This is a genomic window from Burkholderia sp. lig30 (assembly GCF_000687455.2).
Taxonomy (GTDB): domain Bacteria; phylum Pseudomonadota; class Gammaproteobacteria; order Burkholderiales; family Burkholderiaceae; genus Burkholderia.
This window is the reverse complement of sequence record NZ_JGVW01000118.1, coordinates 1-55002: the sequence shown is the minus strand read 5'-3', so window position 1 is coordinate 55002 and position 55002 is coordinate 1. Positions and strand designations below refer to the sequence as shown.

57 protein-coding genes, 3 pseudogenes and 1 riboswitch (1 of these 61 only partly in view) are annotated in these 55002 nt (G+C 68.5%); of the genes and pseudogenes, 33 read left to right on the top strand and 27 right to left on the bottom strand.

What is annotated here, in order from left to right; all coding sequences use genetic code 11:
• From LIG30_RS22485 to LIG30_RS22480, 3 genes are all read right to left on the bottom strand, one after another.
• Window positions 1-1428, bottom strand: the 5' portion of a protein-coding gene (locus LIG30_RS22485) for a sensor domain-containing protein (RefSeq protein WP_200929724.1). Its footprint begins 1110 nt before the window's first position; only the first 1428 of its 2538 coding nucleotides appear in the window; the start codon lies at window positions 1426-1428; the stop codon falls past the left edge of the window.
• Window positions 1425-1586, bottom strand: coding sequence for a hypothetical protein (locus LIG30_RS26870; protein ID WP_160326721.1), 162 nt, complete (start codon window positions 1584-1586; stop codon window positions 1425-1427). Before LIG30_RS26870 ends, LIG30_RS22485 begins: the two co-directional genes overlap by 4 nt.
• 259 nt (window positions 1587-1845) lie before the next feature.
• Window positions 1846-2481 (bottom strand): LysE family translocator, encoded by a 636-nt coding sequence (locus tag LIG30_RS22480; RefSeq protein WP_038715619.1) that lies wholly within the window; start codon window positions 2479-2481, stop codon window positions 1846-1848.
• A 106-nt stretch (window positions 2482-2587) separates the two neighbouring features.
• Here LIG30_RS22480 and LIG30_RS22475 point away from each other — a divergent pair, with 106 nt between their 5' ends.
• Window positions 2588-3985: an aminotransferase-like domain-containing protein gene (locus LIG30_RS22475; RefSeq protein WP_038715617.1), complete on the top strand. Its 1398-nt coding sequence runs from the start codon at window positions 2588-2590 to the stop codon at window positions 3983-3985.
• Between the two features lie 291 nt (window positions 3986-4276).
• Complete coding sequence (cysK, locus tag LIG30_RS22470; RefSeq protein ID WP_038715616.1) at window positions 4277-5254, top strand: cysteine synthase A; 978 nt, start codon at window positions 4277-4279, stop codon at window positions 5252-5254.
• Between the two features lie 124 nt (window positions 5255-5378).
• Here cysK and LIG30_RS22465 read toward each other — a convergent pair whose 3' ends face one another.
• From LIG30_RS22465 to LIG30_RS22460, 3 genes and pseudogenes are all read right to left on the bottom strand, one after another.
• Window positions 5379-5825: a GNAT family N-acetyltransferase gene (locus tag LIG30_RS22465; protein WP_038715614.1), complete on the bottom strand. Its 447-nt coding sequence runs from the start codon at window positions 5823-5825 to the stop codon at window positions 5379-5381.
• Between the two features lie 140 nt (window positions 5826-5965).
• Window positions 5966-6100, bottom strand: a pseudogene (locus LIG30_RS26865) (TRIC cation channel family protein); the annotation flags it as partial.
• Window positions 6101-7369 carry a M20 family metallopeptidase gene (locus LIG30_RS22460; RefSeq protein ID WP_038715613.1) on the bottom strand — a complete coding sequence of 423 codons (1269 nt, stop codon included), beginning with the start codon at window positions 7367-7369 and terminating at the stop codon, window positions 6101-6103.
• A gap of 462 nt (window positions 7370-7831) precedes the next feature.
• On the opposite strand from LIG30_RS22460, the gene LIG30_RS22455 reads away from it, so the two are divergent.
• The gene (locus LIG30_RS22455; RefSeq protein WP_038715610.1) at window positions 7832-9217 is read left to right on the top strand and encodes an acetate kinase; all 1386 of its coding nucleotides are present in this window, start codon (window positions 7832-7834) and stop codon (window positions 9215-9217) included.
• A 151-nt stretch (window positions 9218-9368) separates the two neighbouring features.
• Here LIG30_RS22455 and LIG30_RS22450 read toward each other — a convergent pair whose 3' ends face one another.
• The 5 genes from LIG30_RS22450 to LIG30_RS26640 form a co-directional block, all read right to left on the bottom strand.
• A complete protein-coding gene (locus LIG30_RS22450) occupies window positions 9369-10082 on the bottom strand; it encodes a hypothetical protein (protein WP_051995139.1) in 714 nt (237 codons plus the stop codon).
• An 8-nt stretch (window positions 10083-10090) separates the two neighbouring features.
• Window positions 10091-10783, bottom strand: coding sequence for a C39 family peptidase (locus LIG30_RS22445; RefSeq protein WP_038715609.1), 693 nt, complete (start codon window positions 10781-10783; stop codon window positions 10091-10093).
• 3 nt (window positions 10784-10786) lie between these two features.
• Entirely contained in the window at window positions 10787-11353 is a 567-nt protein-coding gene (locus LIG30_RS22440) for a hypothetical protein (RefSeq protein ID WP_235510367.1), read from the bottom strand.
• Window positions 11354-11465: 112 nt separating this feature from the next.
• A complete protein-coding gene (locus LIG30_RS26860) occupies window positions 11466-12686 on the bottom strand; it encodes a hypothetical protein (protein ID WP_038715608.1) in 1221 nt (406 codons plus the stop codon).
• 59 nt (window positions 12687-12745) lie between these two features.
• The gene (locus tag LIG30_RS26640) at window positions 12746-12937 is read right to left on the bottom strand and encodes a hypothetical protein (protein WP_152986191.1); all 192 of its coding nucleotides are present in this window, start codon (window positions 12935-12937) and stop codon (window positions 12746-12748) included.
• Between the two features lie 374 nt (window positions 12938-13311).
• Here LIG30_RS26640 and atpD point away from each other — a divergent pair, with 374 nt between their 5' ends.
• Genes atpD through LIG30_RS22390 form a run of 9 tightly spaced genes read left to right on the top strand, consistent with a single transcriptional unit; the run spans window position 13312 to window position 19904 of the window.
• Window positions 13312-14745 (top strand): F0F1 ATP synthase subunit beta, encoded by a 1434-nt coding sequence (atpD, locus tag LIG30_RS22430; RefSeq protein WP_051995141.1) that lies wholly within the window; start codon window positions 13312-13314, stop codon window positions 14743-14745.
• Window positions 14742-15221 (top strand): F0F1 ATP synthase subunit epsilon, encoded by a 480-nt coding sequence (locus LIG30_RS22425; protein ID WP_051995138.1) that lies wholly within the window; start codon window positions 14742-14744, stop codon window positions 15219-15221. Before atpD ends, LIG30_RS22425 begins: the two co-directional genes overlap by 4 nt.
• The gene (locus LIG30_RS22420; protein WP_038715607.1) at window positions 15208-15522 is read left to right on the top strand and encodes an AtpZ/AtpI family protein; all 315 of its coding nucleotides are present in this window, start codon (window positions 15208-15210) and stop codon (window positions 15520-15522) included. The genes LIG30_RS22425 and LIG30_RS22420 overlap by 14 nt, the downstream gene beginning before the upstream one ends.
• A gap of 3 nt (window positions 15523-15525) precedes the next feature.
• Window positions 15526-15810, top strand: a complete 285-nt coding sequence (locus tag LIG30_RS22415) for an N-ATPase subunit AtpR (protein WP_235510366.1) — start codon at window positions 15526-15528, stop codon at window positions 15808-15810.
• Entirely contained in the window at window positions 15807-16505 is a 699-nt protein-coding gene (locus LIG30_RS22410) for a F0F1 ATP synthase subunit A (RefSeq protein ID WP_200929722.1), read from the top strand. Before LIG30_RS22415 ends, LIG30_RS22410 begins: the two co-directional genes overlap by 4 nt.
• A complete protein-coding gene (locus tag LIG30_RS22405) occupies window positions 16502-16750 on the top strand; it encodes a F0F1 ATP synthase subunit C (protein ID WP_038715603.1) in 249 nt (82 codons plus the stop codon). The genes LIG30_RS22410 and LIG30_RS22405 overlap by 4 nt, the downstream gene beginning before the upstream one ends.
• A gap of 10 nt (window positions 16751-16760) precedes the next feature.
• Window positions 16761-17516 carry a F0F1 ATP synthase subunit delta gene (locus tag LIG30_RS22400; RefSeq protein WP_038715600.1) on the top strand — a complete coding sequence of 252 codons (756 nt, stop codon included), beginning with the start codon at window positions 16761-16763 and terminating at the stop codon, window positions 17514-17516.
• Window positions 17491-19041 carry a F0F1 ATP synthase subunit alpha gene (locus LIG30_RS22395; protein ID WP_038715597.1) on the top strand — a complete coding sequence of 517 codons (1551 nt, stop codon included), beginning with the start codon at window positions 17491-17493 and terminating at the stop codon, window positions 19039-19041. Before LIG30_RS22400 ends, LIG30_RS22395 begins: the two co-directional genes overlap by 26 nt.
• Complete coding sequence (locus tag LIG30_RS22390) at window positions 19038-19904, top strand: F0F1 ATP synthase subunit gamma (protein ID WP_038715596.1); 867 nt, start codon at window positions 19038-19040, stop codon at window positions 19902-19904. Before LIG30_RS22395 ends, LIG30_RS22390 begins: the two co-directional genes overlap by 4 nt.
• 34 nt (window positions 19905-19938) lie before the next feature.
• Here the strand turns inward: LIG30_RS22390 and LIG30_RS26855 are convergent, their stop codons facing one another.
• Window positions 19939-20094 (bottom strand): hypothetical protein, encoded by a 156-nt coding sequence (locus LIG30_RS26855; RefSeq protein ID WP_160326720.1) that lies wholly within the window; start codon window positions 20092-20094, stop codon window positions 19939-19941.
• A gap of 247 nt (window positions 20095-20341) precedes the next feature.
• Here LIG30_RS26855 and LIG30_RS22385 point away from each other — a divergent pair, with 247 nt between their 5' ends.
• From LIG30_RS22385 to LIG30_RS22365, 5 genes are all read left to right on the top strand, one after another.
• Window positions 20342-20560 (top strand): hypothetical protein, encoded by a 219-nt coding sequence (locus LIG30_RS22385; protein WP_038715594.1) that lies wholly within the window; start codon window positions 20342-20344, stop codon window positions 20558-20560.
• 2 nt (window positions 20561-20562) lie between these two features.
• Window positions 20563-21450 (top strand): hypothetical protein, encoded by an 888-nt coding sequence (locus LIG30_RS22380; protein ID WP_038715593.1) that lies wholly within the window; start codon window positions 20563-20565, stop codon window positions 21448-21450.
• A 1-nt stretch (window position 21451) separates the two neighbouring features.
• A complete protein-coding gene (locus tag LIG30_RS22375) occupies window positions 21452-22702 on the top strand; it encodes a WD40/YVTN/BNR-like repeat-containing protein (protein ID WP_235510365.1) in 1251 nt (416 codons plus the stop codon).
• 412 nt (window positions 22703-23114) lie between these two features.
• A complete protein-coding gene (locus LIG30_RS22370; RefSeq protein WP_038715592.1) occupies window positions 23115-23624 on the top strand; it encodes a hypothetical protein in 510 nt (169 codons plus the stop codon).
• A gap of 305 nt (window positions 23625-23929) precedes the next feature.
• The gene (locus LIG30_RS22365) at window positions 23930-24232 is read left to right on the top strand and encodes a hypothetical protein (RefSeq protein ID WP_038715590.1); all 303 of its coding nucleotides are present in this window, start codon (window positions 23930-23932) and stop codon (window positions 24230-24232) included.
• A gap of 156 nt (window positions 24233-24388) precedes the next feature.
• Here the strand turns inward: LIG30_RS22365 and LIG30_RS22360 are convergent, their stop codons facing one another.
• Window positions 24389-24844, bottom strand: a complete 456-nt coding sequence (locus tag LIG30_RS22360) for a hypothetical protein (RefSeq protein WP_038715589.1) — start codon at window positions 24842-24844, stop codon at window positions 24389-24391.
• 746 nt (window positions 24845-25590) lie between these two features.
• Between LIG30_RS22360 and LIG30_RS22355 the strand changes: the two genes are divergently transcribed.
• Genes LIG30_RS22355 through LIG30_RS22345 form a run of 3 tightly spaced genes read left to right on the top strand, consistent with a single transcriptional unit; the run spans window position 25591 to window position 27942 of the window.
• Complete coding sequence (locus tag LIG30_RS22355) at window positions 25591-25809, top strand: hypothetical protein (protein ID WP_038715587.1); 219 nt, start codon at window positions 25591-25593, stop codon at window positions 25807-25809.
• A gap of 2 nt (window positions 25810-25811) precedes the next feature.
• Window positions 25812-26699 carry a hypothetical protein gene (locus tag LIG30_RS22350; protein ID WP_038715586.1) on the top strand — a complete coding sequence of 296 codons (888 nt, stop codon included), beginning with the start codon at window positions 25812-25814 and terminating at the stop codon, window positions 26697-26699.
• 1 nt (window position 26700) lies between these two features.
• On the top strand, window positions 26701-27942 hold the full coding sequence (locus LIG30_RS22345) for a WD40/YVTN/BNR-like repeat-containing protein (RefSeq protein WP_235510364.1): 1242 nt from the start codon (window positions 26701-26703) through the stop codon (window positions 27940-27942).
• A 106-nt stretch (window positions 27943-28048) separates the two neighbouring features.
• On the opposite strand, the gene LIG30_RS22340 is transcribed toward LIG30_RS22345, so the two are convergent.
• From LIG30_RS22340 to LIG30_RS22300, 9 genes are all read right to left on the bottom strand, one after another.
• Window positions 28049-28432 carry a copper resistance CopC family protein gene (locus LIG30_RS22340; protein ID WP_038715583.1) on the bottom strand — a complete coding sequence of 128 codons (384 nt, stop codon included), beginning with the start codon at window positions 28430-28432 and terminating at the stop codon, window positions 28049-28051.
• Window positions 28433-28445: 13 nt separating this feature from the next.
• Window positions 28446-29339, bottom strand: a complete 894-nt coding sequence (locus LIG30_RS22335; RefSeq protein WP_038715582.1) for a hypothetical protein — start codon at window positions 29337-29339, stop codon at window positions 28446-28448.
• A 95-nt stretch (window positions 29340-29434) separates the two neighbouring features.
• Window positions 29435-29818, bottom strand: coding sequence for a DUF2946 domain-containing protein (locus tag LIG30_RS22330; protein WP_038715581.1), 384 nt, complete (start codon window positions 29816-29818; stop codon window positions 29435-29437).
• 88 nt (window positions 29819-29906) lie between these two features.
• Entirely contained in the window at window positions 29907-30482 is a 576-nt protein-coding gene (locus LIG30_RS22325; protein WP_038715580.1) for an RBBP9/YdeN family alpha/beta hydrolase, read from the bottom strand.
• A 17-nt stretch (window positions 30483-30499) separates the two neighbouring features.
• Window positions 30500-31819, bottom strand: a complete 1320-nt coding sequence (locus tag LIG30_RS22320) for an MFS transporter (RefSeq protein WP_038715579.1) — start codon at window positions 31817-31819, stop codon at window positions 30500-30502.
• 145 nt (window positions 31820-31964) lie between these two features.
• Window positions 31965-33020 carry a 3-keto-5-aminohexanoate cleavage protein gene (locus tag LIG30_RS22315; protein WP_038715578.1) on the bottom strand — a complete coding sequence of 352 codons (1056 nt, stop codon included), beginning with the start codon at window positions 33018-33020 and terminating at the stop codon, window positions 31965-31967.
• Window positions 33021-33094: 74 nt separating this feature from the next.
• Window positions 33095-33943 carry a TauD/TfdA dioxygenase family protein gene (locus LIG30_RS22310; protein ID WP_038715577.1) on the bottom strand — a complete coding sequence of 283 codons (849 nt, stop codon included), beginning with the start codon at window positions 33941-33943 and terminating at the stop codon, window positions 33095-33097.
• A 10-nt stretch (window positions 33944-33953) separates the two neighbouring features.
• Entirely contained in the window at window positions 33954-34928 is a 975-nt protein-coding gene (locus LIG30_RS22305) for a quinone oxidoreductase family protein (protein ID WP_038715575.1), read from the bottom strand.
• Window positions 34929-34946: 18 nt separating this feature from the next.
• Window positions 34947-35834, bottom strand: a complete 888-nt coding sequence (locus LIG30_RS22300) for a hemerythrin domain-containing protein (RefSeq protein WP_038715630.1) — start codon at window positions 35832-35834, stop codon at window positions 34947-34949.
• Between the two features lie 233 nt (window positions 35835-36067).
• Between LIG30_RS22300 and LIG30_RS22295 the strand changes: the two genes are divergently transcribed.
• The 4 genes and pseudogenes from LIG30_RS22295 (at window position 36068) to LIG30_RS22275 (ending at window position 42700) form a co-directional block, all read left to right on the top strand.
• A complete protein-coding gene (locus LIG30_RS22295) occupies window positions 36068-38770 on the top strand; it encodes a LuxR C-terminal-related transcriptional regulator (RefSeq protein ID WP_038715574.1) in 2703 nt (900 codons plus the stop codon).
• Between the two features lie 125 nt (window positions 38771-38895).
• Window positions 38896-40545, top strand: coding sequence for a fatty acid--CoA ligase (locus LIG30_RS22290; RefSeq protein ID WP_038715572.1), 1650 nt, complete (start codon window positions 38896-38898; stop codon window positions 40543-40545).
• A gap of 69 nt (window positions 40546-40614) precedes the next feature.
• Window positions 40615-41739 carry a porin gene (locus tag LIG30_RS22285; RefSeq protein ID WP_038715569.1) on the top strand — a complete coding sequence of 375 codons (1125 nt, stop codon included), beginning with the start codon at window positions 40615-40617 and terminating at the stop codon, window positions 41737-41739.
• 264 nt (window positions 41740-42003) lie between these two features.
• Window positions 42004-42700 (top strand): annotated as a pseudogene (locus LIG30_RS22275) (glutathione S-transferase N-terminal domain-containing protein).
• 97 nt (window positions 42701-42797) lie between these two features.
• Here the strand turns inward: LIG30_RS22275 and LIG30_RS22270 are convergent.
• Entirely contained in the window at window positions 42798-43286 is a 489-nt protein-coding gene (locus tag LIG30_RS22270; protein ID WP_038715566.1) for a MarR family winged helix-turn-helix transcriptional regulator, read from the bottom strand.
• A 127-nt stretch (window positions 43287-43413) separates the two neighbouring features.
• Here LIG30_RS22270 and LIG30_RS22265 point away from each other — a divergent pair, with 127 nt between their 5' ends.
• The 5 genes from LIG30_RS22265 to LIG30_RS22245 all read left to right on the top strand — a co-directional run bounded on the left by LIG30_RS22265 (window position 43414) and on the right by LIG30_RS22245 (window position 47030).
• Window positions 43414-44604, top strand: coding sequence for an MFS transporter (locus tag LIG30_RS22265; RefSeq protein ID WP_038715564.1), 1191 nt, complete (start codon window positions 43414-43416; stop codon window positions 44602-44604).
• Window positions 44605-45131: 527 nt separating this feature from the next.
• Window positions 45132-45728 carry a PAAR domain-containing protein gene (locus LIG30_RS22260; protein WP_051995137.1) on the top strand — a complete coding sequence of 199 codons (597 nt, stop codon included), beginning with the start codon at window positions 45132-45134 and terminating at the stop codon, window positions 45726-45728.
• A gap of 2 nt (window positions 45729-45730) precedes the next feature.
• Window positions 45731-46573: a hypothetical protein gene (locus LIG30_RS22255; protein ID WP_038715562.1), complete on the top strand. Its 843-nt coding sequence runs from the start codon at window positions 45731-45733 to the stop codon at window positions 46571-46573.
• Window positions 46570-46788, top strand: coding sequence for a hypothetical protein (locus LIG30_RS22250; protein ID WP_038715561.1), 219 nt, complete (start codon window positions 46570-46572; stop codon window positions 46786-46788). The genes LIG30_RS22255 and LIG30_RS22250 overlap by 4 nt, the downstream gene beginning before the upstream one ends.
• A 17-nt stretch (window positions 46789-46805) precedes the next feature.
• A complete protein-coding gene (locus tag LIG30_RS22245; protein WP_152986190.1) occupies window positions 46806-47030 on the top strand; it encodes a hypothetical protein in 225 nt (74 codons plus the stop codon).
• 70 nt (window positions 47031-47100) lie between these two features.
• On the opposite strand, the gene cobM is transcribed toward LIG30_RS22245, so the two are convergent.
• From cobM to LIG30_RS22225, 4 genes are read right to left on the bottom strand one after another with little or no spacing between them, the layout of a single operon-like run.
• Window positions 47101-47829, bottom strand: coding sequence for a precorrin-4 C(11)-methyltransferase (gene cobM, locus LIG30_RS22240; RefSeq protein ID WP_038715557.1), 729 nt, complete (start codon window positions 47827-47829; stop codon window positions 47101-47103).
• 17 nt (window positions 47830-47846) lie between these two features.
• Window positions 47847-48584 (bottom strand): cobalt-precorrin-6A reductase, encoded by a 738-nt coding sequence (locus LIG30_RS22235; RefSeq protein ID WP_038715555.1) that lies wholly within the window; start codon window positions 48582-48584, stop codon window positions 47847-47849.
• The gene (locus tag LIG30_RS22230) at window positions 48581-49672 is read right to left on the bottom strand and encodes a cobalt-precorrin-5B (C(1))-methyltransferase (RefSeq protein WP_038715554.1); all 1092 of its coding nucleotides are present in this window, start codon (window positions 49670-49672) and stop codon (window positions 48581-48583) included. Before LIG30_RS22230 ends, LIG30_RS22235 begins: the two co-directional genes overlap by 4 nt.
• On the bottom strand, window positions 49669-50910 hold the full coding sequence (locus LIG30_RS22225; protein ID WP_038715552.1) for a bifunctional cobalt-precorrin-7 (C(5))-methyltransferase/cobalt-precorrin-6B (C(15))-methyltransferase: 1242 nt from the start codon (window positions 50908-50910) through the stop codon (window positions 49669-49671). The genes LIG30_RS22230 and LIG30_RS22225 overlap by 4 nt, the downstream gene beginning before the upstream one ends.
• A gap of 88 nt (window positions 50911-50998) precedes the next feature.
• Window positions 50999-51189, top strand: a riboswitch (cobalamin riboswitch).
• Between the two features lie 68 nt (window positions 51190-51257).
• Between LIG30_RS22225 and cobG the strand changes: the two genes are divergently transcribed.
• The 4 genes and pseudogenes from cobG to LIG30_RS22205 form a co-directional block, all read left to right on the top strand.
• Complete coding sequence (cobG, locus tag LIG30_RS22220) at window positions 51258-52649, top strand: precorrin-3B synthase (RefSeq protein WP_051995136.1); 1392 nt, start codon at window positions 51258-51260, stop codon at window positions 52647-52649.
• Window positions 52642-53268, top strand: a complete 627-nt coding sequence (locus LIG30_RS22215) for a precorrin-8X methylmutase (protein ID WP_038715548.1) — start codon at window positions 52642-52644, stop codon at window positions 53266-53268. The genes cobG and LIG30_RS22215 overlap by 8 nt, the downstream gene beginning before the upstream one ends.
• Window positions 53265-53999, top strand: coding sequence for a precorrin-2 C(20)-methyltransferase (locus LIG30_RS22210; RefSeq protein WP_038715547.1), 735 nt, complete (start codon window positions 53265-53267; stop codon window positions 53997-53999). The genes LIG30_RS22215 and LIG30_RS22210 overlap by 4 nt, the downstream gene beginning before the upstream one ends.
• Window positions 53996-55002: pseudogene (locus LIG30_RS22205) on the top strand (cobalt-precorrin 5A hydrolase); the annotation flags it as partial. The gene LIG30_RS22210 and the pseudogene LIG30_RS22205, both read left to right, overlap by 4 nt.

The window sequence follows — 55002 nt, the reverse complement described above, 5'->3', positions numbered from 1 at the left end:
GCGCTTCGCCGCCTCGCGCAGCAGTTCGTCGCCCGCCGCATGTCCGAAGGTGTCGTTGACATCCTTGAAGCGATCCATGTCGAGCATTACCACGCCGCTCAACGGGCGCCTGTCGGGCAAGGCATCGGCGACGGTTTGCCGCAGACGCTCGTTGAACAAGGTCCGGTTCGGCAACGACGTGAGCGGGTCGTAATAGGCCATCCGATGAAGCGTATCCTCGAACCGCTTCCGCTCCGTGATGTCGCGCGCGACGCCCAGCACACCTTTCACGCGGCCGTCGGCAGCACGCATCGGCACCTTGCGTGTTTCCAGCAATGCGCGCCGGCCTGTGTCCGGATACGTCACCCACTCCTCGTTGATGCAGATCCGGCCCGCCTCGATGGCCTGCAGGTCTTTCTCCCGGCAAAAGGCGGCCTCCTCCTCACTGTAAAAGTCGCAATCCGATTTCCCGACGATGTCGGCTTCCGGCTTGCCGATCAGCCGCTCGTACGCAGGGTTGCAGAAAAGATAGACGCCTTCCGTATCCTTCAGCCACACAAAGTCGGGGATGGTTTGCAGCACGCCAAGCAGGTGCGAACGCGCGTCCTCCAGCTCCCCCGCTTTTCCCTCGAGACGCTGGTTGAGCTGCAGCATGTGCTCGTACTGAGCCCGCCGCTCCGCCGCGGCTTGCTGTCGCTCGGTGACATCGAGTATCGCGCCGATCAAACCCGCGGGCGTGCCCTCTCTGTCGCGAAACACGGATTTGGTGAACTCGACCTCACGCACATGATCCGACGCGTTTCTCACCCTTGACTCATATCGCTGCACCCCGCCCTCGCGAAAGAGCGCATCGTCATTGGCGTGGTAGGTGCTGGCGAGCTCGTGCTGGTGTGCTTCGAACACGGTCTTGCCGATGAAGTGCGCTTTATCCCGCCCCAGGAATTCTTCGAAAGCCTTGTTCAGATAGAGGTAGCGCCCCTCCCGGTTCTTGGAAAAGACCGGCACGGGGATCATCTCGAGCAACGTTTCAAGAAAGGCTTCGCGCTCCCGAAGTTGCGCTTTGGCCTGTTTGCTGGCTGTGACGTCGAAGCAAACGGCAACGACGTTCACGCCGCCATCCGGAGCGGGCGTAGTCGCGAGCTGAACACGGTAATGCCGGCATTCGGTGACAGGAACAGCATCGAATGCCAGTTCGAGCGTGGTCGGCACACCCGTTGCAGCGACTTCGCCGATGGCACTCAGGTAGCGCCGCAGAGCAGGCCGGGAAAGCAGTTCCGATTCACTGCGCGGACACCCTGAATCGCCCGAGGGATCGCTCATCATCGCGATGGCCGCCGCATTCATGCAAAGCCGCTGGCCAGTCGCGTCATAGCAAATGACAGGTACAGGCAGATCGCCCACCGGAATGCGATAGTCGCATTCACGGCCGTTTGACGACAGGACGTTCATCGTACCCCGGCTATCGTCATTCCAGGCATGGCTGCGCAGCAACGCCCATTGCGATCGCGCACGGGCAGGCCCATGGCCTCCTTGCCCGGCGCGCCAGCAGCTTTCGTCGCCACGCGTTCTTCGATTGTCTGATCGAGCGTCAAATACGTCACGGTCATCTGGGGATTTTCCTTTCTTGATATTGGCCCGCCGGCGCCTAATACAATAAGAGAAATCTAATATCCGCAACGGGGATTTGCGTCAAGACCTGCGAAGTCCTCTTTGCCCATCAGCGCATTGTCGGCACTGCGTCGTGCACTCACCTGGATCGACGCCGGCTATCGCTTCCCGCCTGTCACGTCGGGATGTGTCCAGATATGGCGCGACGTGATCGAGAAGCGAATGGCCCAGGAATATCCGCGTCGATGCGCCAACCCGCTACGCGAGCGAGTGCAGAAACCCCGCCGCGAGCACGCAATAGCACAGCCCGCAAACCAGCCCGAACGGCTTGCGCGTGCGCGCGAAGAACGGCCCCGCGGAGCGCGACGAGAATGCGAGCGCGTACGCCGAGAACACGCCGAGGCCCAGCACCCAGCAGCAGGCGACGAGCACGAAGCCCGTCCACGGCGGCGAGCCGGTGGAAAGCCCGAGCGTCGTGACGGTCAGCCACGAGAGGATCGCCTTCGGGTTGGTCAGGTGGATGCCGAGCCCCTGCAGATAGAACAGCGCGAGGCTGCCGCGGCGCACCTGCGTGCCGGCCGTCAGCGGATCGTGCGACGAGAATGCCGAGCGCGTCACCTTGACCGCCAGCCACATCAGATAGCACGCGCCGAGGATCTTGAGCCACGCGAGCAGCGGCTGGCTCGACAGCATCAGCGCGGACATGCCGGCCGCCGCCGTCACGCCCCAGCAGAGCGAGCCGGAAATCACGCCGGCTGCCATCGCGAGGCCGTGCGCGCGTCCGTGGTTCAGCGACGCGGTTGCGATCGACAGGTTGCCCGGGCCGGGCATCGCCGTGCCGATCAGGTAAGCGGCGAACGCGACGCCGAAATTGGAGAAATAAGTGAGAGTCATCTCACCGATTATTCGTCTAGAATTTCGCCGAAGGAATGAACAGTACCGAACAATCACCGTCAAACTGTTCAGCCATTTCGACCGAACACTTTCAGGGCGGCGTCCGATGAAACTTGCGCTCGACACGACGGTCGGCATTCCGCTGACCGAGCAACTGGCCAGCCAGATCGAACAGATGATCCGTTCGCGGCATTTGCGCAGCGGCGTGAAGCTGCCGTCGATTCGCAAGATGGCGGCCGATCAGCAGATCAGCCGCTTCCCGGTGATCGAGGCATACGACCGGCTCGCCGCGCGTGGCCTGATTCAGCCCCGCCACGGCTCCGGCTTCTACGTGACCGACCGGCTCGACGCCGACGCGCGGCCCGGCGGCGTGGATTCGCGCATCGCCGAGGAGGCGTCGAGCCATATCCTCGAGCAGTTCGCACCGGCCGGCGACCGCGTGAGGCTGTCGAGCGGCTTCGTGCCGGCGGCATGGCGCGACGTCGACGGCATCGCGCAGGCGGTGCGTCACATCGCGCGCAGCGACACGGCGAGCCTCGTCGACTACGCGCATCCGCAGGGCGATCCGCTGCTGCGCCAGCAGCTGTGCCGGCATCTCGCGCCGCTCGGCGTCGACGCGCAGCCACATCAGATCCTCGTCACGCATAGCGCGAGCCAGGCGCTCGATCTCGTCGTGCGGCTGATGCTGAAGCCGGGCGATACCGTGTTCGTCGAAGATCCCGGCTATTTCAACCTGTTCGGACTGCTTAGGCTGCACGGCGTGAAGCTCGTCGGCGTGCCGCGCCGCGCAACGGGGCCGGACGTCGAGGTTGCCGAGGCGCTGCTGCGCGAACACCATCCGAAGCTGTTCTTCGTCAACACCGTATTTCACAACCCGACCGCGACGAACGTCGCGCCGCAGGTCGCGTTCCGATTGCTGCAGCTCGCGCAGCAGCACGGCTTCTCGATCGTCGAGGACGACGTCTATGCGGATTTCGAGGCGACGCCATCGCAACGGCTCGCGACGCTCGACCAGCTCGACCGCGTGATCTATCTCGGCGGATTCTCGAAGACGTTGTCGTCGTCGCTGCGGATCGGCTACCTGGCCGCGCGGCACGACCTGCTCAAGCATCTGGTCGACGTAAAGGCGCTCACCAGCACGGGCGGCACGCGCCTCGCCGAGAGCGTGGTCGCGACCTTGCTCGAGCGCGGCATGCACCGCAAGCATATGGAACGGCTGCGCAGGCGGCTCGCGCAGGCGTCGGCCGACGCGGCCGCACGGCTGCGGCAGTCGGGCTGGGAGGTGTACGAGAAGCCGAGCGGCGGGATGTTCCTGTGGGCGCGCGTGCCGGGCGTCGACGATTCCGTACGGCTCGTCGAGACCGCGCGCATGCACGGGCTCGATCTCGCGCCAGGATGCGACTATCGGCCGAACGGAGAGGCGACGCCGTGGGTACGCGTCAACGTCGCAGCGGTGAGCGATCCGCTGGCGCAGCCGTTCCTCGAGGCGGCCCGGCGGCTCTGACGGCCCGACGGGCGGGGGCTTGCCTGCCTGACTCGCCGTTTGGAAAGAACCGGAAAATGCATGTCACGATCGGTCCTTATAAAAATCGACAATAAGCTTCTCAATAAAAAATCGAAGCACGTGTGCCGCGGCACGGCGCCGCGGACACCCCGCCCGTGGCATGGCGCGCCCGCTGGAGCGGCTCCGTCGCATCCTTGATCGCGCCGGCATTCCGTCGCGGTGCCGGCTTGACTGGCGGAACCACCCCTTTACAATTCGTCCATTAATTCGACGGATGACAAGGGCACCACTATGGCTCGTTGGTTTGAAGATAATTCGCGCTCCATCGGTCACACGCCGCTGGTGCGCCTCAATCACGTCACGGACGGCGCGCCGGCAACCGTGCTGGCGAAAATCGAGGGCCGAAATCCGGCCTACTCGGTGAAGTGCCGAATCGGCGCGTCGATGATCTGGGATGCGGAAAAACGCGGCCTGCTTGGCCCGGGCAAGGAGATCGTCGAACCGACCAGCGGCAACACGGGGATTGCCCTCGCCTATGTCGCGGCGGCGCGCGGTATCGCGCTGACGCTCACGATGCCGGAGACGATGAGTGTCGAAAGGCGCAAGCTGCTGGTCGCCTTCGGCGCGAAGCTGGTGCTGACGGAGGGCGCGCGCGGCATGGCCGGCGCGATCGCGAAGGCCGAGGAAATCGCCGCCGCCAACCCCGAGCGCTACGTGCTGCTTCAGCAATTCCGCAATCCCGCGAACCCTGCCATCCACGAACAGACCACGGGCCCGGAAATCTGGGACGACACCGACGGCGCCGTCGACATCTTCGTGTCGGGCGTGGGCACGGGCGGCACGATCACGGGCGTGTCCCGGTTCATCAAGCGCGTCAAGGGAAAGTCGATTCGGTCCGTCGCGGTCGAGCCCGCCGCGAGCCCGATCCTGACGCAGGTGCGCGCGGGCGAGCCGCTGAAACCGGGTCCGCACAAGATTCAGGGCATCGGCGCCGGGTTCGTTCCGGATGTCCTCGATCTCTCGCTCGTCGACGACATCGAGCAGGTCTCCAACGAGGACGCGATTCTTTATGCGCAACGTCTCGCGAGGGAAGAAGGGATCATCTCGGGCATCTCGTCCGGCGCCGCCGTCGCGGTTGCGGCGCGGCTCGCGCAGCGACCGGAGAACGCGGGCAAGACCATCGTCGTCGTGTTGCCCGACTCCGGCGAGCGATATCTGAGCACGGTCCTGTTCGAAGGACTTTTCGATGCCCAGGGCGTCGCTACCTGATGGCCGGTTCTTGAACGCGCCGCCCATCAGATAGCACGCGCCGAGGCTCTTGAGGCTCTTGAGCCACGTGAGCAGCGGCGTGAAACTGCCGTCGATCCGCAAGATGGCAGGCGATCAGTCTGCCTCACTCCCCGTCAAGCACCTTGACGAAGTGATGGCAGCCGATCCGGTAGTGATGGCGCATGTACAGGCGGTGGGCCGCGGCACGATCGTTGCCGACGCCCGAGTCCAGATGCACCGCCGAGCAACCGAGGCTCGCGGCTTCGGCCTCCACCCATTCCAGCAGCCGGTCGCCGAAGCCGCGGCCGCGCCATTCGGGCAGCGTCGCGATGTCCACGATATAGAGCGACTTGCCCAGCCACAGCGAATGCTGAATGCGGTAGCCGAGCACCGAGGCGGCCATCGGCGAGTCGTCGCCCCATATGCCGGCCAGATGGTATCCGTTCGGCCGCAGTTCCTGATCGATGACGCGGACCATTTCCGCGGGCGCGTAACGTGGCCAGAGCAGGCGCAGGGCGTCCACCGCGCACGCGGTGTTGCCGGCTGTGATGGGAGTGACCTGGATGTTCATCGGATGTCGGGTTCGGGGTTCGCGTTGCTGAGCCGGTCGCCATGATAGCGATTTCGCATTCTTCATGGTTTTACCTGGCGTCGTCCAGCCGCTGCTGAAACACCCGCAATCGCCAACCGAAGCGCAGCGAGCCGAGCCGAGCCGCATGCCACCATGAACGCGACCGACGCGATGCCGAACAGATCGAGCCGCCGCTGCCGCGCGGCCACCGCGCCGCTGACGGCAAGCGCGAACGCGCCGCATCGAATCGGCAACGACATCGGCCGCGCGGGCATTCACGATAACGTGTCTCGCGGGCCGAGCCATTCGCCGGCCGCGCACAGCATCGCTTCGAGGCCGGTGCGCAGCGTCGGGTGGAGCGTCGGCGCGAACTGCGGCGAATGGTTGCTCGGCAGCGTGTTGAGCTTCTTGTCGGCTTTCGCTTTCGCATAGACCTCGGCGTCGGTGCCGCCGACGAACCAGAACGCATACGGCACGTTCCATTCGCGGCCGAACACGCTGAAGTCCTCGCTCGCGGCGGCGGGCTGCGTCTCGTAGGCCCGCTCGCCGAACCACGCGCCAAATGCGTCCCGCAGGCGTTGCGTGGTCGCGTCGTCGTTCACGGTCAGCGGGTAGCTGCTGAGCGTCGTGAACTCCGGCTCGCGCGGCGCATTCGACGCCATGCACTCGGCGCAGCAGATGCGGCGAATCGCGCCGAGCATGTACTCGCGCACGTCCTCGTCGAAGGTGCGCACGTTGAGCTTGAGCGTCGCATCGTCGGGAATGATGTTCTCCTTGGTGCCGGCCTGCAGCGCGCCGACCGTCAGCACCGCGCTGTCCCGCGGCGCGATCTCGCGCGATACGATCGTCTGCAGCCGCAACGTGGTCGACGCGGCCATGATCACGGGATCGATCGACGTCTGCGGCTGCGAGCCGTGCGAGCCGCGCCCGAACAGCCGGATCTTCAGGCTGTCGCCGGCCGACAGGATCGTGCCGGCGCGATAGCCCACCGTGCCGGCCGGCCCGACCATCACGTGCTGCCCCAGAATGACGTCGGGTTTCGGAAAACGGGACATCATGCCGTCGTCGAGCATCGCGCGCGCGCCGCGCCCCACTTCCTCGCCCGGCTGGAACACGGCGAGCAGCGTGCCGCGCCACGCGGCGGGACGCTCGGCCATCAGACGGGCCACGCCCAGCAGCCACGTGACGTGCAGGTCATGCCCGCAGGTGTGCGCGACGCCGACCTCGACACCGTCCTCGTCGGTCATCCTGGCCGTGCTCGCATACGGCAGCCCGGTGGCCTCCTCCATCGGCAGCGCGTCCATGTCGGCGCGCAACATCACCGTGGGGCCGTCGCCGTTGCGCAGCACGGCGACGACGCCCGTGTCGCCGACGTGGCGCGTCACCTCGTAGCCGAGCCTCTCGACGTAGTCCGCCACGATCGACGCGGTGCGGACTTCCTGCATCGACAGCTCCGGATGCCGATGCAGATCCTTGTAGATCGCTTCAAGCTCGGGCACGAGCGCGTCGATGGAAGACGCCATCGTTTCGATCAGTTTCGACATGGAAGACTCCTCCTTTGTATCGTTGCGCCGTGCATGCCGCGAACGGGCCGCACGCCGGCGCCGTCAATCGGCGGCGTATGACTGCAAGTTTCAACTATATGCCGGCCGCGAGCATGCGTGCGGCACGCGGAAGCAACGACCGGCACGAACCAGGGACGGTGGCGTTCCGCAGGCGCGAAACCTGCATTCCGTTTGCGTGGATTTCCCGGTGGAACGGGTTCCGGTCACCCCCCGGTGTGGCGCGCCGAACACAATCGGGGTTTGCCGGGTTGGCTTTCGACGGGTGCTGCACTAGCCTTTTGAAGTCTGTCCCGGCGCTTTCGCGTGTCGGGACATGACACCGTGGTGACGGGTCGACATGACATTCATATAAGCGATCCGAAGCGGCGCGCGACGTGCGTGCCGGCCTGTTGTCGAAGTCGAGCGGGGGTGAATCTGCAAGCCTGATCATGGAGACGTACCGTGAAGCGCATGCCATCTCGTCACATCCGCAGCATCGCCTATGCAGCCCTGTGGCTGTTTCATGCGGAAGTGCAAGCGCAGTCGCTGGAAGCTCAGTCGGCGCAGGAGAACATCTCCGCGCTACGCCAGGAAGTCGATAGTCATCTCAAGGAGTTGCAGGCGCTCAAGCGCAAGCTCGCCGACGAAGAAGCGAATCTCGCGCGCCTGAGTCGCGCGCTGGACGCGGGGGTGCTCGCGAACAAGCGTGGCACCGGGCCCGGCGACGCCAGCGGCGCGACACCGCCGGCCGACACGGCCCCCGCGGGCGCGTCCCCGGCAGGGGCCGCCGCGGCAACGGCAGGCGGCGCCGGCAACGTGCAACCCGCAACTGCAGCCGCGCCATCGCCGCCGCCGGGCCAGCCGGTCGGCCAGGCGCCCGTGCCGGAGACCGCGCCGCCCGCCGTCGCGCCGATCTTCGATCAGCCCGGCGTGCTGACGCCGAAGCACAAGTTCGTCATCGAGCCGTCGTTCCAGTTCGGCTATTCGTCGTCCGACCGTGTCGCACTGGTCGGCTACACGATCATCCCGGCGCTCCTGATCGGCCTGGTCGACGTGCGGGAAGTCAAGACGACGATACTGACGAGCGCGATCGCGGCGCGCTACGGGATCACCAACCGGATGGAACTGGAAGTCCGCGTGCCCTACGTGTACTCGACGAGCGACACGATCAGCCGCGAGATCTTCACCGGCACCGCGCAGGACAACGTGTTCAACAGCCACGGCCATGCGCTCGGCGACGTCGAAATGACGTTGCGCTACCAGTTCAACGACGGCGGGCCGGACAAGTTCTACTACATCGGCTGGCTCCGCTTCAAGACCGCGACCGGCAAGAGCCCGTTCGACGTCGTCACCGACTGCGTGACGCGCTGCATCGGCAACACCACCGGCACCGGCCTGCCGCTCGAGCAGCCGACCGGCTCCGGCTTCTACGCGATCCAGCCGGGCCTCACCTGGCTGTTTCCGAGCGACCCGGTCGTGTTCTTCGGCAACTTCAGCTACCTGCACAGCTTCGGGCGCGACAACCTCAGCCTCACGATCCGCGACGGACAAAAGAGCTTCATCGGCAGCGTGCAGCCCGGCGACATCTGGGGCTTCAACATCGGCATGGGCCTCGCGCTGAACGAGAAGGCGTCGGTGAGCCTCGGCTACGACCAGAGCATCGTGCTGCCCACCACGCAGAACGGCCAGACCGTGCCAACTTCGGTGCGCGTGATCCTCGCCACGCTGCTCGTCGGCTACTCGTACCGGTTGACGCCGAAGACCACGTTGAACCTGTCGATCGGCGCGGGCCTCACGCGCGACACGCCGGACGTGACGTTCACGCTGCGCGTGCCGATTGCGTTCTGACCGCCGCGCGCCGCCGGCGGACTGGCGGACGGCGCGCCGCCTCCCGGCCCGGCAATGGCGCGGCAGCCCACTCGCCCGTTCGTCGGTTCTTCGGTTCTTCGGTTCGCCCACTCGCCCGTTCGCCCGTTCGCCCGTTCGCCCGTCTGTTCGCTCACCTGCCCGGCAATGCGCGCGTGAGCGCCTGGTTGAGCGTCGACATGACGTTCAGCGCCTTGAACATCGACAGCGTGTTGACGGACATGTCGATCGTGGTCACGGCCTGGATGTGCTGATTGTTCAGCGTGTTCTGGATCAACGCGCCCGTCAGCGCCGGCAGCGCGCCGGGCTGCACGGCGTTGCCGGGGCCGTTCTGGATCAGCGCGCCCACGTTCGCGGCCGCGAGCGCCTGGGCCTGTTGCGCGGTGATCCGGCTCACGTCCGGAATGTCGAAGCTGGTCGTCGTGACCAGATGACCGTTCACGAACGCGACACGCGACATGCCGAACGACACCGTCAGGCCGCCCGGCAGATCGAAGCCGCCGCGCATCGCATCCAGGCGTTCGTCGCTGAGCGCGACCGCGCCGCCCGCCGGCCAGCGCCGGTCTTCCGTCGCGTCAGCGGGCTTCGATGCGGCGGGGCCGGCCTGTCGCTCGCGGGTCGCGATCGGCACCGCATACGTGACCGGCTCGGCTTCGACCCGCCGTGTTACGGGTGCGATGTCGGCCTCCGTCGTCACCCCGGATACCGCGAACGCGTCCGCCGCCGACGCGACGCGCCCGTCGGTCGCCGCCGCCGCACCACTCTGCATCGCCACCGCGCCGATCGGCACCATCCCGCCGCAGACAACCGTCGCGATGCCGATGATCTTTCTGGTATCGGATCTCATGTCGGTTCTCAAAAATCGCCCGGGCCGTGCTTGGGCATCGTCACGAAGTACAGGCCGTCCCGACTGATGCCGGTGTCGAGCGGCGCGCTCGGCGCGACGCGCCAGTCGCGCGGATCGTTGAACGCCGCGAGCCCGGGCTTGTTGTGAATCACGAACAGCACGTGGTCCTCCCATTTCTGCTCGAAGCTCGCCTGCGTGACCGGCCGCGTGCCGGTGGCCGGGTCGCCGACGAGCACCCGCCCGTTGCGCATCCCCTTGACGACCACGAAGTGGTGATAGCCGTTCTCGGTGATCAGCACGATGGCCGGCGTATTCGTCTTCGCGAGCGTCTGCAGCGGCAGTTCGTAGCCGTCCGCGACGAACCCGTGCGCCTCGAGGAAGCGCCGGATGTCGAGCAGCGAAAATCCCTGGTGGCGAATCTTTTCCTGGTTGCCGTTCTCCCACATCTGCGCGAACGCAGTCTGCTCGTCCATCGGATAGTTGTACTGATAGGTCAGCAGCGTCGCGACGGCGGCCGACCCGCAGCTGAAGTCGAATTGCTGCCTGACGGTTCGCTTGAAGCGCGCCTCCTTGAGACTCGTCACGTGCATCGCATAGCCGGCGCCCGCCGGATCGACGACCGTGATCTCGTCCGCATGCGCGGCCGGGCCAGACAAGGCACACGCCACCATTGCCACCCACAACGCGGCGGAATGTCTCATCGCTCAGTTCCCGAAGCGCACGTTCAGCACCGTCGCGTTCTGGATCAGCACGTTGGCGCCGGTGTTCTGAATGACCGTCGGCAAGCCGCTCGAATTGGCGAACGAGCCTTCGGTAATCGCATTCGAGCCCGTCGACACCCGGCTCGCGATGTTGTCGGAAACCGTGCCATTCAGATAGTTCTGGCCGATCAGCGCATCGCCGCCGCGATGCGCGTCGAGCTGCTCGGCGGACATCGCGATCCCGAAACCGTCCGCCTGCGCGGGTGCGGCGGCTGCCGCAGACGCCACGGCAACCGCGGCCGGCGCGGGCCGGACGGAACCCGGCGCCGCTTGCACGAGGGCGTCCGCCGCGACGGACGATGATGCGTCAGGCGCTGCCCAAGCCGTCAGGCCCGGCAGCAAAAGCACAGCAGGCAATATCACCAGCGGAAATGCCTTTCGCGCTCGCATGGTTGTCTCCTTGTGCCCGGCGCGGCCCTGCTCGGCCCGCACGCGCGGGAGCGGAAACTGCGTGACCGTCGACCAACGGGAACCAGGACGAAACCCGACGGCGAAGGCGAGGCTGGCCATTCGGCCGCCTCGCCCTGCCGTCCGTCCTGCCCGTCCGGCGATGGAATGAAAGCCATGGCGCGGCCTACGCGCCATGGCATGTTGCACGACATGCCGAAGCCGACCGGCCGTCCTAACGTCCGACGGTCAGGTTCGACTGCACGGTCACTGCCTGTTGCACGAGCGACGCCATCCCGCTGTTCTGGTTGGCAATCATGATGCCCGCAGCGCTTTGACCAACGCTCGCCATTGCGTTGGACATGTTGAACGTCCCCGCGTCGACCGTGTTGGTTCCGCCTGCGCCACCCGCGCCGCCGACCGCACCGTTGCCGGTGCCGCCTGCGCCGGTGCCACCATTGCCGCCTGCCGCGCCGACCGCGCCGAGCGCGCCGTTACCCGCCGTCGCGTTGCCGTTGCTGGCCGACGTCGACGCGCCGCCGTTCGTCGCGCTGCCGCCCGTGCCGACACCACCCGTGCCGCCATTGCCCGAGGTGGCCGTTGCCGTGCCGCCCGCGCCGCCCTGGGATCCGGCCAAGCCTCCCGTCCCCGAGCCTTGGCCGCCCGTCGCCGTCGCCGCGCCCGCCAATGCTCCGCCTCCGGTGCCGGTACCCGTGCCGGTGCCTGTGCTGGAGCCTGCGGTGCTGTTTCCTGTCGCGGAGCCGCTGCCGCTATTCGACACATGGGTATGCCCGCCGCTGCTGCCACCGCCCCAGCCTGCGCCGCCGCCCTTGCCGTCGCCGCCGACCCCGACCGATGCCGCGAGCGCGCCGCCGCCCTTGCCTACGCCCTTGCCGCCCGCGGCAGCGGATAAGCCGCCTTTCCCACCGCTGGCGGTCGCCGTGCCGCCGGCGCCACCGTCTCCGCCATAGCCGTCACCGGCCGTCGCGCTGCCGTTGCTGGCCTTGCCTGCCGTGGCGCTACCGTTGTGCGCGTTGCCGCCACTGCCGCCCGCACCGCCGCTTCCGCCTGCGCCGCCGTTTCCGCCGACGCCGCCCACGCCGAAGCCGGTGCCGCCCTTGCCGCCCCCGCCACCGTTGGCGCTGCCCCAGTTGTTCGCATGATTGCCGATGCCGTACACCTGGACGTTCGTCACCACTCCGTCGAGCTTGCTCAACGCGACGACCTTGGTCTGGTTGTATGCGTCCTGATTGACAGTCGCTCCGGGTGCGATTTCATTCGCATTCGACCCGGTGGTGCTTGTCTGAGACGATGTGACGGAGTTGGAGATTGAGTTCGATCCGCCTCTGGATTTCTGCGTGCACGACGATGTGCCGTCGGCGCAGGGGTTTGCCATCGCGTAGCCGCTGAATCCCAAGGCGAGGACTGCAGCGGACGCCAGTAAGGTTTTGCGCATGTGATGCTCCCGGTAATAATGAGGGCCGGCTTGGCCGACTGCACCAATCCGGCACGCCGTCACGCATTGACGATGCCATCGGTGCAAAGCGCTTGAATACAAAGGCCAATGTCGCCTCTTGAATATCGGGCGCCTGCCATTCGGGTTTTTACGAGCGCTTTTGGTTTCATGTTTGAAACATGTGGCTCGGTAATACCTTCCGAAGGGCTCGGCGAGAAACCAGAAAATCGTTTTAATTCAAAATCTTGCATTGACTTCCAAGTTTCCGCGTCACGCGTTCGAAACGTTTCACTTCTGGCCGGGTCATTCGTCCCGAACTATCTCGTTACGGTAGTCAAACGCTCGTTCGCCGTGGATATTCGGCCTTTTCCCGATGCAAAAGAGCGTCGGCACGCCACCGCGCGGCAATGTAGAAAACGTTTCATCCGCGATCCGGTTGCTGTTTTTCGCCGAATCCCGCCGGCTTGATCGCGATCAAGCGCGCAGCGCCGCCGTCGCGATAAATAGTTCCCTATGGCTTTTGCCCGGCACGAAACGGGCACGACTGGACATTCCCGGCCGGCCGCGCGATCCGATCGGGCGGCCGGCCGCTGACGGGCCGCCTCGACCGGCGGGCTTGCTGCTCATGCATAGTGAATCCGATTCTCGTATCCCGCCCGACGGCCCGCTGGCCGGACGCGTCGTCGCCGTCCGCGGCGCGGTCGTCGACCTGACGTTCCATGCGGGCGAGCTTCCGCCCATCGACACCGCGATCGCCATCGACGCCGACGACGGACGCACGATCGTCGCCGAGGTGCAGGCGCACCTGGATGCGTGCACGGTGCGTGCCCTCGCGCTGCAGTCGACCAACGGCCTGCCGCGCGGCGCGTCCGCGCAGGCGTCGGGCCGGCCGCTCGACGTGCCGGTCGGCGACGCGGTGCTCGGGCGGCTGATCGACGTGATGGGCGCCCCGGGCGACCGCGGCGGGCCGCTCCCGGCCGACGCGCCGCGCCTGCCGATCCACCGCCTCGCGCCGAAATTCGCCGAGCAGGACAGCGCGACCGGCATCTTCTCGACCGGCATCAAGGTCATCGACCTGCTCGCGCCGCTCGCGCGCGGCGGCAAGGCCGCGATGTTCGGCGGCGCCGGCGTCGGCAAGACGGTGCTCGTGATGGAGCTGATCCACGCGATGGTCGAGCGCTACAAGGGGGTGTCGGTGTTCGCCGGGGTCGGCGAGCGCTCGCGCGAAGGGCACGAGATGCTGCAGGACATGCAGCAATCGGGCGTGCTGCCGAGAACCGTGCTCGTGTACGGCCAGATGAACGAGCCGCCCGGCGCGCGCTGGCGCGTGCCGCTGACCGCGTTGACGATCGCGGAGCATTTCCGCGACGCGCATCGCCAGAACGTGCTGCTGCTGATGGACAACGTGTTCCGCTTCGTCCAGGCCGGCGCCGAGGTGTCCGGGCTGCTCGGGCGGCTGCCGTCGCGGGTCGGCTACCAGCCGACGCTGGCCACCGAGGTGGCGGCGCTGCAGGAGCGCATCGTGTCGGTCGGCGGCGTGTCGATCACCGCGATCGAGGCGGTCTACGTGCCGGCGGACGATTTCACCGACCCGGCCGTCACGACGATCGCCGCGCACGTCGACAGCACCGTCGTGCTGTCCCGCGCGATGGCGGCCGAAGGCATGTATCCGGCGATCGACCCGATTGCGTCGTCGTCGATCCTGCTCGATCCGCTCGTCGTCGGCGACGCGCACGTCGCGGTCGCCACCGAGGTCCGCCGCACGATCGAACACTACCGCGAGCTGCAGGACGTGATCTCGCTGCTCGGCGTCGAGGAGCTCGGCACGGACGACCGGCGCATCGTCGGCCGCGCGCGCCGCCTGCAGCGTTTCCTGACCCAGCCGTTCGCGGTCACCGAAGCGTTCACCGGGGTCGCCGGGCGCAGCGTCACGATTGCCGACACGCTGGCCGGCTGCAAGGCGATCCTCGACGGCGAATGCGACGACTGGCACGAAAAGTCGCTGTACATGGTCGGCACGCTCGACGAAGCGCGCGAGCGGGAACGGAGCGCGTCATGAGCGCGGCGTTGCGGCTGACGATCGCGATGCCGGCCGGGCTGCTGGTCGACAGCGACGACGTCGTCGCGTTTCGCGCGGAGGATGCGACCGGCAGCTTCGGCATCCTGCCGGGCCATGCGGATTTCCTGACCGTGCTGGCGCCGTGCGTGCTGCGCTGGCGCACGCGCGGCGGCGAGCAGCGTTTCTGCGCGGTCGGCGGCGGCATGCTGCGCGTCGTGGACGGCGCGCGCATCAGCGTCGCGTGCCGCGACGGCGCGCTCGGCGACGCCCTCGACACGCTCGAGGCGCGGGCGCGCGCGGCGCGCGACGCCCGCCGCGACGCGGTGCGGCGCGCGCGGGTCGAGCAGACGCGCCTGAATGCGCAGGCGATCCGCCAGGTGCTGCGATACCTGCGGCCGGGCGCGGCGGACGCCGACGGCCGCGCGGACGGCGAAGGCGATGCGGACAGTGGAGGGGCCGGCCATGAGCGACGGTGATCGTCAGGCACGTGAACGGGACGACGAGGCGGCGCTCGAGCAGGCCGCACGGCAGGCGGTGCGCCGCGACCGCGACGCGCAAGCGGAACCGGAGCCGTCGCTCGGCGCCCGGCTCGGCCAGATCGGCATTCTGGGCTGGACGATCGTCGTCCCAACCCTGCTCGCGCTGTGGTTCGGCCACTGGCTCGACCGCCGCTTCCGGACCGGTGTGTTCTTCTCCGCGCCGCTGCTGATGATCGGCGCCGCCGCCGGCCTGTGGTGCGCGTGGAAATGGATGCACCGTCAAACCACGAGGAAATGAATGATGACCCTGACGCCCCTGCTCTCTCCCGCGCTGCGGGTCGCCGCCGGGCTTATCGCCGGCGGCGCCGCGGGAGCGGCGTATTTCACCGCGCTGCTCGCGAACACCCGCTGGTACGCGCGCGGCGCGATCGGCGCGGCGCTCGCCGTCCAGCTGCTGCGCTTCGCGCTGCTCGGCGCGGTGCTCTACGGGCTCGCGCGGCTCGGCGCGCCCGCGCTGCTGGGCGGGCTGGCCGGCATCGTGGCCGCGCGCCACGCCGTCGTCCGGACGCAGGGAGCGCCGCGATGATGCACGCGCCGCTCGCGACGGAGCCGCTGTTCCGGATCGGTATCGTGCAGGTTTCCGCGCCCGTCGTCGTGACCTGGGCGCTGATGGCGTGCGTGTGCGTCGCGGTCGTCGCGGTGCGGCAGCGCCTGTCGATCGCGCCGGGCCGGCTGCAGGCCGTGGTGGAGATGATGGTGGCGTCGCTCGACGGCCAGATCCGCGACACGATGCAGGTCGACCCCGCGCCGTACCGCTCGCTGATCGGCACGCTGTTCGTGTTCATCCTGGGCTGCAACTGGTCGAGCATCGTTCCCGGCATCGAGCCGCCCACCGCGCACATCGAGACCGACGCGGCGCTGGCCGGCGTGGTGTTCTTCGCGACCATCTACTACGGCATCCGCGCGCGCGGGCTGGTCCGTTACCTGGCGTCGTTCGCGGAACCGACGTGGGTCATGATTCCGCTCAACCTGGTCGAGCAGATCACCCGCACCTTCTCGCTGGTGGTGCGGCTGTTCGGCAACGTGATGAGCGGCGTCTTCGTGATCGGCATCGTGCTGTCGCTGGCCGGGCTGCTGGTGCCGATCCCGCTGATGGCGCTCGACCTGCTGACCGGCGCGGTGCAGGCCTACATCTTCACGGTGCTGGCCGCCGTCTTCATCGGTGCGGCGCTCGGCGGCGAAGCCGCGCCGGCCTCCCATCCCCCGCAAGGAACAACATGACCAACCTGATCGAGGTAATCAGCATCATCGCGGCGGCGCTCGCCGTCTCATTCGGCGCGATCGGCCCCGCGCTCGCCGAAGGGCGCGCGGTGGCCGCCGCGATGGACGCGCTCGCGCGCCAGCCGGAATCGGCCGGCACGATTTCGCGCACCCTGTTCGTCGGCCTCGCGATGATCGAGACGATGGCGATCTACTGCCTCGTCGTCGCGCTGCTCGTGCTGTTCGCCAACCCCTTCGTCAAGTAGGCGCGCGCTCATGCGAATCGACTGGTGGACACTGGGTTTCCAGACCGTCAACGTGCTGGTGCTCGTGTGGCTGCTTTCGCGCTTCCTGTTCAAGCCGGTCGCGCAGATCATCGCGGACCGCCAGCAGCAGGCGGCCGCGCTGATGCGGGACGCCGCGAACGCGCGCGCGAGCGCCGAGCGCGACCGGACGCAGGCCGCCGAGGCCGTCGCGGCGCTCGATGCCGAGCGCGCGACACGCCTGGCGAACGCGACGGCCGACGCGGATCGCCTGAAGGCGTCGCTGCTTGCCGCCGCGCGTGCCGACGCCGACGCGCTGCGTGCCGCAGCCGCCGGCGAGATCGACGCGATGCGGCGCGACGCATCGCGCGCGGATGCCGCGCGCGCGGCGGGCTTCGCGCTCGAGGTCGCCGCGCGGCTGCTCGACCGGCTGCCGCCGGGCGCCCGCGTCGACGGCTTCGTCGAACCGCTTGCGAACGCGGTGCGCGCGTTGCCGGACGAGGTGCGCGAGCAGATCGGCCGGCAGGACGAACCCCTGCGCCTGATCGCGCCGCGCGCGCTGTCCGGCGACGAGTCCGCGCGCTGCCGCGCCGCGCTTGCCGCGGTGCTGGGACACGACGCGACGCTGCAGGTCGACGTCGATCCGGCGCTGATCGCCGGCCTCGAGCTCGAAGCGCAGCATGCGATCGTGCGCAACAGTTTTCGCCACGACCTGGCGACCCTCAAGACCGAACTGACCGCTCATGACGAACCCGAACGACGTGCCTGACGCCAGCGGCGACAGCTGGCTCGCCGCCAGCCGCGCCGCGCTCGCGCGCACCCGCTTCGCGCCGCAAGCCGAGGCGGTCGGCCGCGTCGAGCAGGTCGCGGACGGCATCGCGCGGGTCAGCGGGCTGCCGCACGTCCGGCTGAACGAATTGCTGCACTTCGAAGGCGGGCAGTTCGGCTTCGCGCTCACGCTCGACGCCGACAGCCTCGGCTGCGTGCTGCTCGACAACGGCGAGGGGATCGCCGCCGGCACGCGCGTATCGGGCACTGGACGGGTCGTCGAGGTGCCGGTCGGCCCGGCGCTGCTCGGCCGCGTGGTCGACCCGCTCGGCCGGCCGCTCGACGGCGACGCGGCGCCCCGTTGCGAGCTGTCGCTGCCGGTCGAGCGCCCCGCGCCGGCGATCATCGAGCGCGCGCTCGTGTCGCAGCCGGTCGAGACGGGCATCCTGCTGATCGACGCGCTGTTCGCGATCGGCCGCGGCCAGCGCGAACTGATCATCGGCGACCGCGCGACCGGCAAGACGTCGATCGCGGTCGATGCGATCGTCAACCAGAAGCACTCGGACGTGATCTGCGTGTACGTGGCGATCGGCCAGCGCGCGACGGCGGTCGCGCGCGTGGTCGACGCGGTGCGCGAGCACGGCGCGCCCGGGCGCTGCATCTTCGTGGTCGCGTCGGCGGCCGATCCGCCCGGCCTGCAATGGATCGCGCCGTTCGCCGCGTTCAGCATCGCCGAGTTCTTCCGGGATCGCGGCCAGCACGCGCTGGTCGTCGTCGACGATCTGACCAAGCACGCCGCGACGCACCGCGAGCTGGCGCTGCTGACGCGCGAGCCGCCCGGCCGCGAGGCCTATCCGGGCGACATCTTCTATCTGCACGCGCGCCTGCTGGAGCGCGCGGCGAAGCTCGCGCCCGAGCTCGGCGGCGGATCGCTGACGGCGCTGCCGATCGCCGAGACCGATGCGGGCAACCTCGCCGCGTACATCCCGACCAACCTGATTTCGATCACCGACGGCCAGATCGTCCTCGACGCGCGGCTGTTCGCCGCGAACCAGCGCCCGGCCGTCGATGTCGGGCTGAGCGTCAGCCGGGTCGGCGGCAAGGCGCAGCTGCCCGCGCTGCACGCGGTGTCGGGACGGCTGCGGCTCGATTACGCGCAGTTCCTCGAGCTCGAGATGTTCACGCGCTTCGGCGGCCTGAGCGATGCGCGGGTGAAGGCGCAGATCGTCCGCGGCGAGCGGATTCGCGCGCTGATCGCGCAGCCGCGCTTCGCGGCGCTGCGTCCCGTCGACCAGATCGCGTTGCTGGTCGCGCTCGCCGACGGCGTATTCGATGCGTGTCCGGTCGCCGCGATCGCGGCGGTGCGCGACGCGCTGCCCGGGCGGCTCGACGCCGCGGGCGTCGCGGCGCAGGTGCACGCCGCGCTGCAGGCGACGGGCGAGCTGCCGCAGGACGCGCGGGACGCGCTCGTGCGCATCGTGCGCGCGCTCGCGCCCGATGCGGCCGACGACCGGAGCGGGTCATGAGCGAGCGGCTGTCCGACGTCGAGGCGCGGCTCGGCACCGTCCGGGAGCTGTCGTCGGTCGTGAACGCGATGCGCAGCATCGCGGCCGCGCGCACGCGCGAGGCGCTCGAACGGCTGCCGGGGATACGCGCGTGCGCGGAGCTGATCGGCGCCGCCATCGCGGACGCGATGACCCTCGACGTGCCTGCCGGCGCCCCGCCCGTGCCGCCCGCGCCCGCCGGCCGCGCGCATGTCGTCGTCGCGATCGGCGCCGAGCAGGGTTTCGTCGGCACCTTCAACCATCGCATCATGCAGTCGGCACAAGCTGCCGCGACCGGCTCGGTCGACTATTTCGTCATCGGCGATCGGGGCCGGCTCGTCGCCACCGAAATCGGCCTGCCGATCGCGTGGTCCACCGAGATGGCCGCGCACGCCGACGCGGTACCCGAGGTGGCGGGCAGGATCGTGAGCGCGCTGTACGGCCACCTCGGGGACGGCACCGTGTCGCGCGTCACGCTGGTGCACGGCGCGCCGCAGACGGCCGGCGGGGCCGACATCGTCACGACGTCGCTGCTGCCGTTCGATTTCGCGCGCTTCGCGGCCGCGCCCCGCCCGTTCCCGCCGCGCGTGACGCTGCCCGCGCGGCTGCTTCAGGAAAGGCTCGCCGAAGAGTACGTCTACACGCAGCTGTGCGAGGCAGTCGTGCTGTCGTTCGCGGCGGAAAACGAGGCGCGCATGCGCGCGATGATCGCCGCGCGGCGCAACATCGACGATACGGCGCAGGCGCTGACGCAGACGTTTCAGCGTCTGCGGCAGGAACAGATCACCGCCGAGATCGTCGAGTTGTCGAGCGTGGGCGGGGGCGCGCCGACGTCGGGCGCGTAGGCGTCTTCGGGCACGGCAGCCCTGCTCTTCCGCGTCATCCGAGGATACCGAAGCAAGCGTCTTTCAGGTCGCGCAATCGTGCGAAATCGAACGGCAGCAGCGACGTCGTGACGATCTCGGCCCTGCCGACCGTCTGCGGCCGGAAAACGCCCGTCGGGCTGTCGCGCGGCGCGCCCCAGGACGGCTTCACGCGCGTCGCGCAGCCGCCTTACGCACCACCTGTCCGGCCTCAATATTTGTTACCGCTACGACGAAGAATTCGCCCATCCCGGCTCATGTGCGGATGGTGATCTGTCGATACCCCGCTGCAAATTTAGGACCTGTCCGATCGACATTTACCTGATGATTTGCTTAACTCGTGCGCATCTGCCGGCATCTCGTCCGTAGTTGCAACGCGGGCGGTCGTGCCGATTTGGAAACCTAACGACAACGGCGCCATGCGAACGATTCAGGATGTGCTCCAGCACCGGAGCGCAGTCGTCACCCAGCCTTTCCATCTCGAAATCGCGACGCTGCTGTCGCCGGTTTCCGTTTTTTCGTTCGTTCTGGACGAGGGAAAGCTGATCGCAGAAGGGATAACCGGCGAAAAGAGCAAGACTTCGCTGGCCAACAGTCACGTGCCCCAGGATGCGGTGCTCAAGCTTCTGGGCGATTGAAAATGGCTGAAAACGATAATCCGAAAGTAATCGGCGTCTTCCATTCCTACATGACGCCAGCAGGCTACACGCAACGGGCCGAAGCCGAAACGGGCCGGTGCAACCTCAACGTGCCGCCCGCGGCTGATTCGATCATCGGAAAGTGCGAGTACTACTATCGCCCGCTGAATTGCGGCTACATCGAGACCGTCGAAAAAATCAAACTCTCGAATGCATCTTCTGCGGCCGCGTTTGCCGCGATAAAGGTATTTGCACGCGATTTCAATCCCTGGAAAGACGTCGAGGTCATCGAACGCCTCTTGAAGCGCCGCGACAAGCTGATTCCGCCGAACTGCACGGATTCCGACTGGTCGCGCCACAGCAATTTCATGATGCGGCACATCGGCTGTGGACATAAGCCGCCGTCGTATTACATCAGCTATGGGTATTACTACTGCTCGAACTACGGTGCGAACCTGAAGCCCCGTTTGAGCGAGAAAGGAAAGGAGTGGCTGGATAACGCCAAGTGGTGGCTGCAAATATACATGGAGCTTGGAATTAAACAAAACATGCGGAGGGGTGTGATCGAACTGGCCAGCCAAAATCCCCGCAATGGCAGCTTCAAGATGACGGTGCCACAGTACCAGCTGGAAGTCAGCGAGGAGAATTTCAAGAAATTTGCGTTCAAGACACACCCCCTTGCCTATCTGGACGGTGGCCTGGCCTGGTTGAATCCGATTGATATGGCTTTGATTCTGAGCGGCCCCGCCGCTGAGGAATGGGGGGACGTGGACACCTACAAACAGGTCGGGTCGACCATGTGGGGGGCCTTGAAGAACTATGGTGGCGCAATCGGCGATGAATCGAGCGAACTGGTGAATCGGGTATTGAACCGGCTGATGAACAAGTGACATGCGCCCATTCTTCTGGAAGACATTGCTGGCCGGGCTGACCCTGGCCGCCGTAACGATTTATGGATACCGAATCATGACGACACCAGGCTGGAGCACCCTCTCGACGGAATTCATGAAGGCAGATCAGCCCTATGGCGGTGGCGCGTTCGTTCTGCGCGGCAATGAAGTCATGACGCTCAAACTTGCCCATCCAGTCGTGACATTCAAGCCTCGCAGCGAACGTATAGTTTCCGACGTAGCAGAACCGGTAGAACCTTGGATGAAAGACACATCCGAGCTACTCAATCGTTCGACAGCGAATTTCCTCCGAAGCGACGTTGATGGTGCGATGACCAACTATTTCCAGCAGCCCGCCCAAGGCACCGCATGGTGGTATTCGAAGGACTGGAGCACGATCTATGTAGCCACTGACTGGATGGACTATAAGATTCCCGAACCGGAGAACGGACTGTCGCCGCACATTGCCAGGCTCTGGCGCTCGGGGGACGGCGGTAAGACCTGGGCACAGCTGAATTGGCCGGAAGATCACAACATCAACGATCTGCTGTTTCTCGATTCGCAGCGCGGTTATGCGATCGGCTGGGGGCCGCACGTCTGGCGCACAGCCGACGGCGGCCGGTCGTGGCAGGAAATCCCGCCGCCGCCGATGGCCACCGATGCCAGCAAGCCACGCAAGATGTTTGACGCGGTGGACCTCGGCCCGGACGGCACGCTGCGCGTCGCCTACTACGTGCCGATGCTCGGCAAGATCCAGTTGTCCAGCGTGGTGTACCGGCTGCGCTGGGAAGCGGCGCAATTCGAGCAGGATGTCGTGCTGCCGGATCAGGTTGTCGTCCAGCTGGGCTCGACCGACGAGCCGCCCGGCTATACCTATTCGATTTATGCGCTGTCGCAACTGGGCCTCCCGCGCGACTGGAACGACTGGAACGACCAGAACGACGAGGGCGTACGCACCGGCGCGATTTCGACGTGGGCCAATTACCAGACGCCGCCGGTCACGCAACGGCACACGTTCGACGAGCGTTACACGCTGGAGGGCCTGGAGATCGGGAAGCGTGGGGTGCTGCTCGTCTATGCGAGCGACGACAATCGCGCAGGCGCGTCGCATGACATCACGTTCTATAGCAGCGACTTCGGCAAATCGTGGAACGACGTCGATGACGGGATCAGTCAGGGGGGCTGGTTCGATCGCGAAACCAATACGCAATATGCGCTTTATGCCTATACGCTCAAGAAGCGGGCGTTCTGAGGGCTGCGGCTTACCACGAAGCCTGGCCGCGCCAGGCGGCACCGCACCGCTGCACCCCACCGCCAACCGCACGTCCTCGCCGTCGTGAATCCGGCGCGCGATCGCCTTGCGCACCGCTTATCTGGCCAATATGCTGAATTTGAGCGTTGACGTTCCGGTTCCGACGGATGTCGGCGGGCGCCAGCCGCCCGCATTCGGGCGGAACCGGTTCCGGCGCAGCGGCGGCACTCCGCCGGGCGGGCGAACCCGTCGCGCGGGAGCGGCGCGGATCGCCTCCAGGCCGCCCGTCCGCACGGATGCCTGCCGGTCAGGCCCGGATCGCAACGCTGTCCGGCGCGCCGCCCGAGGGGCGGCACGCCATCAGGTGTCCCGGCTCCACCCATGGCCGGGGCGAATGCCGAGAGAGGTCGTTATGAGGCGCATCTATGTGCTGCTGCCCGACGTGGGGGTAGCAAAGGCGGTCGTCGACGAGTTGCTGGTGAAACGCATCGCGTGGCGACATATCCACGTCGTCGCAAACGACAAGGTCCCGCTGCAGGATCTGCCGCAGGCGTCGATCGCGCAAAGCAGCGACCTGTTGCTGGCGCTCGCGCGCGGCGGCACGGCCGGCGGCGTCACGGGCATGCTCGCCGGACTGGCCGCGCTCGCGTTCCCGCCGGTCGGGCTGACGATCGCCGGTGGCGCGGTGCTGGTGTTCGCCGCCGCGGGCGCGAGCTTCGGCGCGTGGGTCGGCGCGATGATCGGGATCAGCGTGCCGAGCCCGCGCCTGAAGCATTTCAAGGACGCGGTCGAACGCGGCGAGCTGCTGATGCTGGTCGACGTGCCCAAGGATCGGGTCGGCGAAATCGAGGACCTGATCAAGCTCCACCATCCGCAGTCCCACATCGAAGGCACCGACCCCACCATTCCCGCTTTTCCGTGACGGGGTGCGCATGCGTGCCGGGCGGCAGGCGCCGGCCCGGCGGATGGCATCGGCACGGCTGAACGCGTCGCAGGCTGTTGCGCCGCCGCGGCGCCTGCGCGCGCAGGCAGACCCGGAGCGCGTTCGCATATTACGGGCCATAACAGCCGCCGGACGGCCGGGCCGTGCCGGAGCCCGGCGTGGCGCGGGTGCGGCGGGCGCCTGATGGGCCGGCGCCGTCATCGCCCGTTGCAATCGCTTACAGAAGCCCCCGGCCGCGACTCTATGATTCAGCGTGCGTACACAACGAAAAAAGGGAGTTCCACATGAACAAGCGCATGTTGCTGTTGCCGCTGCTGGCGAGCGTCGCGCTCGCGGGATGCGCGGTCTATCCGTATCCGGCGCAGCCCGGGGTCGGCGTCGACGTGAGCGTCGGATGGCACGGCGATCGCTACTGGGACGGTCAACGCTATTGGCAACGGGCCGAGTGGGAACGGGATCACCCGCCCCGTGGCGGCGATTACCGGCGTGACCGCGAAGACTACCGCGGCGGAGACCACCGCGACGGGGATCGCCGCGACGGGAATCGCCGGGACGACTCGCGGCGCGGCGACGAGCGTTCGTACTGACCGGCGGCGCCGCACGCAGCGCGTTCGCGTGCGGTGGCGGCACGCCACGACGGCTGCGGCATCGTCATGCGGATTGGCCGACCCGGGCGCGGTCAACCGGAAACCCCCGTGTCGCCGGTTCCCCTGCTCCTGCCTGTGCGCGTCAAGCGCGCCGCGTCATTGCGGCGCCGACGCCGGGGCCGATGCCGGACCGTCCTGGAACGCGCGGCCGATCTGGTCGATCAGCGATTTCGCGGCGGACGTGGCGAGCGCCGTGTCAACATTCGACGTCTGCCACGCGCCGTCGTTATCCTGCACGAACGACAGCGCCACGCGCCTACCCGTGTCGCCGCCGGCCGGCTGGCCGGCTTCCCGCAGCACGATGATCACGTTGCACGCATACGTCCGCTCGGCCGCCTTCACGCAATCGCCGTCGCGCGTGACCGACGCGACGTCGGCCGACACCGGCATCGGCTGCCCGAGCAGCGTGTTGAGCGGCCCGTGATTCTCCGCATCGAGCGACCGCCGCACGGCGGCATCGATGTCGCGCCCGGACGGCCCGTCGTGGAACCAGCCGCATGCCGCCAGCAGGGTCGACGACATTCCCAGTAAGCATAGCGTTCGAAACTTCATGACTCTCGAGTGTGTCGGCAGGATTGTGACGTGAGGCGCCGCGCGCGTGTTGCCCGGCAGCGTGCGGCACCGGGCGGCGACGCGCCGCGCTTGTTTTCGTCCGGACGGCGTCCGGGCGCTCGCGCGTAGTCTGCGGCGTCGATCGCGCGCGCGGGGTATCCATTTGTAACCGAAATACGCGCTGCCCGGCGCGGCGTGCCGCCGACGAGTTGCTGCCGCGCGTATTCGCCGCCTCGGCGCTTAGCTATGTCGCCTATGCGGCGTTCCTACAATGGCGGACGCACCCCGCCCGCATCACGTTGATCGTGACCGTGCTGGATGCGAGAAGCGCATCCTGTCCGAGGAGGCGGCGTACCGCGCGTATCGCAAGGCCGTGCGGCACCGGGTCATTCCCTGCGTGTTCTGAGCGGATCAGCTTGATCACCGCGACCATGCTTGTGTCGTCTGGATCGGCATCCGCTCGGATCCGCATCGTGGCGGCCGCTTTTCACGTTACCACGCTTGAGCGCCAAGCGATTCCGGAAGACCTGCGAGCGCGTGGTCGTTTGTCACCGCCACGACGAATAAATCGCCCATCCCGGCTCATGTGCGGATGGTGATCTGTCGATACCCCGCTGCAAATTTAGGACCTGTCCGATCGACATTTACCTGATGATTTGCTTAACTCGTGCGCATCTGCCGGCATCTCGTCCGTAGTTGCAACGCGGGCGGTCGTGCCGATTTGGAAACCTAACGACAACGGCGCCATGCGAACGATTCAGGATGTGCTCCAGCACCGGAGCGCAGTCGTCATCCAGCCTTTCCATCTCGAAATCGCGACGCTGCTGTCGCCGGTTTCCGTTTTTTCGTTCGTTCTGGACGAGGGAAAGCTGATCGCAGAAGGGATAACCGGCGAAAAGAGCAAGACTTCGCTGGCCAACAGTCACGTGCCACAGGATGCGGTGCTCAAGCTTCTGGGCGATTGAAAATGGCCGAGAACAAAAATCCGAAGGTGATCGGCGTCTTCCATTCCTACATGACGCCAGCAGGCTACACGCAACGGGCCGAAGCCGAAACGGGCCGGTGCAACCTCAACGTGCCGCCCGCGGCTGATTCGATCATCGGACAGTGCGAGTACTACTATCGCCCGCTGAATTGCGGCTACACCGAGACCGTCGAAAAAATCAAGCTCTCGAATGCCTCTTCTGCGGCCGCGTTTGCCGCGATAAAGGTATTTGCACGCGATTTCAATCCCTGGAAAGACGTCGAGGTCATCGAACGCCTCTTGAAGCGCCGCGACAAGCTGATTCCGCCGAACTGCACGGATTCCGACTGGTCGCGCCACAGCAATTTCATGATGCGCCACATCGGCTGTGGACATAAGCCGCCGTCGTATTACATCAGCTATGGGTACTACTACTGCTCGAACTATGGAGCAGATCTATATCCTCGCCTGAGTTCGGCCGGGAGGGCTTGGTTACGGAAGGCAAGGTGGGCGCTGCAAAATTATATGGAAGATGGGCTGAGTCAAAACATGCGGAGGGACGTGATCGAACTGACCAGCCAGAATCCCCGCAATGGCAGCTTCAGGATGGAGATGCCGCAGTACCAGTTGGAAGTCAGCGAGGAGAATTTCAAGAAGTTTGCGTTCAGGACGCATCCCCTTGCCTATCTGGACGGTGGCCTGGCCTGGTTGAATCCGGTCGATATGGCCTTGATTCTGAGCGGCCCCGCCGCCGAGGAATGGGGGGACGTGGACACTTACAAGCAGGTCGGGTCAAGCATGTGGGGGGCCTTGAAGAACTATGGCGGCGCAATCAGCGATGAATCGAGCGAACTCGTGAATCGGGTATTGAACCGGCTGATGAACAAGTGACATGCGTCAATCCTTCTGGAAGACATGGCTGGCCGGGCTGACCTTGGCCACCGTAACGATTTATGGATACCGGATCATGACGACACCAGGCTGGAGCACGATCTCGACGGAATTCATGAAAGCGGATCAGCCCTATGGCGGTGGCGCGTTCGCTCTGCGCGGCAATGACGTCATGACGCTCAAGCTGGCCGGTCCAATAATCACATTCAAACCGGAAGAAGAGCTAAAAGATCCTCTTGTCGCGGAGCCGACCGAACCGTGGATGAACAACTCCCACGAAAGACTCAACCGTTATACGGTGAATTTCCTGCGGGGCACGCTGGAAGGGGGGATGACCCGCTCATTCCAGCAACCCGCCCAAGGCACCGCATGGTGGTATTCGAAGGACTGGAGCACGATCTACGTCGCGACTGACTGGATGGACTACAAGATCCCCGAACCGGAGAACGGACTGTCGCCGCATATTGCCAAGCTCTGGCGCTCGGGGGACGGCGGCAAGACCTGGACACAGCTGAATTGGCCGAAGGATCGCAACATCAACGATCTGCTGTTTCTCGATTCGCAGCGCGGCTACGCGATCGGCTGGGGGCCGCACGTCTGGCGCACCGCCGACGGCGGCCGGTCGTGGCAGGAAATCCCGCCGCCGCCGATGGTCACCGATGCCAGCAAGCCACGCAAGACGTTTGACGCGGTGGACCTCGGCCCGGACGGCACGCTGCGCGTTGCCTACTTCGTGCCGATGCTCGGCAAGGTCCAGCTGTCCAGCGTGGTGTACCGGCTGCGCTGGGAGGCGGCGCAATTCGAGCAGGATGTCGTGCTGCCGGATCAGGTCGTCGTCCAGCTGGGCTCGACCGACGAGCCGCCGGGTTATACCTACTCGATCTACGCGCTGTCGCAACTGGGCCTCCCGCGCGACTGGAACGACCAGAACGACAAGGGCGTACGCACCGGCGCGATTTCGACGTGGGCCAATTACCAGATGCCGCCGGTTACGCAACTGCACACGTTCGACGCGCGTTACACGCTGGAGGGCCTGGACATCGGGAAGCGCGGGGTGCTGCTCGTCTATGCGAGCGATGACCAGCGCGCAGGTGCGCCGCATGACATCACGTTCTACAGCAGCGAGTTCGGCAAATCCTGGAGCGACGTCGATGACGGAATCAGTCAGGGTGGCTGGTTCGATCGCGAAACCAATTCGCAATATGCGCTTTATGCCTACACGCTCAAGAAGCGGGCGTTCTGAGCCAGGCGGCGCATTGCGCAGCCTGGCCACGCCAAGCCGCGCCGTCATCCCCGCGACCCCGCCGCCGTGAAGCCCGGCGTGCGGAGCCGTTCAGCGGCCGGTACCGTCAGGGCTTGACGGTAAACGTGTAGTCGCCGTGGGTGCGATGCCCATCGGCGGCAACGGCCACCCACTCGACCGTGTACTTGCCGGCCGCAAGCGGCGGCAGCGCCAGCTCGATCACGTCCGGGTGCTGCGGATCGACGGCCGCCTTCGCGGCGCCGACCGGCTTGCCGGCCGCATCGGTGACGGTCAGCGAGCTGAACGCCGGCTCGAGGTTGCCGTCGAACGCGATCCGCACCTTCGCGGGCGGGGCGACCGTGGTGCCCGCGCCCGGCTCCTGCTTCTGCGGGAACACGTGCGCAAGCGCCGGGACGCTCAGCGCGAGCGTCAGCGCGAACCCGGCGGCGACCCGCGCGGCGCGCGGCATCAGTCTATGCAGTCGAGTCATCTCTCCCCCTCCATCAATGGAATAACGGCCGGCCGAGCGTCGTCGGCGCGAGATCGTCGAAGAATACGTGCGCCTGCACGAGAATGCCGGTGTGCGAGCCGCTGGCGTGATTGATCGGAATCTGCGCCTCGATGCCGAACTGGCCGTAACGGTTCATCCAGATCAGGCCCGGATTGATCGTGCCGGTCGTCTGGCCCTGGCTGCGCGACAGCGGCACCTCGACCACCGGCACGAGGCTCGCGATCGGCTGCGGCAGCCCGACGTCGCGGACATGCTGCTGCAGATACGGCAGGCTGTATTGCATCGTGAACCCCATGTTGAACGCGTCGGGCTGGCCCGCGCCGGTCGTCAGCGCGGGCGCGGCGGTCGCCGTGATCGCGATCGGGCGCAGGTACGCGAGCGCGTCGGGCAGATCGCCGAAGCCCTTGCCGACATAGAGGGTCGGCGAGATCGTCGAGAAGCTGCTCGAGATCGCATGGCTGCCGGTGCCGCCCAGTTCGGCGTTGACGCCGATCGACGTCATGAACTCGTGGCGCTCGTTGACGTACAGCCGGTACTTCAGCCCGACCGAGAAGTTGTCGAAGCCGCGCGTGGTCGGGTTGTTCTGCATCACGTAGCTGCCGGCCATCGACAGCGCGAGGCTCGACGTGATCAGCTTGTCCCACTCGAAATCGACGGTATTGATGCTCTGGTCGCCATTGTCCGACGACACGCGCTGGTGGCCGTACAGCAGGTTCAGCTCGTCGCCGACGCCGGGATCGTCGACCGCGAGCGTCGACGGGAACACGCGGTCGCCCGCGATCGAGTGCGCACGCGCCGCGAGCGGTGCGAACAGGGAGAAGGCGGCCGCGCATGCGCAGGCCATCGCGCGCAGCGGCAGCGCGCGCGGCGTGGTAGGGGTTTTCATCGGGTGAATCCTGGATCGGGGCGTGGCCGAGCCACGTTGCGCGCGCGTGCGCGCGCCAACCCGCGACGCCGAAGCGGCATCGCGGAACATGAGCCTCAAATCAGGAAACGGACCGGTGGGGCGCGCGGCTGGGCCGCGGTATGGACAAAGACGCGGCGCAGCGTCTCGAAGCGGACGGCCGCCTGCTGTTCGACGGCCGCCGCGGCGATCGCGAGCACCACGGCGGACACCGGCAGCACCGGCGCGTGCGCGAGCAGGCTGCAATAGCCGCACGCGTGCCAGTGTGCGGCGAGCGAATGCGGATCGGCGTCGTCCTGCGCGCCGCCGTCGGGAGCGCCGTGCAGCGAACAGAGCACCGGCGCGAAATCATCGCTCGCGGCGCGCGCCGCGAGCGTATGCGAAATCGTCGGGGCGAACGTCGCCATCAGGATCGCGAGCAATCCGAGCAGGCTTGCAATCTTCTGATGGAAACGGTTCATGGAGCCACGCGGCGACGCCGGCGGAAATCGAAGGCGGCGAGATTATGCCACGCGGCCCCGTTTTTTCGACAGCCGGCGCACGCCAACTCTACTGCGCGACCTGCCCCTGAAGCTGCGCGATCAGCGCGTCGGCGCCCGGCCAGTTGCCGAAGCCGGACGCCGGGTTCAGATGCCCGACCTCCCCCAGATCGACGACGCGGCTGCCCCAGTCGGCGGCGAACGCCTCGATGCGCGCGTAATCGCCGAGCGGATCGTTGCGGCTCGCGGCCACGATGCTCGGGAACGGCAGCCGCCTACGCGGAACCGGCGTCCAGCCGTGCGCCTGCAACGCGTCGAGCGCCGGGTAGCCGGCCGGCATCGGCCGTTCGAGGTCCGCTGGCGCCGCGAGCAGCGCGCCGTGAATCGGGCGCGTCGCCTGTTGCGCCCAGTGGACCGTGATCATCACGCCGGCGCTGTGCGCGGCGAGGATCACCGGCCCGTCGATCTCTGCGAGCGCCGCGTCGAGCGCCGCGACGCGCGCGTCGCGGCTCAGCTTGTCGTGCTCCAGCGGCGCCACCGAGCGCGCACCGGGCCAGCGCCGTTCGAGATGCGTCTGCCAGTGGTCTTCGACGTGATCGCGCAAGCCGGGCACGATCAGGAGGGTGGGTGGATTCGCGTGGGTCATGCAGTCTCCAGCAAGGGTCAGGAATGAGTGGGCGCGCGCCGCAGCGCGTCGAGGCGCGCGAGATCGGCGCGGTAGCTCGCGCGCCCGAGCACGAACGTCAGCGCGGCGGCGAGCGGCACGACGGGGATCCATCGCAGCGCGCCGACGAGCCCGACGTGATCGGCGATCCAGCCAGTCATGAGCGGCCCCGGCGCCATGCCGAGCAGGTTGTTCGCGAGCGTCAGCGTCGCGAATGCCGACGCATGGATCGCCGCGGGCGTCAGGTTCGCGACCATCGCGCCGGACGGGCCGGACGCGCCCGCGCCGACCAGCATCCCGACCCCGATCAGCGCGAGCTGCAGCGGCCCCGGCGGCAGGCGGAACGCGAGCGCGAGGCTGGTGAACGCGAGCAGGCAATACGCGATCGCGGTGAGCCACTTGCGCGACGCGTCCGCCTTCGCGACCCGGTCGGTGACGATCCCGCACACGACCATGCCGATGCCGCTCAACAGCACGAAGCCGGCCGCCGAGACCGCCGCGCGGTCTGGCGTCATCGCGTAGTAGCGGTTCAGGTAGCTCGGCAGCCACGCGAACATCGCGCCGGGCACGAACAGGTGCAGGCCGCTGCCGACGTACGCGCAGATCACCGAGCGCGACGAGAACAGGCCCGTCATCAGCACGCGCAGGCTGCCGCGCACGCCGCGCGGCGTGCGCCGGCACACGTCCGGACGGTAAGCCGCCAGCCGCGCCTCGGTGACGACGGTGCGGTATGCGACCAGCAGCACCATCCCGAACACGGCCATCACGCCGAACGCCCAGCGCCAGCCGAGGTGCGCGCCGACCACGCCGCCGAGCGCCATGCCGAACACGGAGCCGAAGGCGCCGCCCGCCATGAACGCGCCGGTGAGCGTCGCGCGCAAGTGCGACGGAAAGATGCTGAGGATCAGCGCGACGCCGACGCTGCCGTACGCCGCCTCGCCGAGACCGACCAGCCCGCGCGACACGAGCATTTCGGTGTAGTTGGTTGACAGCGCGCAGCCGAGCGTCGCGAGACTCCATAGCGCGGCCATCAGCACGATGCTGCGCACGCGGCCGAAGCGGTCGGCGATCACCGACAGCGGGAAGGTCAGCACGCCGACCAGCAGCGCGACGACGCCGCTCAGCGAGCCGAGCTGGGTGTCGGACAACGCCCACGCGTGCTTGAGCAGCGGAAACACGGCATTGAGCACTTGCCGCGACATGTAATCGGACAACAGCAGGCCGACGGTCAGCCCGAACACGACCCACGCGAACGTGGACGCGCGGCTGCGCTCGGCGGGCATGTCGGCCATCGTCGGCTCGGCATGGTGAATGAGCATGGTGTCTCCTCCAGTCACTGGCGCGACGGCGTTCTTCGACGCCGCCGGGTTATCCCGCCCCGTTTGCCGGGGTCGTGGATGCGCCACGGAGTGTTCGATCGGCGGGCGGCGGCCGGTCAGGGCCGCCGCCCGGTTGCGCAAAGCGTCAGGCGGCCCGCAGCGGCACGTTCACCTGGCCCGGCCGGCGGTTCGGCGTCATGCCGAGCTGCGCGAGCGTCTCGTCGACGCTGTCGTACTGTACGCCGATCCGGTAGATCGCCTTGGCCTCCTTGCCGGTCGCGACCTCGCGGCCCAGCTCGCGTGCGATCCGCGCGAGTTGCTCGACCTGCTGCACCGACGTCATCCGGTTGCCCTTCTGGTCGATGAGCGTGTCCTCGATCCCGCAGCGCGGATGCAGGCCCATCGCCATCGCCATCGTGTTGATCGGCAGCACGTTCTTCATCAGCGATTCGAGCGTGATGCACGAGCCGTCCGGGCAGCGGCGGATGAATTCCATGAAGTTGTACGGGCTCGGGCCGTCGAAGCCGCCGCCGATGCCGACCCACGTGACGTTCAGCGGGCCACGGTAGACGCCGCGGCGGACCAGACGTTCGAGCGTCTCCAGCGCATGCATGCCGGTCAGCTGGAAATGTGGCTGGATGTTCGCCGCCTGCAGGCGCTTCAGGTGCTCCTCGACCCAGCCCGGGCCGGCCGGCACGGTCATCTCGCGATACGCTTCCCAGTACGCGGCGTCGTTGAGCGACGTGTCGGCGACTTCGGCGCGGTTCATCAGCTCGGTGATGTTCATCTGCACCGTGTTGATCGCGATCGTGACCTGGTCGGGCTTCGGGGTCAGTTCGGCGAGCATGTGGCGGGTGTCGTCGGACAGCCACTTGGCCTCGGCGCCGTCGCCTTCCGGCGCGAACGAGATCGAGCCGCCGACCTGCAGGATCATGTCGGGCACCGCCTCGCGCAGCCCGGCGAGCAGCTCGTTGAACTTCGACAGGCGCTTGCTGCCCTTGCCGTCCAGTTCGCGCACGTGCACGTGCAGCACCGTCGCGCCCGCGTTGTAGCAGTCGACGGCCTTCTGCACCTGCTCGTCCATCGTCACCGGAATGTCTTCCGGAAAGTCGGCCGGCATCCATTCCGGCCCATACGGCGCGACCGTGATGACTACCTTGTCCTGGTTCTCGGGGTGCAGCGAATCGTCAAGAAATTGCATGTCTTCCTCCAGATGGAATCGTGGCGCACGCCGCATCGTTGCGTGGCGTGTCGTCTCGTGTGATGCGATGAAAATCAGAACGGCACGTCGCCGATGATCCCGGCGCGTTCCATCTTGCGTTCGCAAGGCGGATAGTCCATCACTGCGTAGTGCTGAGTGCTGCGGTTGTCCCAGATCGCGATGGCGTTCCTGCTCCAGCGCCAGCGCACCTGGTATTCGGGGATATAGGCCTGGCTCACCAGATAGTTGAGCAGCAGGCCCGCGCCCGGATTCGCGTCCTGTCCGACGCGCACCCGCTCCGGCGTGTGATAGTTGGTGAAGTGCGTCGTGAACGCGTTGACGAACAGCACCTTCTCGCCGGTCTCGGGATGCGTGCGCACGACCGGATGCTCGGCGTCCGGATACTGCGCCTTCAGCGCGAGGCGCTTGTCGATCGGCATCGCCGCGCCGAAGCTCGCCTCGATGCTGTGGCGCGCGCGCAAGCCTTCGATCTGCGCCTTCACGTGCGCGGGCAGGTTCTCGTAGGCGAGCGCCATGTTCGCCCACATCGTGTCGCCGCCCACCGGTGGGCATTCGACGCAGCGCAGCACGCAGCCGAGCGGCGGCGCGGCGCGCCAGGTCGCGTCGGTGTGCCACGCGTTCTCGTAACGGTCGTTCGGCTGGTCGGCCGACTTGTAGATCCGCACGAGGCCGGGATGCTCCGGATCGCTGCCGGCGACCGGATGATCCTCCAGCTCGCCGAAGCGCCGCGCGAACGCGACGTGCTCGGCGCGCGTGATGGTCTGGTCGCGCAGGAACAGCACGCGGTGCCTGAGCAGCAGCGCGCGGATCTCCGCGAACAGGCCGTCGTCGTGTACCGCGTCGGCCAGGTTCAGGCCCGACAGTTCCGCGCCGATCGCGCAGGTCAGTTGTTCGACTCGCATGGCTGCCTCCTCAAACGTCGAAAACCGATGAACCGGTGGTCTTGCCCGCCTCCAGATCGCGATGCGCGCGCACTGCGTCCTCGAGTGCGTAGCGCTGGTTGATCTCGATCCTGATGCGGCCGGCCGCGACGTGGCCGAACAGCTCGCCCGCCAGCTCCGCCCGCTCGGCCGGATCGGCGATGTAGTCGGCGAGCGCCGGGCGCGTGAAGAACAGCGAGCCCTTGATCGCGAGCTGCATCGCGTCGATCGGCGGGAACGCGCCGGACGCCGTGCCGACGCCGACCAGCAGGCCGCGGCGCTTCAGCGAATCGAGCGACGCGTTGAAGGTGTCCTTGCCGATGCTGTCGATCACCACCGGCACGCCGACGCCGCCCGTCAGCTCGCGCACCCGCGCGGCGACATCCTCGCGGCGGTAGTAGATGATGTGATCGCAGCCGTGCGCGCGGGCGATTTCCGCCTTCTCCTCGCTGGACACCGTGCCGATCACGTTCAGCCCGAGCAGCTTCGCCCACTGGCTGACGATCAGCCCGACGCCGCCCGCCGCCGCATGCAGCAGGAACGTGTCGCCCGCCTTCCATGGGTAGATGCGGCGCATCAGGTAAGCGGAGGTCAGGCCGCGCATCGTCATCGCGGCGGCCGTGTCGAAGCCGATCGCGTCGGGCAGCTTGATCAGGCACGCGGCCGGCATCACGCGCTCGGTGCTGTACGCGCCGAGCGGGCTGCCGGTATAGGTCACGCGGTCGCCGACCGCGAACCCCGTCACGCCGTCGCCGACCGCTTCGACGGTACCCGCGCCTTCCATGCCGATGCCGGACGGCAGCTTCGCCGGATACAGGCCGGTGCGGAAGTAGATGTCCGCGAAGTTGAGGCCGACCGCCGCGTGCCTGACGCGCACCTCGCCCGGGCCGGGCTCGCCGACCTCGACCGTTTCCCAGCGCAGCACATCCGGGCCGCCGGTTTCGTAGAATCGCACTGCATGTGCCATCGTGTTCTCCGTTGCTTGTCAGTCGGACGCGCGCGGCGCGCCCTCGGGTTCATCCGTGGCCGGAAGCGGCGCGTCCGCGCCCTCCTCGGCCTTGCTCTCAAGTTCGATCCAGTCGGCTTCGCTCAGATAACGGCGCGCCGCCGGAAATATCACGCCCTCTTCCCGTCCCATCTGCTCGAACACGCCGCGTGCATAGGCCGCGAGCGCGGCATCGAACCCGGCGGACGGCATCGTCTGTTGCGTCATGCGCGCCAGTTCGTCGAGCGCATGCGTGTCGCGGCGCTGCTGGCGGTCGAGTTCGTCCAGCTCGGCGTCGACGGTTTCGGTCCGCACGCGCAGCATCGCGAACAGCGACGGCTCGGGGCCGTCTTCACGGCGCAGCGCCTGCAGCCCGGCCAGATCCGCGAGCACGCGGCGCAGTACGCCGGCGTCGCCGGCCGGCGTGCCGCGCGCGGTGCCGTGCCGCAGCAGCGCATGCAGGACGCCCGTCACCGCGCGGTGCGCGTCGAGACAGCGCGTGATTGCGCGCCCCGCGGCGGACGCTTCCGACGCCGGACACACCAGCACCGGCACCGCGCTCGCGTCGAGCCCGCGGCCTTCGCGCGCCGCGCCGGCTGCTTGCGCGGCCACGCAGATCAGGTCGCAGCCCAGTTCACGCGCCGTGTCGGCAAGCGATGCGCTGCTTCCGGACGCAATCGCGTACGACACGCCCTGCGCACGGGCCGCCGCTTCCACTTTCGCACCGTGCTCCGACGCCTGCGCTTCGGGTAAATACCGGTGGGACGCGTCGCCGGAAAGCACGAACGTGACGCGTGCGCCGAGCGAACGGGCCAGCTCGAGCGCATGGCCGACCGCGTCGATGCCGCCGGGGGTGTCGTCGACGGTGACGAGCAGATGTCGATACATGGCGACGCTCACCTGCCCAGCGGCGCGTTCGCGCCAGTACCGGAATTCGCAGTCGTCATGGGGCGCTCCTCGTGTGATTCGTCGAGTCCAATGCTAGTGATACGGCGAGCGCGAAACCCCACTCGGCGCGGGGGGGTTGACGCGTGGTGGGGGTTCGTCCGATCCTTGCGCCACGATCCGCACCGGACGCTGGCCCGCACGGCACCGCCGGGATTCCGACCTCTTCCCCCCCAATGGCCACCATACCGACTCGCGCCGACACGCCCCCCACCGAGCTCGTGCTCAAGACGATCGCGCCGCGCGTGTCCGCGCAACTCCTCGCCCGTGCCCGGCTGGGCGCGGGCGACGCGCAGTTCCGCGACCGCCAGGTCACGCTCGTGCAGGCGCCGGCCGGCTACGGCAAGACGTCGCTGCTCGCGCAATGGCGCCGCGAGTATCTGGCGCAAGGCCACGCGGTCGTCTGGCTGTCGGCGGACGAGCGCGACGACGCGCAGCGGCTGCTGCAAGGGCTCGTCCAGGCGGTCCGCACCGGCTGCGCGCGGCCCGGCTTCGGCCGCCTGCTGGCGGGCGGCGCGATGGACGCGGCGCGCGCGCTCGAAGGCGTGACCGCGTGGCTCGCCGAAGTCGCGCAGCTGTCGCTCGATGCGCTCCTGATCGTCGACGAGGCCGAGCGGCTCCCCCCCGGCGGCATGGACGCGCTGACCTACGTGCTGCACAACGCGCCGCAGAACCTGCGGATCGTGGTCGCCGCGCGACGCGGGCTCGATCACGCCGGCGCCGATCTGCTCGCGTACGGGCAATGCGTGCTGGTCGGCCCCGAATGGCTGCGCTTCACGCTCGACGAGACGATCGCGCTCGTCACCGCGCGCTTCGCGCAGCGCGTCGACGCCGACGCGTGTGCGCGCCTGTTCGAGCTGACCGACGGCTGGCCGCTCGGGCTGCAGCTCGCGATGGCCGCGATGGCGAGCGCCGCCGACCCGCGCCGGGCGGTCGAGGCGCTCGCCGCGCGCTCCGGCGCGCTGCGCGACCATCTCGTCGATCTGCTGCTCGCCAACCTGTCCGGCGACGACACCGCGTTTCTCGCGCGCATCAGCCTCGTGGACCTGCTGCATCCGTCGCTGTGCGAAGCGTTGACGGACGAGCCGGACGCGAGCGCGCGCCTCGCCCGCCTGGTGCGCGACACGCCGCTGTTCATCGCGTCGGACGACAGCGCGTGGTGCCGCCTGCACCCGCTCGTGCGCGACGCGCTGCGCGACCGGCTCGCCGCGCAGCCGGCCGCCGTGCGCGACGGCCTGCACACGCGCGCCGCGCAGTGGTTCAGCGCGCAGGGGATGATCGAGGAAGCCGCGCGGCACGCGTATGCGGCAGGCCAGGTCGAGACCGCGTACGCGCTCGCGCAGCGCTGCCTCGGCGACGCGATCAAGGCGGGCCGCATCAACGACGTGCTGGACTGGCTCGACCGCCTGCCCGACGCGGAACTCGACAAGCTGCCCCAGCTGCGGGTCGCCGCCGCGTGGGCGCTCGCGCTCGGCGAGCGGCACGTCGAGGCGGAGCGCCAGATCGCCGGCATCCTCGCGGCGCCCGACACCGACACCGCGCTGCGCTACGAGTGCGCGCTGATCCTGAGCGCGGCCGCGTATTACGCCGACGAAATCGACCGTTTCATCGAGCTGTTCGAGCCATGGGCGCAGATGACGCCGCCCGCGACGTCGTGGCTCGCGCAGATGCACGCGAACCGGCTGTCGGCGCGCGCGATCATCGTCGGCGAGCCGGCGCAGGCGCGGCGCTTCCAGCTCGCCGCGCCACGCGGCGAAACGGCGGCCGGCTTCGGCTACGTCGCGCGCTGGGGCGAGCTGATCGTCGGCCTGAGCTATCTGTGGGAAGGCCAGCTGCAGCTCGCCGACGACGTGCTCGCGCCGGCGCTGGCGCGCGCCGAAGCCGACCTCGGCCGCCGCCATCCGCTGACCTGCATGTTCGCGGCGCTGTGCGCGGCGCTCGCGTACGAGGCCGACCGCGTCGACCACGCGGCCGCGCTGCTCGCGAACCGGCTCGACGTGCTCGAACACGCGGGCACCCCCGACACGGTGCTGCTCGGCTACCGCACCGCCGCGCGGATCGCCGCCGTGCGCGGCGCCGAGCACCGCGCGATCGACCTGCTCGAATCGATGGACGCGCTCGGCGCCGCGCGCCGGCTGCCGCGCCTGTCGATCGCGAGCCTCGCCGAGCAGGTGCGGATTCATGCCGCGCGCTACCGCGAGGCGACCTGTCACGCGCTCGTCGAGCGCATCGACGCGATCGCGGCCGCCGAGTTTCCCCGCCATGGCCCGCTGTGGCGGCGGCCGGTCGTGCTGCTGCAGGCGATGGCGCACGCCGGCGCCGCGCTCGCGGCGCGGCGCTGGGACAACGCGTGCGCGACGCTCGACGAGGCCGCCGCGCTCGCCCGCGAGATGAGCGTCGGGCGCGCGCGCATCGAGATCATGGCGCTCAAGGCGTTCGCGCTCGAGCAGTCGGGCGGGAACGGCCGCGCGCTGCTGGTCGAGGCGATCAATCTCGCCGACATGTTCCAGCTCACGCGCACGCTCGCCGACACGCATCCGGCCGTCGCCGACTGGGCGCGGCGCGTCAGCGACGAGGAAGCCGCCGGCACTGGCCACCCGCGCCACGCGCTGCCCCCGCCGCGCGTCGTGCCGCCCGCGCCCCGCACCGCGGGCGGGCCGCGCGCGGTGCCGAGCGTCGTGCTGACCCCGAAGGAACGCTCGATCCTCGAGCTGCTCGCCCGCAACCTGTCGAACAAGGAAATCGCGGTGGCGATGGCGGTCGGCGAGGAAACCGTGAAGTGGCACCTGAAGAACCTGTTCGGCAAGCTCGACGCCAGTTCGCGCAAGCACGCGGTGCGCCGCGCGCTGCTGCTCGGCCTGCTCGAAAACGGGCAATAACCTCCCCCGACCCTCCACAACCCTGCCCCCCGCGAGTGGGGGGGAATGCGTGCCCCTCGTTGCGTACATTTGTCGCATGACGCAACCCGACGTCGCCCACGACGTCCTTTCGAGGGAGCCTATCCGTGCAGGAATTCGACCCCGCCGCCGACGCGGCCACCGAGGCCCATGCGTACCCGCTGCTCGTCGGCCGCCTGCTGACGCAGGCGCTCGCCGTCAACGGCGCGCAGGAGATCACCTATCAGGGCCGCGTGCGCTACACCTATGCGCGGCTGCGCGAGCGCATCGCGCAGCTCGCCAACACGCTCGCCTCGCTCGGCGCGACGCGCGGCACGCCGGTCGCGATCCTCGACTGGGACAGCCACCGCTACCTCGAAGCCTATTTCGCGGTGCCGATGATGGGCGCGACGATGATGACGGTCAACGTGCGGCTGTCGCCGCAGCAGATCGCGTACACGCTCAACGACTCCGCCGCGCCGATCGCGATCGTGCACCGGGATTTCGTGCCGATGCTCGAACAGATTCGCGGCACGCTGCCGCATCTGCGCACGATCGTCGTCGCCGAGGACGATGGCGGCCCGGTCGAGACGACGCTCGACGTCGCCGGCGAATACGAGGCGCTGATGGCGCAGGCCGCGACGCAGTTCGATTTCCCCGAATTCGACGAGCGCACGCGTGCCGCGACGTTCTACACGACCGGCACGACCGGCGACCCGAAAGGCGTGTTCTACAGCCACCGGCAGATCGTGCTGCACGCGCTGATGTCCGCGTCGGCGCTGTGCTCGCCGCGCGCCGGCCAGCGGCTCGATCGTGAGGATGTCTACATGCCGGTCACGCCGATGTTCCATGTGCTTGCATGGGGCATGCCGTACCTCGCGGTGATGCTCGGCCTGAAGATCGTGCTGCCCGGCCGCTACCTGCCGGAGCGCCTGCTGGCGCTGAAGCGCAGCGAGCGCGTGACCTTCTCGCATTGCGTGCCGACCGTGCTGCAGATGCTGCTCGACGCGGCCGACGCGCAGGTGGCGGACCTGTCCGGCTGGACCATCCTGATCGGCGGCTCGGCGCTGTCGCCCGCGCTGTGCGGCGCCGCGCTCGCGCGCGGCATCGACGTGTTCGCCGGCTACGGCATGTCCGAGACCGGCCCGATCGTCGCGCTCGCGCAACTGCCGCCGGGCGCGCAGCCGGCGCCCGACGACAGCGTGCGGCTGCGCTGCAGGACCGGCCGCCCGGTGCCGCTCGTCGAGCTGCGCATCGTCGACGACGCCGCGCGCGACCTGCCGCGCGACGGCCGCGCGCAGGGCGAGATCGTGCTGCGCGGGCCGTCGCTCACGCAGGGCTATCGCGGCAAGCCGGCCGACTCCGACGCGCTGTGGGCGGGCGGCTACCTGCATACGCAGGATGTCGCGGTGATCGGGCCGGACGGCTACGTGCAGATCGTCGACCGCCTGAAGGACGTGATCAAGACGGGCGGCGAATGGGTGTCGTCGATCGACGTCGAGGCGCGCATCGCCGAGTTGCCTGAAGTGCGCGAATGCGCGGTGATCGGCGTGCCGGACGCGAAATGGGGCGAACGCCCGCTCGCGGTGATCGTGCCGCGCGACGGCGCGTCGCTGAGCGCGGACGCGGTGCGCGCGCACCTGCTCGGCCATGCCGACGCGAACCGCATCAGCCGCTATGCGGTGCCCGAGGCGGAGCGCATCGTGTTCGCCGATGCGCTGCCGAAGACGAGCGTCGGCAAGCTCGACAAACGGCGCCTGCGCGAGCGCATCGCCTGACCGGTTTCTCTCGCAATACCCCGGGCGGGCTCGATCCCGTCCGGTCATAACACGACCCTGGAGACTTTGATGAAGATGAAACTGGCCGCGCTTGCCGCGCTCGCCGCCTGCCCGGCGCTCGCCCACGCGCAATCCTCCGTCACGCTGTACGGCGTGATCGACTCCGGCATGCTGTACCAGAGCACGTCGGCCGCCACGTTCAGCCCCACCGCGCCGAACACCGGCAAGGTGTTCCGGATGAAGGACGGCGGCATCTACTCGAGTTTCTGGGGTCTCAAGGGCAGCGAGGACATCGGCGGCGGCTACAAGATCAACTTCAAGCTGCAGGGCTCGTTCGACAGCAGCACCGGCAGGATGCAGCTGAGCGACACGCCGGGCGTGCCGGCCGTCTTCAACCAGATCGCGTCGGTCGGCGTGTCCGGCCCGTTCGGCACCTTCACCGCCGGCCGGCAGGTCGTGCCGATGATCTACGCGATGGCCGACACCGACGTGCGTTCCGCCGAGTTCTTCGGCAGCATCCTGATCGCGTGGCTCGGCCTGAACACCGCCGCCGGCTGGCCCGGCACCAGCACCAACGCCGCGATCGGCGCGCTGTACGACAGCAATGCGCTGGTCTACCAGTCGCCGTCGTTCGGCGGTGCGTCGATCGCGCTCGAATTCGCGCCGGGCGGCGTCGCCGGCCACTTCCAGGGCGGCACGCGCGAGTCCGCCGTGCTCAAATACTCGAACTACGGGCTGAACCTGGCCGCCGTCTACTACAACGGCCACGACACGAATCCGGCGCCCGGCTCGACACCCACCGGCGTCGACAACAACCGCTTCTACTATGTCGGCGCGAAATACACGCTGCACGATTTCTCGGTGTCGGCGTCGTACGGCAACGGCAAGAACCCAGCTCACTCCGACAAGGCGAACTTCGACATGCTGTCGGCGGGCGTCGGCTACCGCTTCACGCCCACGCTGCAGGTCACGTCGGCCGTCTATTACCTGAAGGACAAGAACAACTCGGCGAACAAGTCGACGTCGGTCGTGCTGGCGGCAGACTACAACCTGTCGAAGAGTACGCTGCTGTATGCGCAGGTCGGCCACGTGAACAACCGCGGCACGATGGGCCAGATGCTCGTCTACGGCCAGCCGGTCGCGCCGGGCGTCGGCACCACCGCCGCGATGCTCGGCATCCGCCACAACTTCTGACCTTCCGGCCCGGCCGCGTGCCCCGGCGCTACAGTGCCGCGGGCCGCGAGCGACGGATTCCCCGGCGCCGGCGTGGCGGCCGCCACGGCGCGAGGCCATGCGCCGGCCTTCTGCGGCGTTGCCGCGAATCGGCTACAGTGGACGCTTCGGCGCGCGTATGCCGCGCCCGCCGTCGCGCCGCGCGTGCCCGCCCCGAGCGGAGGCCGGGCCGCAGCGCATGGCGGGCGGATCGCGCGGTTTCCCATCTCGATGAACGAATCCGTCATGTCCGACCTGTCGAATTTCCCGATCACTGAAAAGTGGCCCGCCCAGCATCCCGACCGCATCCAGCTCTACTCGCTGCCGACGCCGAACGGCGTCAAGGTGTCGATCGTGCTCGAGGAAACCGGCCTGCCCTACGAGGCGCATCTCGTGCGCTTCGACACCAACGACCAGTTCACGCCCGCGTTCCTGTCGCTGAACCCGAACAACAAGATCCCCGCGATCATCGATCCTGACGGCCCGGACGGCCAGCCGCTCGCGCTGTTCGAATCCGGCGCGATCCTGCTGTATCTCGCCGACAAGACCGGCAAGCTGATCCCGAAGGATCCGGCCGGCCGCTACGAGACCATCCAGTGGGTGATGTTCCAGATGGGCGGCGTCGGCCCGATGTTCGGCCAGCTCGGCTTCTTCCACAAGTTCGCCGGGCGCGAATACGAGGACAAGCGACCGCTACGTCGCCGAGTCGCGGCGTCTGCTCGCCGTGCTCGACGCGCGCCTCGCGCATCGCAAGTGGGTGATGGGCGACACCTACACGATCGCCGACATCGCGATCTTCCCGTGGGTGCGCAACCTGGTCGGCTTCTACGAGGCCGGCGAGCTGGTCGGCTTCGGCGACTTCCCGCACGTCAAGCGTGCGCTCGACGCGTTCGTCGCCCGCCCGGCCGTCGCGCGCGGCCTCGAGATCCCGGCGCGCGGCTGACGCGCGTGTGCGGCGGGCGCGGGCGGCGTATTGCTCATCGCTCGTCGCGCATCGCCTGTCGAACGGCACGCGCCGCGCACGCATCACGCGTTACACGTCACGCGGCCTGGCCGGCCAGGAGCTTCGCGAGCAGTTGCGCCAGCGTGGCCTGCTCGGCGCTGCTGAGCGGCGCGAGCACCGCACGCTGGTTCTCGACATGCGCGGCCACCGCGTCGTCGATCAGCGCCCGGCCCGACGGCGTGAGCGCGACCAGCGTGCCACGGCCGTCGCCCGGGTTCGGCTGCCGCTCGACCCACCCCGCCTTCTGCAACCGGTCGATACGCGCGGTCATGCCGCCCGACGACATCATCATCGCGTCGTACAGCGCGGTCGGCGTCAGCGCGAACGGCGCACCGCTGCGCCGCAGCGTCGCCAGCACGTCGAATTCCCCCGGCTGCAGCCCGTAGCGCTCGAACAGCGGGTTCAACCGGTCGCGCGCGATCACGTGCGCCGCCTCGTGCAGCCGCCCCATCACCAGCATCGACGTCACGTCGAGATCCGGACGTTCGTCGCGCCATTGCGCGACCGCATGCTCTGCCCGATCCATTAACCCTCCTTTCAAACCAGTTATCTTGACGTCGAGATAATTCAGCATTTATCTTGACGCCAAGATACTTTACACGAAGCGGGCCGATGCCGGGTGACGGTATCGCGCCGCATACCGAGAGCCGGACATGAACCAAAAGAATTCCGCCGGATGGCGGCTGGCCGCCGTCGTGCTGGTCGGACTGAACCTGCGTCCCGCGCTCGCCGCCGTCGGCCCGCTGCTCAACGCGATCCAGCGCGCGACCGGCATCGACGACAGCACTGCGAGCCTCCTGACGACGATCCCGATCCTGCTGATGGGGCTCGGCGCGCTCTGCGCACGGCGGCTGCAGCACACGGCGGGTATCGGCCGTGGCGTATGGCTCGGCATCGCATTGACCGCGCTCGCCTGTGCGGCGCGCGTTGGTGGGCAACGGGCGTGGGTGCTGCTCGCGAGCGCGTGCTGCGCGGGATTGGGCATCGCGATGGTGCAGGCGCTCCTGCCCGCGTTCATCAAGGCGAATTTCGCCGCGCGCATCGGTCGCGCGATGGGCGTGTATTCGACCGCGATCATGGGCGGCGCCGTACTGGCGAGCGTCGCCGCGCCGCTCGTCGCGGCCCGCTGGGGCTGGCTTGCCGCGCTCGCGGGGTGGGCCGTACCGGCGCTGGCCGCAGCGGTGGCGTGGCCGTTCGCGAGCCCGGGCGGCATGGCGACCGCCGCCGCTCCGGCCGCCGCGTCGCATCCGTCGCATCCGGCTCAGACGGCTCAGACGGCGAACGCGTGGCGGCTCGCGGCGTTCTTCGGAATCGCGACGGGCGCCTATACGCTCGTGCTCGCGTGGCTGCCGCCGTTCTACGTGCGGCTCGGCTGGTCGCCCGCCGCGGCAGGCGGGTTGCTGGGGGGTGTCACGCTCGCGGAAGTCGCCGCCGGACTCGCGGTGTCAGCAGCCATTGATCGCATGCCGGACCGCCGCCCCGCGCTGTTCGCCGCGATCGCGGCGCTTCTCGCCGGCCTCGCGCTGATGATCGCCGCGCCCGAACGCCTCGCGCTGCCGGCGGCACTCCTGATGGGCACCGGCATCGGCGCGCTCTTTCCGCTGTCGCTGATCGTCACGGTCGACCGGGCGGCGACGCCTGCCGACGCGGCGTCGCTGACCGGTTTTGTGCAAGGCGTCGGCTATCTGATCGCCGCCCTCTTCCCGTTCGCGGCGGGTATCGTGCGGCAGCGGCTCGCGGACCTGACACCCGCGTGGGTCGCGATGGCGCTGCTCTGCGCGGTCCTGTTCGCACTCGCGGCCGGCTTCGCGCCGCGAGAGGCGCACGCCGCAGCGCGCGCATGAGATCAGCCGGCGCTCGCGTACAGCGCCGACGATCCGCACAAGGTGCCGTACGCCCCGATTGATCGCGCGCGTCGCCGCGCATGCGGAAGTGGCGGTCACGCCCGACACAATCTTTTAAGGAATCCAGAGTGCGTTCAGGCGGCGGATCTGCTCGATGATCGCGCCGGATTGATATCGCAAACAGGTGAAAGTCCAAAGACCGGACCGCTCTGCGCCCGTGTGTAGCCACGAATCGTATCGGACTTGATGTCGGCAAAGTTCAACGGCATCTCTTGCGACATCGATAGACGTCCGAAGTTGATACGGCAAACATTACATTTTCATTGCAATCGATACCACGTGCAGGTAAAAGCAATGCTTTCGCTTTTCGAGCGGGCAGCATCAAAGATGCCGGACCCTGCAATGGTGGCTGGACACCTCGGGCGCCTGCCGTGCATCTTTGCTGCCCCCCGGAAAACCATTACGTGTCTTGGGGCGACGAAGGGCTCGCCCGACAGTTGGACACCGCGCTTTGACGGGATAACACCATGTCGATCTATTACGCTGTCGTAGAAGGCGACCCGCTGACAAGCGGCGGGAATAGCCAGGTCATGGAGGGCGTGCCGCATTCCACGATAGAAGGCCCGGATAGGCGGCTGAGGAGTCAGACGCTTGTCGGCCAGAAAGCATGGTGTGACGCGTGCAAGTCGGTTGGCATCATCGTGCCCGCCCCGGGTTCACCCGATACGCTTCGTGAGCGCTTTAACTTTGCCGATTATCAAGGCCAGGAGGCTCTCGGTGGAGATCTTGTCATCTGCAAATGCGAACAACACCCGCAAGTCATTGCGGTTTACGGACGGACCTCGATGATCGTTGATGTCGATAGCGGTCCGGGCAACGTGATCCCCGGAAGCGCGCCCGCAGCAGCCGCAGCAATGACCGCCATGACCGTCCCCGCTACCGCTGCGTATGACGACAGGTTCGTCCTGCGAAGTGCCAATGGGCAGGCGTTACCGCATACCGCCTATGCCGTGCAGCGAGAGTCCGGCAGCTTCGAGTATGGCGAAACGGATGGCGCGGGGCACACGCATGTGCTCGCCGCGGTCGCCTTCGCCGAGACCATCGACATCTACGTAGGGAAATAGGCATGCCTGAATCGATCCATATCGGCCCGGACGGAACGCGGTATCACCACGCCGCAACGATGACGACCACCCCGACCGGCGACACGACACCCAAGCCGGTAACAGCCAGGCTCAAGGTATTCTGGAAGACGATGCAGAAAAGATGGACCGGGGCCGACATTCGCGCATACCAGGATGCCGTTCCACAATTGGTGGAACAGGTCCGCACCGAATGGTACTGGAATCATCAAGGCGCCGACAGCAGCAACCGGTTCACGTGTGAGGATTTCGCAATACGCGTATTGGTTCAGTTTGCCGCATCGCGTGGCCTGCCGCTACGGCTTGCCACCGGCGTTCGCACGTATCGAAACGTTGAAAAGCACGGTCTGCCGGAGCACCCTCGCTACGAGTCGACCATGTACGGCTTCGCGGACATGGTCGCAATGACGTTTGGCGCGCCGGACGTGCAGCGGGTGAACGTCAACACCGCTCGTGTGAACAGCCCGGAGGCATTGAAACCCGGAGACATTCTTGCGCTGGCGCACGATTTCAAGGGGCGCAGGACGGGCGGAAGGGCACATCATATCCAGCTCGTGACGAAAGTTTCGCCCTCCACCATCGAAATCTACCAGGGCAATTCAGACAGCACCATTCATTGGCCGATCACGTGGGTTAACAAGATCCTGGGTCGCAACGCTGCCGACCCGCAGCAATCTGTCTATGCCGGCCTGCCAGTCGAGACAGGGAAATTTATCCGCTCTGGAACGGGGTGGGACTACACGAACAACACGACCGGAAACGCACAGCGTGACTACATGAAATATTTCGACCTTTACAGGTGGAACTTCCTGAGGTTTAACGAATGAACGCTGTCCTGGGGGAAATGCTGGCGATTCTCGTCCGTGATCCGAGCGGGTTTCTGTGGATCGTGTCCGCAGTCAATCTGCTGACGTTCGGATATGGACTGCGGAAACGTGTCTGGCAGTCCATGCGATTCCGCATTTTCGCGCTTACCCAGCTTCTGGTCTTTCCTGTCGTTACGGCCCTGGCCTTTTACTATGCCATTCGCCCAATAGCCTAGACCGGGGAATGAAAAACATGAGCGGTGAATTCAAGGAAATTCTCGGCGTCCTGAATGACGATCCAAGCGGCTTTTTATACGTCGTTTCCCTACTCGGTCTAGTGACGTTCGTCTGCGGACTATCGGGGCGTGTCTGGCGGACCACGCTGTTCAGGATCTTGCTTCTCACCCAGCTACTGATCTTTCCCGTCATTACCGTCCTGGGGTTCTATTTCTACGTCGGTCACGCGATGCCTCGTTAGCGGCGGCGCGCGGTCCTGTTCGCACTGGCAGCCGGCTTCGCGCCGCACACGCCGCGGCGCGCGCATGAGATCAGCCCGCGCTCGCGTACAGCGTCGAATCCGCAAAACCTTCCGCATCCAGCACGCGGCCGATCAGGATCAGCGCGGTACGCTCGATCGCCGTGCCCTGCACCTTGCCGACGATGTCGGCCAGCGTGCCGGTCACACGCGTCTCATCCGGCCAGCTCGCGCGATAGACGACCGCGACCGGGCAGTCCGGGCCATAGTGCGGCAGCACTTCGTCGACGATCCGCGCGAGATGCCGCACGCCCAGATGGATCGCGAGCGTCGCGCGATGCGCGGCGAGCGAGCCGAGCGACTCGCCGGCCGGCATCGTCGTCTTGCCGGCAAAACGCGTCAGGATCACCGTCTGCGCGATGCCGGGCAGCGTCAGCTCGCAGCCTAGCGTCGCCGCGCACGCGGCGGTGGCGGTCACGCCCGGCACGATCTCGTAAGGAATCCCGAGCGCGTTCAGGCGACGGATCTGCTCGCCGATCGCGCCGAACAGCGACGGGTCGCCCGAATGCACGCGCGCGACGTCCTGCCCTTTCGCATGCGCGTCGGCGAGCAGCGCGACGATCGCGTCGAGATCGAGTTCCGCCGTGTTGACCACCCGCTCCGCACGGTGCCCGTCGAGCACCGCTTCAGGCACGAGCGAGCCCGCGTACAGAATCACCGGGCAGCTGCGCACGAGACGCTGCCCCTTTACCGTAATCAGCTCGGGGTCACCCGGACCCGCGCCGATGAAATACACCGTCATTGCAAACACTCCATCAATTAGCGGGCCGCGTCGCCGAGCGCGTCGAGCAGCGCGGCCGCGGATTCGAACGCGCGGTCGGCGTCGGGCAGCGGCGGCCGGCGCGGCATCACGACCGGCAAGCCGCGCTCGCGCGCGACGTCGAGCTTCGCCTCGGTCGCCGCGCCGCCGCTGTTCTTGCTGACGACGACGTCGATCCCCGCGAGCGCGAACAGCGCGCGCTCCCCTTCGAGCGAAAACGGCCCGCGCGCCGCGACGATCTGCGCGCGCGCGTTGCCCGGATGCGGATCGAGGCAGCGCACGAGCCAGAACTGGTGCGGCGGAATCGCATCCAGATGCGCGAGCGGCTCGCGCCCGAGCGTAAACAGCGGCCGGCGGAACGGCGCGAGCGCCGCTTCGATGCCGGCCCAATCGTCGACCATCCGCCAGTCGTCGCCGTCGCGCGGCTGCCACGGCGCGCGGCGCAACGCCCAGACCGGCACGCCCGCGTCGCGGGCGGCGCGGGCCGCGTTCGCGCTGATCTGCGCTGCATACGGATGGGTCGCGTCGATGACGAGGCCGATGCCCGCGTCGCGCAGATACGCGGCCAGCCCCGCCGCGCCGCCGAAGCCGCCGACGCGCACCTCGCACGCGAGGTCTTCCGGCACCTTGCCGAGCCCGGCGAGACTGTACACGTGCCGCGCGCCGAGCGCACGCGCGATCCGCAGCGCGTCGCCGGTGCCGCCGAGCAGCAGGATGCGGGGTGCCGCCGCGCTCATGCCGCCGCTCCGACGAAACGGCCTTGCCGGTCGATCGCGAACATCTCGACCGCGACCGACGGCGGCACGATCGCGAGCGCGACGCGCCGCGCATGCGCGCAGACGATGTCGCCGAGCGGCACCCCGTCGGCCAGCGCGAGCGCGAGCGCCTCCTGGCTCGTGTTCGCCGCGCGCATCGCCGCCTGCAGCGCGTCGCCCGCGCCCGCCTGCGCCGCCCACTGCGCGAGCAGCGGCAGGTCGATGCTCGAATGGCGGCTGTGCAGGTCGAGATGGCCGGCCGCGAGCTTGCTGAGCTTGCCGAACCCGCCGCACATGCTGAGCCGTTCGACCGGCGCGCGCCGCAGGTGCTTGAGCACCGCGCCCGCGAAATCGCCCATCTCGATCAGCGCCATGTCCGGCAGCCGGTAATGCGCGCGCATCGCGTCCTCGCTCGCGTTGCCGGTGCACGCGGCGATGTGCGCGATGCCGTTCGCGCGCGCGACGTCGATGCCCTGATGGATCGACGCGATATACGCGGAGCACGAGAACGGCCGCACGATGCCGGTCGTGCCGAGAATCGACAGCCCGCCGACGATGCCCAGCCGCGGGTTCATCGTCTTCAGCGCGAGCGTTTCGCCGTTCTCGACGCCGATCGTGACCTCGAAGCCGCCCGCATGGCCATGCCGCGCCGCGAGCGCATCCAGGTGTTCCGTCATCATCCGGCGCGGCACCGGGTTGATCGCCGGCTCGCCGACCGGCAGCGTGAGCCCCGCGCGCGTGACGGTGCCGACGCCCGGCCCCGCGTGAAACCGCACGCCCGGCGCGGCCGCGAGCGCGACGCGCGCGAACACCAGCGCGCCATGCGTCACGTCGGGATCGTCGCCGGCATCCTTGACGACGCCGGCCTCGGCGCCGTCGGCCGTGATCCGGCAGAACGCGAGCCGCATCATCACGTGCTGGCCTTTCGGCAGCACGATCTCGACCGCGTCGCCCGCGTGGCCGGTCAGCAACAGCCGCGCGGCCGCGAGCGACGTCGCCGTCGCGCAGCTGCCGGTCGTATAGCCGAAGCGCAGCGGCGCGGGCTGCTCGGCGGTTTCGTCGCGCGTCATGCGGCGGCGCCTGAATCGGAACCGGAATCGGCGGGCACTGGCTTGCGCGCTTCGTACAGCGTGACCGGCAATGCGTGGCGCCAGGTATCGAAGCGGCCGAGCGGCTCGGCCTGCGCGAGCGACACGCGCGTCAGCGTGCCGCCGTGCGTGTCCCGCCACGCGGCGAGCGCGATCTCGCCTTGCAGCGTCACCGCATTCGCGACGAGCCGCCCGCCCGGCTTGAGCCGCGCCCAGCACGCGTCGAGCACGCCGCCAGCCGTCACGCCGCCACCGATGAAGATCGCGTCCGGCGCAGCGAGGCCCGCGAGCGCATCGGGCGCGCGGCCCGCGACGAGTTGCAGCCCCGGCACGCCGAGCGCGTCGCGGTTGTGCTCGATGAAGCGCTGGCGCTCCGCATGCGCTTCGATCGCGATCGCCTGGCACGACGGATGCGCGCGCATCCATTCGATGCCGATCGACCCGCAGCCCGCGCCGACGTCCCACATCAGCTCGTCCGGCGCGGGCGCGAGGCGCGCGAGCGTCAGCGCGCGCATGTCGCGTTTCGTCAGTTGCCCGTCATGGCGATAAGCATCGTCCGGCAGGCCGGGCGTCAGCGCGCGGCGCGGTGCGTCGGGCAGCGCGCGGCAATCGAGCGCGACCAGGTTCAGCGCGGCGGTTTCCGCCACCGAAAAGTCCTGCGCGAGCCCGTCGATGCGCCGCTCGAGCGGGCCGCCCAGATGCTCGAACACGCTGATCCGGCTCGGGCCGAAACCGCGCGCGGTCAGCTCCGCCGCGATGCTCGCCGGCGTGCGGCCGTCCGCGCTCAGCGCCAGCAGCCGCCGCCCCGGCAGCAGATGCCGCGCGAGCGACGCAAGCGGGCGGCCGACCAGCGACACCGCGCCGACGTCCTGCAGCGGCCAGCCGAGGCGCGCCGCGGCGAGCGACAGCGACGACGGCGCGGGCAACACCCGCCACTCGCCGGGCGACAGCTGTCGCGCGAGCGTCGCGCCGACGCCGAACAGCATCGGGTCGCCGCTCGCGAGCACGCAGACCGGCGTATCGCGGCGCGCGATCAGCCCGCCGAGGTCGAACGGCGACGGCCATGCCTCGCGCGCGGCCGCCAGCCGCGCGGGCAGCATGTCGAGATGCCGCTGCGCGCCGATCACGCGCTGCGCGTCGAGCAGCGCGCGCCGCGCGCTGCGCCCAAGCCCCGCGAAACCGTCGTCGCCGATGCCCACTATCGTCAGCCACGCCGTCATGCACCCATCCTCATCGTTCGATCCGTCCCGTCGCCGCGTGCGGCCGCCGGGCGGCTGCACGTAGGTCTGCGTTGCAAAAAAAGGCATAATACAGCGTTCGTTCGCCGGTGCCCCTCGGGGCCGAAGAGGGAACACAGGGCGCATGCCGCGCTACTGTGGCTGCCCCCGCAACTGTAAGCAGCGAGCCCGCCTCCGCATCGCGCCACTGGCTTGTCCGGGAAGGCCCGGAGCGGGCGCCGACCTGCCAGCCAGGAGACCTGCCGGCCAGAAAGTGCGTGCGTGCCAGCCGGCATCGGGCGGGGTGTACCGATGCCACGGCCGCTGCGCGACACTGATCCGGTGCCCCGTTGAGTTCCGCCTCCCCTTCCTCTCCCGCGTCGCCCGCCGTGCGCCTGTCCGCTTGCCCGGGGCTCGTGCGCGTCGTGCCGGCCGCCGACGGCGGGCTGTGCCGCATCAAGCTGCCCGGCGGCCTGCTCGATGCGCGCCAGGCGCGCGCGATCGCCGCCGCCGCGCGCGCGCACGGCTCCGGCGTGATCGAAGCGACCAACCGCGCGAACCTGCAGGTGCGCGGCATCCGCGACGGCGAAGCCGGCGCGCTCAGCCGCACGCTGCTCGACGCCGGCCTCGGCCCGCTGGTCGAGCGCGACGCCGATGCCGCATCGCTCGCCGCGAGCGACGACGCGCGCAACCTGATGCTCAGCCCGCTCGCCGGCCGCGATCCGGCCGCCGTCGTCGACAGCCGCGCGCTGGCCGCGCCGATGCTCGCGATGCTGGCGCGCGAGCCGCGCCGTGGTGAACTGTCGCCGAAATTCGCGATCCAGCTCGACGGCGGCGAATCCGTCGCAGCGCTCGATCATCCGCACGACATCTGGCTGTCGGCATGGACCCGCGACGACGGCGAGACCCGCGTCGCCGCGGGCCTCGCCGGCTGCCCGCCGGTCGCGCCGGGCGATCCGCCCGCGCTCGTCGACGTGCGCCCCGACCAGGCGGTCGCGCTCACGCGCGCACTGCTGCTCGCGTTCCTCGATCTGGCGCCGCCCGACGTGACGCGCATGCGCGCGCTGTTGACGACGTGCACGGCGCGCACGCTGCTCGACCGCGCGCGGACCTGCGTGCCCTTTGCGCTCGATGCCGCACCCGCGCTCGCCGGCTGGCGGCGCGCGCCGTCCGACGCCGCGCTGCGCTTCGGCGCACACCCGGACGCCGACGGCCGGCATTGCAGCGTCGGCGCGCAGTTCGCGCTCGGCCGCCTCGACGCGACGCTGCTCGAACGGCTCGCGGCGCTCGCCGATACCTTCGGCGACGGCACGTTCTCCGTCACGCCGTGGCAAGGCGTGTTCGCCCACGGCGTTGCGCCGGCGAACGCGCCCGCGCTGCTGGCCGAACTGGCCGCGCTCGGCCTCGTCTGCACGCCGGACCATCCGCTGTCGCGGCTGGTCGCGTGCGCGGGCAGCGCCGGCTGCGCGAAGGCGCGCGCCGACACCAAGCGCGACGCGCTGGCGCTGGCCGCGCACGTCGGCCGCCCGCTCGACGCGCACCTGACCGGCTGCGAACGCCACTGCGCGCTGCCGCACCCCGCCGCGCACACGCTCGTCGCGGTCGCGCCGGCACACTATGACCTTTACCGGCGCAGCGACGCCGCGGGCCTCGGCACCGCGCTCGCGCGCCATCTGACGATCGACCAAGCCGCGGCCCGACTGGGCGATGCGCGGCAAAGCCAGGAAACGACCGATGCTTGACTACATTCGCGACGGGCAGGAAATCTACCGCCAGTCGTTCGCGACGATCCGCGCCGAAGCCGACTTGTCGCGCGTGCCGCCCGACCTCGAGAAACTGGCGGTGCGCGTGATCCATGCGTGCGGGATGGTCGACGTCGTCGACGACCTGCGTTGTTCAGAAGGCGCGGGCGCGGCCGGCCGCACGGCGCTCGCGGCCGGCGCACCGATCCTCTGTGACGCGAAAATGGTGGCCGAAGGCATCACCCGCGCGCGGCTGCCGGCCGCCAATCGCGTGCTGTGCACGCTCGGCGAGCCGGAGGTGCCCGAGCTGGCCCGCGATCTCGGCAACACCCGCTCGGCCGCCGCGCTCGAACTGTGGCGGCCGCACCTCGCGGGCAGCGTCGTCGTGATCGGCAACGCGCCGACCGCGCTGTTTCACCTGCTCGACCTGCTCGACGCGGGCGCGCCCCGCCCCGCGCTGATCCTCGGCTTTCCGGTCGGCTTCATCGGCGCGGCCGAATCGAAGGCGCTGCTGGCCGCGGACAGCCGCGGCGTGCCGTTCGTCGCGCTGCTCGGCCGGCGCGGCGGCAGCGCGATGGCGGCCGCCGCCGTGAACGCGCTCGCGACGGAGGTCGAATGACGGCCGCCCGCGGACGCCTGTTCGGCCTCGGCGTCGGCCCGGGCGATCCCGAACTGATGACGCTCAAGGCGCTGCGCCTGCTGCAGGCGGCGCCGGTCGTCGCGTATTTCGTCGCGAAGGGCAAGAAAGGCAATGCGTTCGGCATCGTCGAAGCGCACCTGAGCGACGCGCAGATCCACCTGCCGCTCGTCTACCCGGTGACGACCGAGGCGCTGCCGCCTCCGCTGTGCTACGAGACGGTGATCGCCGACTTCTACGACACGGCGGCCGGCAGCGTCGCCGCGCATCTCGACGCCGGACGCGATGTCGCGGTGATCTGCGAAGGCGACCCGTTTTTCTACGGCTCGTACATGTACCTGCACGACCGTCTCGCGCCGCGCTACGACACCGAAGTCGTGCCGGGCGTGTGCTCGATGCTCGGCAGCACGGCGGTGCTCGGCGCGCCGCTCGTCTATCGCAACCAGAGCCTGTCGGTACTGTCCGGCGTGCTGCCGGAACACGAATTGCGCGAACGGCTCGCGCGCGCCGACGCGGCCGTCGTGATGAAGCTCGGCCGCAATTTCGACAAGGTGCGGCGCGTGCTCGACGAGCTCGGCCTCGCGAGCCGCGCGCTGTACGTCGAGCGCGCGACCATGGCGAGCCAGCGCATCGTGCCGCTCGACGAGGTCGATCCGATGGCGTCGCCGTATTTTTCATTGCTCGTCGTGCCGGGGGAAAAATGGCAAGGATGACCACGCCGCCCGCGATCGTGATCCTCGGCGCGGGCGCGCTCGACACCGCGCGGCGCATCCAGGCCCGCTATCCGGGCGCGCAGGTGCACGGCCTGCGCGCGCGCGTCGAGGCCGATGTCGCGTTCGACGAGCTGGGCGCGCATCTGCGCGAGCTATATGCGCGCGGCCTGCCGATCGTCGCGCTGTGCGCGGCCGGCATCGTGATCCGCTGCGTCGCGCCCGCGCTGACCGACAAGGGCGTCGAGCCGCCGGTGCTGGCGGTCGCGGAAGACGGCTCGGCCGTCGTGCCGCTGCTCGGCGGCCTCACGGGCGTCAATGCGATCGCGCGCGAGCTGGGCGAATGGCTCGGCGTGCCGGCGGCGATCACGACGAGCGGCGAGCTGCGCTTCGGCGCGTGCGTGCTCAATCCGCCCGACGGCTATGCGCTCGCCGATCTCACGCAGGGCAAGCGCTTCGTGTCCGACCTGCTCGCGGGCGCGACGACCCGCGTCGACGGCGCCGCGCCGTGGCTCGACGAGGTCGCGCTGCCGCGCGACGACAGCGCCGCGCACGCGATCCGCGTGACGCCGCTCGCGTGGAACGGCGCGCGCGACGAGCTGGTGATCCATCCGCGCAGCGTCGTGATTGCGATCGGCGCACACGATGCCGAGGGCGGCGCCGATGCCGACACCGAGGCCAAGGTCGACACCGATGTCGATGCCGACGCCACGCCGCTCGACGCGCGAGTGCGCGACCTGCTGGCCGCGCACGGACTGGCGCCGCAGGCGCTCGCCGCGGTGGTCGCGCCGGCCGCGCGCATCGCGGATGCGGTGCTGGGCGACGCGGCGCATGCGCTCGGCGTGCCGCTGCGCTTCGTCGATGCCGACGCGTCCGCCGGCGCGGCCGCGTTGCTCGAACACGCGCTGCGCGTGCCGTACGCGATGCCGGAAGCGAGCCGCGAACTCGCGTGCGCGGTCGCGACGCGACCGGTCGATGCGGCCATGCTCGGCCGCGCGCGCGGCCG

Bases quoted from the DNA above. Each gene is read 5' to 3' on its own strand.
- LIG30_RS26870 (WP_160326721.1), bottom strand. From the start codon at position 1,586: ATGACCGTGACGTATTTGACGCTCGATCAGACAATCGAAGAACGCGTG.
- LIG30_RS22480 (WP_038715619.1), bottom strand. From the start codon at position 2,481: ATGACTCTCACTTATTTCTCCAATTTCGGCGTCGCGTTCGCCGCTTAC.
- LIG30_RS22475 (WP_038715617.1), top strand. From the start codon at position 2,588: ATGAAACTTGCGCTCGACACGACGGTCGGCATTCCGCTGACCGAGCAA.
- cysK (WP_038715616.1), top strand. From the start codon at position 4,277: ATGGCTCGTTGGTTTGAAGATAATTCGCGCTCCATCGGTCACACGCCG.
- LIG30_RS22465 (WP_038715614.1), bottom strand. From the start codon at position 5,825: ATGAACATCCAGGTCACTCCCATCACAGCCGGCAACACCGCGTGCGCG.
- LIG30_RS22460 (WP_038715613.1), bottom strand. From the start codon at position 7,369: ATGTCGAAACTGATCGAAACGATGGCGTCTTCCATCGACGCGCTCGTG.
- LIG30_RS22450 (WP_051995139.1), bottom strand. From the start codon at position 10,082: ATGAGATCCGATACCAGAAAGATCATCGGCATCGCGACGGTTGTCTGC.
- LIG30_RS22445 (WP_038715609.1), bottom strand. From the start codon at position 10,783: ATGAGACATTCCGCCGCGTTGTGGGTGGCAATGGTGGCGTGTGCCTTG.
- LIG30_RS22440 (WP_235510367.1), bottom strand. From the start codon at position 11,353: ATGGCCAGCCTCGCCTTCGCCGTCGGGTTTCGTCCTGGTTCCCGTTGG.
- LIG30_RS26860 (WP_038715608.1), bottom strand. From the start codon at position 12,686: ATGCGCAAAACCTTACTGGCGTCCGCTGCAGTCCTCGCCTTGGGATTC.
- LIG30_RS26640 (WP_152986191.1), bottom strand. From the start codon at position 12,937: ATGCAAGATTTTGAATTAAAACGATTTTCTGGTTTCTCGCCGAGCCCT.
- atpD (WP_051995141.1), top strand. From the start codon at position 13,312: ATGCATAGTGAATCCGATTCTCGTATCCCGCCCGACGGCCCGCTGGCC.
- LIG30_RS22425 (WP_051995138.1), top strand. From the start codon at position 14,742: ATGAGCGCGGCGTTGCGGCTGACGATCGCGATGCCGGCCGGGCTGCTG.
- LIG30_RS22420 (WP_038715607.1), top strand. From the start codon at position 15,208: ATGAGCGACGGTGATCGTCAGGCACGTGAACGGGACGACGAGGCGGCG.
- LIG30_RS22415 (WP_235510366.1), top strand. From the start codon at position 15,526: ATGACCCTGACGCCCCTGCTCTCTCCCGCGCTGCGGGTCGCCGCCGGG.
- LIG30_RS22410 (WP_200929722.1), top strand. From the start codon at position 15,807: ATGATGCACGCGCCGCTCGCGACGGAGCCGCTGTTCCGGATCGGTATC.
- LIG30_RS22405 (WP_038715603.1), top strand. From the start codon at position 16,502: ATGACCAACCTGATCGAGGTAATCAGCATCATCGCGGCGGCGCTCGCC.
- LIG30_RS22400 (WP_038715600.1), top strand. From the start codon at position 16,761: ATGCGAATCGACTGGTGGACACTGGGTTTCCAGACCGTCAACGTGCTG.
- LIG30_RS22395 (WP_038715597.1), top strand. From the start codon at position 17,491: ATGACGAACCCGAACGACGTGCCTGACGCCAGCGGCGACAGCTGGCTC.
- LIG30_RS22390 (WP_038715596.1), top strand. From the start codon at position 19,038: ATGAGCGAGCGGCTGTCCGACGTCGAGGCGCGGCTCGGCACCGTCCGG.
- LIG30_RS22385 (WP_038715594.1), top strand. From the start codon at position 20,342: ATGCGAACGATTCAGGATGTGCTCCAGCACCGGAGCGCAGTCGTCACC.
- LIG30_RS22380 (WP_038715593.1), top strand. From the start codon at position 20,563: ATGGCTGAAAACGATAATCCGAAAGTAATCGGCGTCTTCCATTCCTAC.
- LIG30_RS22375 (WP_235510365.1), top strand. From the start codon at position 21,452: ATGCGCCCATTCTTCTGGAAGACATTGCTGGCCGGGCTGACCCTGGCC.
- LIG30_RS22370 (WP_038715592.1), top strand. From the start codon at position 23,115: ATGAGGCGCATCTATGTGCTGCTGCCCGACGTGGGGGTAGCAAAGGCG.
- LIG30_RS22365 (WP_038715590.1), top strand. From the start codon at position 23,930: ATGAACAAGCGCATGTTGCTGTTGCCGCTGCTGGCGAGCGTCGCGCTC.
- LIG30_RS22360 (WP_038715589.1), bottom strand. From the start codon at position 24,844: ATGAAGTTTCGAACGCTATGCTTACTGGGAATGTCGTCGACCCTGCTG.
- LIG30_RS22355 (WP_038715587.1), top strand. From the start codon at position 25,591: ATGCGAACGATTCAGGATGTGCTCCAGCACCGGAGCGCAGTCGTCATC.
- LIG30_RS22350 (WP_038715586.1), top strand. From the start codon at position 25,812: ATGGCCGAGAACAAAAATCCGAAGGTGATCGGCGTCTTCCATTCCTAC.
- LIG30_RS22345 (WP_235510364.1), top strand. From the start codon at position 26,701: ATGCGTCAATCCTTCTGGAAGACATGGCTGGCCGGGCTGACCTTGGCC.
- LIG30_RS22340 (WP_038715583.1), bottom strand. From the start codon at position 28,432: ATGACTCGACTGCATAGACTGATGCCGCGCGCCGCGCGGGTCGCCGCC.
- LIG30_RS22335 (WP_038715582.1), bottom strand. From the start codon at position 29,339: ATGAAAACCCCTACCACGCCGCGCGCGCTGCCGCTGCGCGCGATGGCC.
- LIG30_RS22330 (WP_038715581.1), bottom strand. From the start codon at position 29,818: ATGAACCGTTTCCATCAGAAGATTGCAAGCCTGCTCGGATTGCTCGCG.
- LIG30_RS22325 (WP_038715580.1), bottom strand. From the start codon at position 30,482: ATGACCCACGCGAATCCACCCACCCTCCTGATCGTGCCCGGCTTGCGC.
- LIG30_RS22320 (WP_038715579.1), bottom strand. From the start codon at position 31,819: ATGCTCATTCACCATGCCGAGCCGACGATGGCCGACATGCCCGCCGAG.
- LIG30_RS22315 (WP_038715578.1), bottom strand. From the start codon at position 33,020: ATGCAATTTCTTGACGATTCGCTGCACCCCGAGAACCAGGACAAGGTA.
- LIG30_RS22310 (WP_038715577.1), bottom strand. From the start codon at position 33,943: ATGCGAGTCGAACAACTGACCTGCGCGATCGGCGCGGAACTGTCGGGC.
- LIG30_RS22305 (WP_038715575.1), bottom strand. From the start codon at position 34,928: ATGGCACATGCAGTGCGATTCTACGAAACCGGCGGCCCGGATGTGCTG.
- LIG30_RS22300 (WP_038715630.1), bottom strand. From the start codon at position 35,834: ATGTATCGACATCTGCTCGTCACCGTCGACGACACCCCCGGCGGCATC.
- LIG30_RS22295 (WP_038715574.1), top strand. From the start codon at position 36,068: ATGGCCACCATACCGACTCGCGCCGACACGCCCCCCACCGAGCTCGTG.
- LIG30_RS22285 (WP_038715569.1), top strand. From the start codon at position 40,615: ATGAAGATGAAACTGGCCGCGCTTGCCGCGCTCGCCGCCTGCCCGGCG.
- LIG30_RS22270 (WP_038715566.1), bottom strand. From the start codon at position 43,286: ATGGATCGGGCAGAGCATGCGGTCGCGCAATGGCGCGACGAACGTCCG.
- LIG30_RS22265 (WP_038715564.1), top strand. From the start codon at position 43,414: ATGAACCAAAAGAATTCCGCCGGATGGCGGCTGGCCGCCGTCGTGCTG.
- LIG30_RS22260 (WP_051995137.1), top strand. From the start codon at position 45,132: ATGTCGATCTATTACGCTGTCGTAGAAGGCGACCCGCTGACAAGCGGC.
- LIG30_RS22255 (WP_038715562.1), top strand. From the start codon at position 45,731: ATGCCTGAATCGATCCATATCGGCCCGGACGGAACGCGGTATCACCAC.
- LIG30_RS22250 (WP_038715561.1), top strand. From the start codon at position 46,570: ATGAACGCTGTCCTGGGGGAAATGCTGGCGATTCTCGTCCGTGATCCG.
- LIG30_RS22245 (WP_152986190.1), top strand. From the start codon at position 46,806: ATGAGCGGTGAATTCAAGGAAATTCTCGGCGTCCTGAATGACGATCCA.
- cobM (WP_038715557.1), bottom strand. From the start codon at position 47,829: ATGACGGTGTATTTCATCGGCGCGGGTCCGGGTGACCCCGAGCTGATT.
- LIG30_RS22235 (WP_038715555.1), bottom strand. From the start codon at position 48,584: ATGAGCGCGGCGGCACCCCGCATCCTGCTGCTCGGCGGCACCGGCGAC.
- LIG30_RS22230 (WP_038715554.1), bottom strand. From the start codon at position 49,672: ATGACGCGCGACGAAACCGCCGAGCAGCCCGCGCCGCTGCGCTTCGGC.
- LIG30_RS22225 (WP_038715552.1), bottom strand. From the start codon at position 50,910: ATGACGGCGTGGCTGACGATAGTGGGCATCGGCGACGACGGTTTCGCG.
- LIG30_RS22215 (WP_038715548.1), top strand. From the start codon at position 52,642: ATGCTTGACTACATTCGCGACGGGCAGGAAATCTACCGCCAGTCGTTC.
- LIG30_RS22210 (WP_038715547.1), top strand. From the start codon at position 53,265: ATGACGGCCGCCCGCGGACGCCTGTTCGGCCTCGGCGTCGGCCCGGGC.